The 55,680-nt window shown below is 65.0% G+C and carries 59 protein-coding genes (1 of these 59 cut by a window edge); 32 read left to right on the top strand and 27 right to left on the bottom strand.

The window, feature by feature from the left end:
- Together BV210_RS00545 and BV210_RS00540 are read right to left on the bottom strand one after the other, a co-directional pair.
- Window positions 1-412: the beginning of a 3-keto-5-aminohexanoate cleavage protein gene (locus tag BV210_RS00545; RefSeq protein WP_077204756.1), read on the bottom strand. The gene continues 473 nt to the left of window position 1, outside the view; only the first 412 of its 885 coding nucleotides appear in the window; its start codon is at window positions 410-412; the stop codon falls past the left edge of the window.
- Window positions 409-1,218, bottom strand: coding sequence for an enoyl-CoA hydratase/isomerase family protein (locus tag BV210_RS00540; protein WP_077204755.1), 810 nt, complete (start codon window positions 1,216-1,218; stop codon window positions 409-411). Before BV210_RS00540 ends, BV210_RS00545 begins: the two co-directional genes overlap by 4 nt.
- A gap of 160 nt (window positions 1,219-1,378) precedes the next feature.
- Between BV210_RS00540 and BV210_RS00535 the strand changes: the two genes are divergently transcribed.
- Window positions 1,379-3,205 (top strand): acyl-CoA dehydrogenase family protein, encoded by a 1,827-nt coding sequence (locus BV210_RS00535; RefSeq protein ID WP_077204754.1) that lies wholly within the window; start codon window positions 1,379-1,381, stop codon window positions 3,203-3,205.
- Between the two features lie 38 nt (window positions 3,206-3,243).
- Here the strand turns inward: BV210_RS00535 and gyrA are convergent, their stop codons facing one another.
- Together gyrA and gyrB are read right to left on the bottom strand one after the other, a co-directional pair.
- A complete protein-coding gene (gyrA, locus tag BV210_RS00530; RefSeq protein ID WP_077204753.1) occupies window positions 3,244-5,727 on the bottom strand; it encodes a DNA gyrase subunit A in 2,484 nt (827 codons plus the stop codon).
- A gap of 1 nt (window position 5,728) precedes the next feature.
- Window positions 5,729-7,654: a DNA topoisomerase (ATP-hydrolyzing) subunit B gene (gene gyrB / locus BV210_RS00525; RefSeq protein ID WP_077204752.1), complete on the bottom strand. Its 1,926-nt coding sequence runs from the start codon at window positions 7,652-7,654 to the stop codon at window positions 5,729-5,731.
- 243 nt (window positions 7,655-7,897) lie between these two features.
- Here gyrB and BV210_RS00520 point away from each other — a divergent pair, with 243 nt between their 5' ends.
- From BV210_RS00520 to BV210_RS00510, 3 genes are all read left to right on the top strand, one after another.
- The gene (locus BV210_RS00520) at window positions 7,898-10,285 is read left to right on the top strand and encodes a DNA topoisomerase VI subunit B (protein WP_077204751.1); all 2,388 of its coding nucleotides are present in this window, start codon (window positions 7,898-7,900) and stop codon (window positions 10,283-10,285) included.
- 2 nt (window positions 10,286-10,287) lie between these two features.
- Complete coding sequence (locus BV210_RS00515; protein ID WP_077204750.1) at window positions 10,288-11,397, top strand: DNA topoisomerase IV subunit A; 1,110 nt, start codon at window positions 10,288-10,290, stop codon at window positions 11,395-11,397.
- Window positions 11,398-11,480: 83 nt separating this feature from the next.
- Window positions 11,481-12,080 (top strand): hypothetical protein, encoded by a 600-nt coding sequence (locus tag BV210_RS00510; protein WP_077204749.1) that lies wholly within the window; start codon window positions 11,481-11,483, stop codon window positions 12,078-12,080.
- Between the two features lie 49 nt (window positions 12,081-12,129).
- On the opposite strand, the gene BV210_RS00505 is transcribed toward BV210_RS00510, so the two are convergent.
- The 4 genes from BV210_RS00505 to BV210_RS20130 form a co-directional block, all read right to left on the bottom strand.
- Entirely contained in the window at window positions 12,130-12,786 is a 657-nt protein-coding gene (locus BV210_RS00505) for a hypothetical protein (protein ID WP_077204748.1), read from the bottom strand.
- 29 nt (window positions 12,787-12,815) lie between these two features.
- On the bottom strand, window positions 12,816-13,529 hold the full coding sequence (locus BV210_RS00500; protein WP_077204747.1) for an MBL fold metallo-hydrolase: 714 nt from the start codon (window positions 13,527-13,529) through the stop codon (window positions 12,816-12,818).
- A gap of 38 nt (window positions 13,530-13,567) precedes the next feature.
- Window positions 13,568-15,223, bottom strand: coding sequence for an ATP-dependent DNA ligase LigA (ligA, locus tag BV210_RS00495; protein WP_077204746.1), 1,656 nt, complete (start codon window positions 15,221-15,223; stop codon window positions 13,568-13,570).
- Between the two features lie 108 nt (window positions 15,224-15,331).
- A complete protein-coding gene (locus BV210_RS20130; RefSeq protein ID WP_172824865.1) occupies window positions 15,332-15,508 on the bottom strand; it encodes a hypothetical protein in 177 nt (58 codons plus the stop codon).
- A gap of 284 nt (window positions 15,509-15,792) precedes the next feature.
- Between BV210_RS20130 and BV210_RS00490 the strand changes: the two genes are divergently transcribed.
- Together BV210_RS00490 and BV210_RS00485 are read left to right on the top strand one after the other, a co-directional pair.
- Window positions 15,793-16,167, top strand: a complete 375-nt coding sequence (locus tag BV210_RS00490) for a DUF555 domain-containing protein (protein WP_077204745.1) — start codon at window positions 15,793-15,795, stop codon at window positions 16,165-16,167.
- Between the two features lie 41 nt (window positions 16,168-16,208).
- A complete protein-coding gene (locus BV210_RS00485) occupies window positions 16,209-16,751 on the top strand; it encodes a CBS domain-containing protein (RefSeq protein WP_077204744.1) in 543 nt (180 codons plus the stop codon).
- Window positions 16,752-16,790: 39 nt separating this feature from the next.
- Here the strand turns inward: BV210_RS00485 and BV210_RS00480 are convergent, their stop codons facing one another.
- The 5 genes from BV210_RS00480 to BV210_RS00460 form a co-directional block, all read right to left on the bottom strand.
- Window positions 16,791-17,051 carry a hypothetical protein gene (locus BV210_RS00480; protein WP_077204743.1) on the bottom strand — a complete coding sequence of 87 codons (261 nt, stop codon included), beginning with the start codon at window positions 17,049-17,051 and terminating at the stop codon, window positions 16,791-16,793.
- 123 nt (window positions 17,052-17,174) lie between these two features.
- Window positions 17,175-18,152: a phosphoribosylformylglycinamidine cyclo-ligase gene (gene purM, locus BV210_RS00475; RefSeq protein ID WP_077204742.1), complete on the bottom strand. Its 978-nt coding sequence runs from the start codon at window positions 18,150-18,152 to the stop codon at window positions 17,175-17,177.
- A 49-nt stretch (window positions 18,153-18,201) separates the two neighbouring features.
- Window positions 18,202-19,065 carry a DUF3828 domain-containing protein gene (locus tag BV210_RS00470; protein ID WP_077204741.1) on the bottom strand — a complete coding sequence of 288 codons (864 nt, stop codon included), beginning with the start codon at window positions 19,063-19,065 and terminating at the stop codon, window positions 18,202-18,204.
- A 60-nt stretch (window positions 19,066-19,125) separates the two neighbouring features.
- Window positions 19,126-19,722 carry a metalloprotease gene (locus BV210_RS00465; RefSeq protein ID WP_172824919.1) on the bottom strand — a complete coding sequence of 199 codons (597 nt, stop codon included), beginning with the start codon at window positions 19,720-19,722 and terminating at the stop codon, window positions 19,126-19,128.
- Window positions 19,723-19,724: 2 nt separating this feature from the next.
- Complete coding sequence (locus tag BV210_RS00460; RefSeq protein ID WP_077204739.1) at window positions 19,725-21,257, bottom strand: TraB/GumN family protein; 1,533 nt, start codon at window positions 21,255-21,257, stop codon at window positions 19,725-19,727.
- 102 nt (window positions 21,258-21,359) lie between these two features.
- Between BV210_RS00460 and BV210_RS00455 the strand changes: the two genes are divergently transcribed.
- The 5 genes from BV210_RS00455 (at window position 21,360) to cutA (ending at window position 23,200) form a co-directional block, all read left to right on the top strand.
- Complete coding sequence (locus BV210_RS00455) at window positions 21,360-21,815, top strand: acyl-CoA thioesterase (protein WP_077204738.1); 456 nt, start codon at window positions 21,360-21,362, stop codon at window positions 21,813-21,815.
- A gap of 63 nt (window positions 21,816-21,878) precedes the next feature.
- The gene (locus tag BV210_RS00450) at window positions 21,879-22,334 is read left to right on the top strand and encodes a hypothetical protein (RefSeq protein ID WP_077204737.1); all 456 of its coding nucleotides are present in this window, start codon (window positions 21,879-21,881) and stop codon (window positions 22,332-22,334) included.
- Window positions 22,335-22,423: 89 nt separating this feature from the next.
- Window positions 22,424-22,603: an HEWD family protein gene (locus tag BV210_RS00445; RefSeq protein WP_077204736.1), complete on the top strand. Its 180-nt coding sequence runs from the start codon at window positions 22,424-22,426 to the stop codon at window positions 22,601-22,603.
- An 84-nt stretch (window positions 22,604-22,687) separates the two neighbouring features.
- A complete protein-coding gene (locus BV210_RS19615) occupies window positions 22,688-22,849 on the top strand; it encodes a hypothetical protein (protein ID WP_157525738.1) in 162 nt (53 codons plus the stop codon).
- Window positions 22,850-22,888: 39 nt separating this feature from the next.
- A complete protein-coding gene (gene cutA, locus BV210_RS00440; protein WP_077204735.1) occupies window positions 22,889-23,200 on the top strand; it encodes a divalent-cation tolerance protein CutA in 312 nt (103 codons plus the stop codon).
- Window positions 23,201-23,204: 4 nt separating this feature from the next.
- On the opposite strand, the gene BV210_RS00435 is transcribed toward cutA, so the two are convergent.
- On the bottom strand, window positions 23,205-23,735 hold the full coding sequence (locus BV210_RS00435) for a gamma carbonic anhydrase family protein (RefSeq protein ID WP_077204734.1): 531 nt from the start codon (window positions 23,733-23,735) through the stop codon (window positions 23,205-23,207).
- Between the two features lie 166 nt (window positions 23,736-23,901).
- Between BV210_RS00435 and BV210_RS00430 the strand changes: the two genes are divergently transcribed.
- A complete protein-coding gene (locus BV210_RS00430) occupies window positions 23,902-24,144 on the top strand; it encodes a hypothetical protein (RefSeq protein WP_077204733.1) in 243 nt (80 codons plus the stop codon).
- A 55-nt stretch (window positions 24,145-24,199) separates the two neighbouring features.
- Here the strand turns inward: BV210_RS00430 and BV210_RS00425 are convergent, their stop codons facing one another.
- A complete protein-coding gene (locus tag BV210_RS00425; RefSeq protein ID WP_077204732.1) occupies window positions 24,200-27,232 on the bottom strand; it encodes an oligosaccharyl transferase, archaeosortase A system-associated in 3,033 nt (1,010 codons plus the stop codon).
- A 223-nt stretch (window positions 27,233-27,455) separates the two neighbouring features.
- Here BV210_RS00425 and BV210_RS00420 point away from each other — a divergent pair, with 223 nt between their 5' ends.
- The 9 genes from BV210_RS00420 (at window position 27,456) to BV210_RS00380 (ending at window position 37,473) form a co-directional block, all read left to right on the top strand.
- The gene (locus tag BV210_RS00420) at window positions 27,456-27,923 is read left to right on the top strand and encodes a hypothetical protein (RefSeq protein ID WP_077204731.1); all 468 of its coding nucleotides are present in this window, start codon (window positions 27,456-27,458) and stop codon (window positions 27,921-27,923) included.
- Between the two features lie 35 nt (window positions 27,924-27,958).
- On the top strand, window positions 27,959-28,879 hold the full coding sequence (gene aglG / locus BV210_RS00415; protein ID WP_077204730.1) for a glucosyl-dolichyl phosphate glucuronosyltransferase: 921 nt from the start codon (window positions 27,959-27,961) through the stop codon (window positions 28,877-28,879).
- 75 nt (window positions 28,880-28,954) lie between these two features.
- On the top strand, window positions 28,955-30,142 hold the full coding sequence (locus BV210_RS00410) for a glycosyltransferase (RefSeq protein ID WP_084802529.1): 1,188 nt from the start codon (window positions 28,955-28,957) through the stop codon (window positions 30,140-30,142).
- 53 nt (window positions 30,143-30,195) lie between these two features.
- Window positions 30,196-30,726, top strand: a complete 531-nt coding sequence (locus BV210_RS00405) for a glycosyltransferase family 2 protein (protein WP_077204729.1) — start codon at window positions 30,196-30,198, stop codon at window positions 30,724-30,726.
- A gap of 10 nt (window positions 30,727-30,736) precedes the next feature.
- Window positions 30,737-32,173, top strand: a complete 1,437-nt coding sequence (locus BV210_RS00400; protein WP_077204728.1) for a sulfatase — start codon at window positions 30,737-30,739, stop codon at window positions 32,171-32,173.
- Between the two features lie 67 nt (window positions 32,174-32,240).
- Window positions 32,241-33,572, top strand: coding sequence for a sulfatase-like hydrolase/transferase (locus BV210_RS00395; RefSeq protein WP_077204727.1), 1,332 nt, complete (start codon window positions 32,241-32,243; stop codon window positions 33,570-33,572).
- 89 nt (window positions 33,573-33,661) lie between these two features.
- A complete protein-coding gene (locus BV210_RS00390) occupies window positions 33,662-34,561 on the top strand; it encodes an alkaline phosphatase family protein (RefSeq protein WP_077204726.1) in 900 nt (299 codons plus the stop codon).
- Window positions 34,562-34,586: 25 nt separating this feature from the next.
- Window positions 34,587-36,038 carry a lipopolysaccharide biosynthesis protein gene (locus BV210_RS00385; protein ID WP_077204725.1) on the top strand — a complete coding sequence of 484 codons (1,452 nt, stop codon included), beginning with the start codon at window positions 34,587-34,589 and terminating at the stop codon, window positions 36,036-36,038.
- A 67-nt stretch (window positions 36,039-36,105) separates the two neighbouring features.
- Window positions 36,106-37,473 (top strand): sulfatase, encoded by a 1,368-nt coding sequence (locus BV210_RS00380; protein ID WP_077204724.1) that lies wholly within the window; start codon window positions 36,106-36,108, stop codon window positions 37,471-37,473.
- Between the two features lie 10 nt (window positions 37,474-37,483).
- On the opposite strand, the gene BV210_RS00375 is transcribed toward BV210_RS00380, so the two are convergent.
- Window positions 37,484-38,338: a TrmB family transcriptional regulator gene (locus BV210_RS00375; RefSeq protein WP_077204723.1), complete on the bottom strand. Its 855-nt coding sequence runs from the start codon at window positions 38,336-38,338 to the stop codon at window positions 37,484-37,486.
- A 281-nt stretch (window positions 38,339-38,619) separates the two neighbouring features.
- Between BV210_RS00375 and aglJ the strand changes: the two genes are divergently transcribed.
- Window positions 38,620-39,663, top strand: coding sequence for an S-layer glycoprotein N-glycosyltransferase AglJ (gene aglJ / locus BV210_RS00370; RefSeq protein WP_077204722.1), 1,044 nt, complete (start codon window positions 38,620-38,622; stop codon window positions 39,661-39,663).
- Here aglJ and BV210_RS00365 read toward each other — a convergent pair.
- Window positions 39,660-39,986, bottom strand: coding sequence for a hypothetical protein (locus BV210_RS00365; protein WP_077204721.1), 327 nt, complete (start codon window positions 39,984-39,986; stop codon window positions 39,660-39,662). The genes aglJ and BV210_RS00365 overlap by 4 nt on opposite strands.
- 122 nt (window positions 39,987-40,108) lie before the next feature.
- Between BV210_RS00365 and BV210_RS00360 the strand changes: the two genes are divergently transcribed.
- Complete coding sequence (locus tag BV210_RS00360; protein WP_077204720.1) at window positions 40,109-40,318, top strand: ribbon-helix-helix domain-containing protein; 210 nt, start codon at window positions 40,109-40,111, stop codon at window positions 40,316-40,318.
- On the opposite strand, the gene BV210_RS00355 is transcribed toward BV210_RS00360, so the two are convergent.
- Window positions 40,315-40,725 (bottom strand): hypothetical protein, encoded by a 411-nt coding sequence (locus BV210_RS00355; protein ID WP_077204719.1) that lies wholly within the window; start codon window positions 40,723-40,725, stop codon window positions 40,315-40,317. The genes BV210_RS00360 and BV210_RS00355 overlap by 4 nt on opposite strands.
- A gap of 163 nt (window positions 40,726-40,888) precedes the next feature.
- On the opposite strand from BV210_RS00355, the gene BV210_RS00350 reads away from it, so the two are divergent.
- Window positions 40,889-41,182 (top strand): PadR family transcriptional regulator, encoded by a 294-nt coding sequence (locus BV210_RS00350; RefSeq protein ID WP_077207917.1) that lies wholly within the window; start codon window positions 40,889-40,891, stop codon window positions 41,180-41,182.
- Between the two features lies 1 nt (window position 41,183).
- Here the strand turns inward: BV210_RS00350 and BV210_RS00345 are convergent, their stop codons facing one another.
- A complete protein-coding gene (locus BV210_RS00345; protein WP_077204718.1) occupies window positions 41,184-41,864 on the bottom strand; it encodes a hypothetical protein in 681 nt (226 codons plus the stop codon).
- A 155-nt stretch (window positions 41,865-42,019) separates the two neighbouring features.
- On the opposite strand from BV210_RS00345, the gene BV210_RS00340 reads away from it, so the two are divergent.
- A complete protein-coding gene (locus tag BV210_RS00340) occupies window positions 42,020-42,748 on the top strand; it encodes a VOC family protein (protein WP_077204717.1) in 729 nt (242 codons plus the stop codon).
- Window positions 42,749-42,756: 8 nt separating this feature from the next.
- On the opposite strand, the gene BV210_RS00335 is transcribed toward BV210_RS00340, so the two are convergent.
- Genes BV210_RS00335 through BV210_RS00320 form a run of 4 tightly spaced genes read right to left on the bottom strand, consistent with a single transcriptional unit; the run spans window position 42,757 to window position 44,708 of the window.
- Window positions 42,757-43,383 (bottom strand): DedA family protein, encoded by a 627-nt coding sequence (locus BV210_RS00335; protein ID WP_077204716.1) that lies wholly within the window; start codon window positions 43,381-43,383, stop codon window positions 42,757-42,759.
- A 57-nt stretch (window positions 43,384-43,440) separates the two neighbouring features.
- Window positions 43,441-43,656, bottom strand: a complete 216-nt coding sequence (locus BV210_RS00330; RefSeq protein ID WP_077204715.1) for a hypothetical protein — start codon at window positions 43,654-43,656, stop codon at window positions 43,441-43,443.
- Between the two features lie 48 nt (window positions 43,657-43,704).
- A complete protein-coding gene (locus BV210_RS00325) occupies window positions 43,705-43,995 on the bottom strand; it encodes a DUF5779 family protein (protein WP_077204714.1) in 291 nt (96 codons plus the stop codon).
- A 50-nt stretch (window positions 43,996-44,045) separates the two neighbouring features.
- Window positions 44,046-44,708, bottom strand: coding sequence for a hypothetical protein (locus tag BV210_RS00320; protein ID WP_077204713.1), 663 nt, complete (start codon window positions 44,706-44,708; stop codon window positions 44,046-44,048).
- Window positions 44,709-44,849: 141 nt separating this feature from the next.
- Between BV210_RS00320 and BV210_RS00315 the strand changes: the two genes are divergently transcribed.
- The 6 genes from BV210_RS00315 (at window position 44,850) to leuD (ending at window position 51,935) form a co-directional block, all read left to right on the top strand.
- Entirely contained in the window at window positions 44,850-46,079 is a 1,230-nt protein-coding gene (locus tag BV210_RS00315; protein WP_077204712.1) for a LeuA family protein, read from the top strand.
- A gap of 282 nt (window positions 46,080-46,361) precedes the next feature.
- Window positions 46,362-48,155: a biosynthetic-type acetolactate synthase large subunit gene (ilvB, locus tag BV210_RS00310; protein ID WP_077204711.1), complete on the top strand. Its 1,794-nt coding sequence runs from the start codon at window positions 46,362-46,364 to the stop codon at window positions 48,153-48,155.
- Between the two features lie 2 nt (window positions 48,156-48,157).
- Window positions 48,158-48,805, top strand: a complete 648-nt coding sequence (gene ilvN, locus BV210_RS00305) for an acetolactate synthase small subunit (RefSeq protein ID WP_077204710.1) — start codon at window positions 48,158-48,160, stop codon at window positions 48,803-48,805.
- Entirely contained in the window at window positions 48,798-49,799 is a 1,002-nt protein-coding gene (gene ilvC, locus BV210_RS00300; protein WP_077204709.1) for a ketol-acid reductoisomerase, read from the top strand. Before ilvN ends, ilvC begins: the two co-directional genes overlap by 8 nt.
- Before the next feature lie 109 nt (window positions 49,800-49,908).
- A complete protein-coding gene (leuC, locus tag BV210_RS00295; RefSeq protein ID WP_077204708.1) occupies window positions 49,909-51,330 on the top strand; it encodes a 3-isopropylmalate dehydratase large subunit in 1,422 nt (473 codons plus the stop codon).
- Window positions 51,327-51,935 (top strand): 3-isopropylmalate dehydratase small subunit, encoded by a 609-nt coding sequence (leuD, locus tag BV210_RS00290; protein WP_077204707.1) that lies wholly within the window; start codon window positions 51,327-51,329, stop codon window positions 51,933-51,935. Before leuC ends, leuD begins: the two co-directional genes overlap by 4 nt.
- 135 nt (window positions 51,936-52,070) lie before the next feature.
- Here leuD and BV210_RS00285 read toward each other — a convergent pair whose 3' ends face one another.
- A complete protein-coding gene (locus BV210_RS00285; RefSeq protein ID WP_077204706.1) occupies window positions 52,071-52,820 on the bottom strand; it encodes an SDR family NAD(P)-dependent oxidoreductase in 750 nt (249 codons plus the stop codon).
- Window positions 52,821-53,020: 200 nt separating this feature from the next.
- The gene (locus tag BV210_RS00280; RefSeq protein WP_077204705.1) at window positions 53,021-53,623 is read right to left on the bottom strand and encodes a TetR/AcrR family transcriptional regulator; all 603 of its coding nucleotides are present in this window, start codon (window positions 53,621-53,623) and stop codon (window positions 53,021-53,023) included.
- Between the two features lie 487 nt (window positions 53,624-54,110).
- Between BV210_RS00280 and BV210_RS00270 the strand changes: the two genes are divergently transcribed.
- Entirely contained in the window at window positions 54,111-55,091 is a 981-nt protein-coding gene (locus BV210_RS00270; RefSeq protein ID WP_077204703.1) for an isocitrate/isopropylmalate dehydrogenase family protein, read from the top strand.
- 9 nt (window positions 55,092-55,100) lie between these two features.
- Here the strand turns inward: BV210_RS00270 and BV210_RS20125 are convergent, their stop codons facing one another.
- A complete protein-coding gene (locus BV210_RS20125; protein WP_172824864.1) occupies window positions 55,101-55,253 on the bottom strand; it encodes a hypothetical protein in 153 nt (50 codons plus the stop codon).
- A 36-nt stretch (window positions 55,254-55,289) separates the two neighbouring features.
- Window positions 55,290-55,610, bottom strand: coding sequence for a HalOD1 output domain-containing protein (locus tag BV210_RS00265; protein ID WP_077204702.1), 321 nt, complete (start codon window positions 55,608-55,610; stop codon window positions 55,290-55,292).
- Window positions 55,611-55,680 lie beyond the last annotated feature (70 nt).

Here is a 55,680-nt window from a genome sequence, read left to right as displayed (position 1 = left end):
ACACGTAGTCCTCACGGCTCTCCGAGTACTTCGCGTAGTTCATCGAGCCCATATTCAGCGCGGCCATCTCGGGCTCGGTCTCGCGGACGTACTCCGCGCGGCTCTCGACGGGTTCGTGGACCGCCCCCGTCGAGAAGTTGACGACGATGTCGGTGCGAGCCTGCACCTCGTCTTTGATCTCCTGGTAGCGTTCGGTGGAGTAGGTCGGCGAGCCGTTGTCCGTCCGGGCGTGGATGTGTGCGACGGCTGCGCCCGCCTCGCGTGCGGCAGCGGCCTCCTCGGCTATCTCCTCGGCGGTGTAGGGGATCGCCTCGCACTGGTCGCGCGTGGTCAGTGCACCCGTCAACGCGGCCGAGATGACGACTTTGTCGGGGTCGTTGCCCTTCACCGACTCGCGGTTCGCGTCGGTCATTCCCGCACCTCCCAGTCCGGGTCCTCGTCCATCAGGAAGGAGTTGATCCCCTCCTCGGTCGCGTCGCTCATCGCGACGATGGTGATGATCTCCCGCAGATAGGAGAGCGCTTCCTGGAAGCCCATGTCTCGCTGGGTGTAGTAGGCCTCCTTCCCCACGTCGATGAGGACCGGGCTGTTGTTGACCAGCTGGTCGACGAGACCGTCCAGTCGCTCATCGAACTCGCCGTCGGGGGCCAGTTCGGTCACCAGTCCCATGTCGTCGGCCTCCTCGGCGTCGACGTGCTCGCCGGTGAACAGCAGCTTCAGGCCGGCCTTCTGGTCGACCGAGCGCATGATCGGGGCCATCGCCTGGGCCGGGAACAGGCCCACGTCCACCTCGGGCGTACCGAACTCGGCCTCCTCGTGGGCGACGACGAACTCGCAGGCCGAGGCCAGTCCGAGCCCGCCGGCGAGACAGTAGCCCTCGACCGCCGCGACGGTGAGGACGCTCGCGTCGACCATCTCCTCCACGACGAGCGAGAGCGAGGAGAACTGCTCGCGGTAGGCCGTCGAGTCCTCGCCGATGACACCGGACATCTCCGAGAGGTCCCCGCCCGAGCAGAAGGTGCCGCCCGCGCCCCGCAGGACCAGCACTCGCGCGTCGCTCTCGTCGGCGTACTCGATGGCGTCCAGCAGTCCCCGGATCACCGGTTCGTTCAGCGAGTTTTGCGCCTCTGGCCGGTCGATGGTCGCCCGTACCGCCAGCCCGTCGTCGCTCTCCGCGACCCGCAAGGCGTCGTTCGAGAGTTCCGTCTTCTCTTCCATGTGGTCTCCTAACGTGGCGCACCCCTCCGGAATAGTATTTCGGACGGGAAGAAACCCACCGGGAGTTGTCGGTCCCCGATGGACTCGTCGCGCCGGGGTCGAAACAAACGAACAACGGGTGGGTCGTGGCTTTATGGGGGTCGTACACATACGTCGTGCCATGGAAGACACTCCCATCGACTACAGCCGATTCGAGGAGGGGAGCAACGTCAACTACTGGGACCTCGACCCCGCGTTGCGGGCCGAGATCGAGCGCGCCTATCCCGGCGCGGAGTTCGAGTGGGCCGAGTCCGAACTGTCCGACCTGGGCGAGGTGACGGGCCACGCCATCACCGAGAACGCCGAGATAATCGACCGCGAGGGCCACGAGTTGCGGACCTACGACAAGCACGGGGAGGTCCAGAATCACGTCCAGTACCACCCGCTGCAACACGAGAACGACGAACTCGTCTACGACCGCGGCGTGACTCACGACATCTTCCACGCGCCGCCGGGCCGGGACGACCCCCTCGGCTTCCAGCACGTCCTCGCCCAGCAAACCATCCTCTCGTTCGCCGACGGCGGCTTCGTCTGTCCCGTCTCGATGACGACCGGCGCAGCCATCGTCCTGGAGAAGTACGTCGACGACGACCACCCCAACGCCGATCTGCTGGAGGAGTACTTCGGGAAACTCACCAGCCGCGACTACGACGACCACATCGAGGGGGCGATGTTCCTCACCGAGAAGCAGGGCGGTTCGGACGTGGGGGCAAACGAGACCACCGCCGAACCCACCGACGAGGACGGCGTCTACGAACTGTACGGCGAGAAGTGGTTCTGCTCGAACATCGACGCCGAAGGGACGCTCGCGCTGGCCCGCCGCCCCGACGCCCCCGAAGGGACCGCCGGCCTGTCGCTGTTTCTGGTCCCGCACACGAAGCGGGATGGCAGTCTCAACGACCAGCTCTACCGACGGCTGAAAGACAAACTCGGGACCATCGCGGTCCCGACGGGGGAGGTCGAGTTCCGCGGTGCAGAGGCCTACCTCGTCGGCGAACCCGAGAACGGGTTCAAGCTGATGGCGGAGATGATGAACTTCGAGCGGCTGACCAACGCCACGGGCTCGGTCGGCGGGATGGGGCGCTCGCTGCTGGAATCGAAGGTGCAGGCCGCCAACCGCGAGGCCTTCGGCGAGACAATTCAGGAGTACCCGCTGATGCGCCGCGACCTCGTGAACATGCAGACCGACTACGAGGCTGCGCTTGCGTTCACCTTCGAGGCCACCCGTCACTACGCCGACTACATGGACAACGAGCAGCGCCTCGACGCCGACGCGCCCGACGAGCGCACCGACGCGGAGGCGCGAGCGTTCAAGCTGATGCGTCTGCTCGTCCCCGTCGCCAAGTACAAGACCGCGCGGATGGCCGTCGACACTGCCTCCTACGCCTGTGAGATTCTCGGCGGCAACGGCTACGTCAACGGCTTCACCACCGAGCGGATGCTCCGCGACTCGCAGGTCCTCCCCATCTGGGAGGGCACCTCGAACGTCCTCTCGCTGGACGTGTTGCGCGTGCTGAACCGCGAAGCCGCCCACGAGGAACTGTTCCCGCTGGTCTCGAACGCCCTCGACACTGCCGACCATCCCCACCTCGAGGACCTCGCGTCGACCGTGGAGTCGGAGTCTCAGGCCCTGCAGGAGGCGATGATCGCGCTGGCGACCGAGGACGAGGAGTACGCCCAGCACGAGGCCAAACAGCTCGCCGACTACGTCTTCGACGTGGTGACCGCCGCCCTGCTGATCGAGCGCGCACAGGACGCCATCGACGAGCGCGACGACGCCCGGAAGGCGCTGGTCGCCGAGTGGTTCGTCGAGACTCGCTTCCGCGAGGACGACGCCCGGGGTATCACGAACGGCGAGAAACTGCCAGACGAGCACTTCGAGGAAATAGTCCGGCACGGCTCGCTCTCGCCCGATAAGCTGGCCGAGGCCGCTCCTGCGGACGACTGACGGGGAAAGGGTACGATACGAAGGGGAGAATCCGGGACTTACTCGTCGTCGAGGTCGGGGACGACGGTCACGCTGGCGACGCGGTCGTTGCCGTCGAGTTCCATGATCGTGACGCCTTTCGTGTTGCGCCCGACCGTCGAGATGTCGGCCGCGCGGATGCGCATGATCTGCCCGCTCTCGCTCATGATGATGAGGTGATCGTCGTCCTCGACCGCTTTCACGCCCGTCACGGGGCCGTTGCGGCCCTCGGTCTTGATGTCGATGAGGCCCTTGCCGTAGCGTGACTGCTGGCGGTACTCCTCGAGGGGGGTCCGCTTCCCGTAGCCGTTCTCCGTGACGGTCAACAGCGCCCGCTGGTCGTCACCGCCGGTCGCGACCAGTCCGGCCACGCTGTCCCCGTCCTGCAATTTGATCGCGCCGACGCCGCGTGCGTTGCGGCCCATTTCACGGGCTTCCGTCTCGGCGAACCGGATCGTCATGCCCTGTTCGGTGGCGAGAACGATGTCCTGTTCGCCGTCGGTCACCGCCACGTCGACGAGTTCGTCGCCCTCCTCCAGCGAGGCGGCGATGATCCCCGTCGAACGGATGTTCTCGAAGTCCGTCGTACAGGTCCGCTTGACGTACCCGTTCCGGGTAACCATCGTGAGACACCTGTCGTCTGAGAACTCGTCCGTGTCGACGACCGCCGTGATCTTCTCGCCCTCGTCGATCCCCTGGATGACGTTCCGGATGTGGTTCCCGCGGGCCGTCCGGCTCATCTCCGGGACCTGGTAGGTCTTGAGGCGGTAGACCTTGCCCTGATTGGTGAAACAGAGCAGGTAGTCGTGGCTGTTGGCGCGGAACACCTCGTTGACGCGGTCGCCCTCCTTGGGGTCCGCGCCGATGATGCCCTTGCCGCCACGGCCCTGCGTCTCGAATTTCTCGACTGGCATCCGCTTGATGTAGTCGTCCTCGGTGATGACGACGACGCAGTCCTGCTCGGGGATGAGGTCCTCGTGGGTGACCTCGCCGTCGTCCTCGACGATCCGCGTTCGCCGCTCGTCACTGTACTCGTCGCGGATCTCCGCGAGTTCGTCCTTGATCACGTCCAGCAGTTCCTGCTGGTCGCCGAGGATCTCTTCGAGGCGCTCGATTCGATTCTGGACTTCCTCGTACTCCGTCTCGATCTCGCCGACCTCCTCGGATGTCAGGCTCCCGATCTGGATCCGAACGATGTGGTCGGCCTGCTCCTCGGAGAAGTCGTACTCCTCGCGAAGCGCCTCCTTGGCGTCGTCGCGGGTGTCGGCGTCCCGGACGAGGTCGATCACGTCGTCGGCGTTCTGGACCGCCGTGAGCCGCCCTTCGAGGATGTGTGCGCGGTCCTCGGCTTCGTCGAGTTCGAACTGGCTCCGGCGGCGGACGACCTCCTTCCGGTGGTCGACGTACTCCGCGAGCGTCTCCTTGAGCGTCAGCACGCGGGGCTGGCCGTCGACCAGTGCGAGGTTGATGACGCCGAAGGTGGATTCGAGGTGGTGTTCCAGCAACTGGTTTTCCACCACGTCGGCGTTGGCCCCGCGCTTGAGTTCGACCACGACCCGGACGCCGTCCCGGTCGGACTCGTCGCGCAGGTCGCTGATCCCCTCGATTTTCCCCTCGTTTACGTTCTCCGCGATCCGCTCGACGATGCGGGCCTTGTTCTCCTGGTAGGGGAGTTCGGTGATGACGATGCGACCCTCCTCGTGGTCGACCTCGTACTCGGCGCGGACGGTGAGTCGGCCCCGACCGGTCTTGTACGCCTTGTGGATGTCGTTGCGGCCGACGATGTTCGCGCCGGTCGGGAAGTCCGGCCCCTTGATCGGCCCCGGACTCTCTTCGAGGTGGATCAGGTCCTCCACGTCGCAGTCGGGGTTGTCGATCAGGTGGATCGTCGCGTCGATCACCTCTTCGAGGTTGTGCGGCGGGATCTTCGTGCTCATCCCGACCGCGATGCCGGTCGAGCCGTTGACCAGCAGGTTCGGGAACGCCGACGGGAGGACCTCCGGCTCTTCGAGGCGGTCGTCGTAGTTGGACTGGAAGTCGACGGTGTCCTTCTCGATGTCTTCCAGCAACTCCTCGGAGATGGGGCTCATCCGCGCCTCGGTGTACCGCATGGCCGCGGCGGGGTCGCCGTCCATCGAGCCGAAGTTCCCCTGCCCGTCGATCAGGGGTTCCCGCATCGTGAACGTCTGGGCCATGTTGACGAGTGTATCGTAGATGGCCTGGTCGCCATGTGGGTGGTAGTCACCCATCGTCTCCCCGACCACCGACGAGGACTTGCGGTGACTGGAGCCGCTGGTGACACCCATGGAGTGCATCGCGTAGAGGATGCGCCGGTGAACGGGCTTGAGCCCGTCGCGGACGTCCGGCAGGGCGCGCCCGGCGATGACGCTCATCGCGTAGTCGATGTAGCTTTGCTCCATCTCGTCTTCGACCCGGACGCGCTCGACGTTGGCCGCGGGGGCCGCCGTCGCGTCGTCGGGACCGTCTGGCAGTTCCGAACTCATGTCAGATGTCGACCCATTCCGCTTCCGGTGCGTGTTCCTTGATGAACTGTTTGCGCGGCTCGACGGCGTCCCCCATCAGCACGTTGAACATCTTGTCGGCTTTCGCGGCGTCCTCGATGGTGATCTGCTTGAGATGCCGATTTTCGGGATCCATCGTCGTGTCCCACAGCTGTTCGGGGTTCATCTCCCCGAGGCCCTTGAACCGCTGGACCTGCGTCGGGTTGCCGTCACACTTCTCCTGGACGATCCGGTCGCGCTCCTGCTCGGTCATCGCGTCGTAGGTCTCCCCGCGGTACCGGATCCGGTAGAGCGGGGGCTGAGCGGCGTAGATGTAGCCCGCTTCGACCAGGGGTCGCATGTGCCGATAGAACAGCGTCAGGAGAAGTGTCCGGATGTGTGCGCCGTCGACGTCCGCGTCACACATGAAGATGATCCGCTGGTAGCGGGCCTCGTCAATGTCGAACTCGTCGCCGATGCCCGTCCCGATGGCCGTGATCATGCTCCGGATCTCGTCGTTCTCGAGGATCCGGTCGAGCCGGTGTTTCTCGACGTTCAGAATTTTGCCACCCAGCGGGAGGATCGCCTGGAACTCGGGGTTGCGCCCCTGTTTGGCCGATCCGCCCGCGGAGTCGCCCTCCACGACGAACAGCTCCGATTCGGTCGGATCTTTGGTCTGACAGTCGGCGAGTTTGCCGGGCAGGGCCGTCGAATCCAGCGCGTTCTTCCGGCGCGTGAGTTCCTCGGCCTTCTTTGCCGCTTTGCGTGCCTTCGCGGCCTCGACGGCTTTCCGAATGATCGACTGTGCGGTGTCGGGATGTTCCTCGAAGTACGTCGTGAGCCGTTCGTGGATGGCGCTCTCGACGATGCCCCGCACCTCTGAGTTGCCGAGTTTGGTCTTGGTCTGGCCCTCGAACTGGGGATCGGGGTGTTTGACCGAGATGACCGCGGTCAGTCCCTCGCGGATGTCCTCGCCTTTGAGGTTCTCGTCGAGGTCCCCGATCAGTCCGTGGTCGTCGGCGTAGTCGTTGACGACCCTGGTGAGCGAGGTCTTGAAGCCGGTTAGGTGTGTGCCGCCCTCCCGGGTGTTGATGTTGTTCGCGAAGGCGTGGATCGATCCCTGCAACTCGTCGGTGGCCTGGATCGCCACCTCCAGCTGGACCGCCCCGTCGTCGATCGTCTCCTCGTCCTCGAAGTAGATGACCTCCTCGTGGAGGGGCTCTTTGGTCTCGTTGAGGTACTCGACGAACTCCTTGATACCGCCCTCGTAACAGAAGGTAGATTCGCTGCCGTCGCGCTCGTCGCGGAGCGTGATCTCGACGCCTGAGTTGAGGAAGGCGAGTTCCCGAAGTCGGGCCTCCAGCGTGGAGAACTCGAACTCGGTGGTCTCGAAGATCTCGTCGTCGGGCCAGAAGCGGATCGAGGTACCGTTGTCCTCGTCGTCCTCGAGGTCCCGCTCTTTTTTCAGTTCGTACTCGGGTTCGCCGTGGTCGAAGCGCTGTTTCCAGACCGCGCCGTCACGCTTGACCTCGGCTTCGAGCCACTTCGAGAGCCCGTTGACCACGGAGACCCCCACGCCGTGGAGTCCACCGGAGACCTGGTAGGACTTGTTGTCGAACTTCCCGCCCGCGTGGAGGACCGTCATGATGACCTCCAGTGCGGGGCGGTCGTGTTCGTCGTGCGTGTCGACCGGAATCCCCCGCCCGTCGTCGCTGACGCTGACGGAGTCGTCTTCGTGAATCGTGACCTCGATCGAGTCACAGTACCCCGCGAGAGCCTCGTCGATAGAGTTGTCGACCACCTCGTAGACGAGGTGGTGCAGTCCACGGGAGTCCGTCGACCCGATGTACATCGCCGGCCGCTTTCGCACGGCCTCCAACCCTTCCAGGACCTGAATCTGCCTGGCTCCGTACTCAGACTCGTTAGACATGAAATCTACTACGGCGTAGGATATGGGCACTGATAAAACCCCCGCACGCGCACGCGAGCGTGCGTTGTCACCCTGTAGCGGCACGTTCTACCGTCACTCGGCGTTTGCTATCCGCGACGCTTGCCCGACCCGCCACTCGGGAACCGCTGAATCGTATAGTGTGAGGGAGTCACAGGCACACCTCCACTTTCACCGAGCTGCCGTGCAACATTTAACCCCTCCGGGGGTAGAAGGTGCCAGAGAATGACCTCGTACCAGTCGACACTCGCCGAGGGGGAGGGGATCGCAGAGGAACTGGCGGAGGCCCAGCGATCCATCTCCATCGCCGAGTTCTTCGAGAAGAACCGCCAGATGCTCGGGTTCGACTCGGGTGCCCGGGCGCTGGTGACAGCCGTCAAGGAGGCAGTGGACAACGCCCTCGACGCCACCGAGGAATCGGGTATCCTCCCGGACATCTACGTCGAGATTCAGGAAAACGACGACTACTACCGGCTCATCGTCGAGGACAACGGCCCCGGGATCACCAAAGAGCAGATCCCCAAGATCTTCGGGAAGCTGCTCTATGGCTCCCGGTTTCACGCCCGCGAGCAGTCCCGCGGGCAGCAGGGGATCGGGATCTCCGCAGCCGTCCTCTACTCACAGCTCACGAGCGGCAAACCGGCCAAGATCACCAGCCGGGCGAAAGGCAGCGCCGACGCCAAGTACTTCGAGCTGACCATCGACACCGACACCAACGAGCCCGAAATCGAGGCCGAGGACACGACCTCGTGGGACCGCCCGCACGGCACCCGGATCGAACTGGAGATGGAGGCGAACATGCGCGCCCGAAACCAGCTCCACGACTACATCAAACACACCGCGGTCGTCAACCCCCACGCCCGACTGGAACTCCGGGAGCCACAGGAACACTTCAAGTTCGAACGCGCGACCGACCAGCTCCCCGACGAGACCGAGGAGATCCGTCCACACCCACACGGCGTCGAACTCGGGACCCTGCAGAAGATGCTCGACGCCACCGATTCGTACTCCGTGTCGGGCTTCCTGCAGGAGGAGTTCACCCGCGTCGGCGGGAAGACCGCCGACAAGGTGATCGACAACTTCCGGGACCGGCACTTCGGCCGCGAGATGACCTGGAGTCCACCGAGGGATCACGAAGACGCGGACGTGGCCGCGGCGGTGACCGAGGCCGTCGCGAACAAGGGCAAGGAGGCGACCGCGGAGTTCGCCGAATCGGTCGCAGACGCGCTCGAAGAGCGCGAGCGCGTGGCACATCACCGGCTGATCGAGGTCGTCGACAGCTTCGCCGACAACGCCGAAGACGAGTACGGCGTCACCTTCGGCGACACGGTCCGGGAAAAGGCCGTCGCGGCCGCCTGGGACGCCGTCACCGACGAGCGCACGCCGGACATCTACGCGCTGGTGAACCGGGCGACGACGGACCGGAAGGACGACGCGCACGTCCAGGGTCTCGCGGAACGGATCGCAGCGAAGTTCGACGACGAGGAGAACCCCCGCGACAGGCTGACGCGCGAGCAGGTCGCTGACTACGTGGATCGGTCGGCAGACGCCACCGAGGAGTACGACGAGGCCACCTTCGGTGAGACCGCCCGCGAGAAGATCGTCGACGCGATCTGGAACCGCATGCTGACCGTCCCGGACGAACCGCCGAAGGTCGCGGCAATCGACGACGACCGGGACATCGCGAGCGAACTCCACGAGGCGATGCGCGAGACGGACATCATCGCGCCGCCGACGGACTGTCTCGCGCCGATCACGGACGAACTCGTGCTGGAGGGGCTCAAAAAGGAGTTCGACGCGGACTTCTTCGCGGCGTCGACGCGTGACGCCTCCGTTCACGGGGGCGACCCGTTCATCGTCGAGGCGGGCATCGCCTACGGGGGCGAACTCGACGAAGGGTCCAGCGCACAGGTGATGCGCTTCGCCAACCGCGTGCCGCTGGTCTACCAGCGCGGTGCCTGTTCGATCACGGACGTGGTCAAGAAGATCAACTGGCGCAACTACAAACTCGACCAGCCCGGCGGGAGCGGCATCCCGAACGGTCCGGCGGTGATCATGGTCCACGTCGCCTCGACGAACGTGCCCTTCACCAGCGAGTCCAAGGACGCGGTGGCGAACGTCCCGGAGATGGAAGACGAGGTCGAGCGAGCGATCCGCGAGGCGGCCCGCGACCTGAAGTCCTACCTCAAGAAGCGCCGGTCCATGGAGAAGCGTCGGCGCAAGCAGGACAAACTGGCGACGATCCTCCCCGAGATGGCCGAGAAACTGGCCGAGGTCACCGGCGAGGGCGAGCTGAACATCGACGACTCGCTGGCCCGGATCATGAACAACGTCCTCGTCGACCGCGAGCACGAGGACGGGACCGTTCGACTGATCGTCGAGAACAACGACGATACCAACGCCAGCCTGGAGATAACCGACATCGTGAGCGAGGACCCCGGCGAGGTCGAGGACGCCGACGTCGTCGAGATGGACGGCGAGTACTTCGTCAAGTGGGCCCCCGAGGTCACGGCCGGGACGAAAGCGAGCATCGAGTACAGCGTCGACGGCGACGCGACCTTCGACGTGCAGGTCGAGGGCATCGAAGACGAGAAACTGACGATCAACGCCTGACAATGAGTACCGACACAGACACCGACGGCCCGAACGAGGCCGACGCACGCGAGCGCCTGATCGATCTGGCAGCGGAGTTCTACGACCAGTTCGCCGAGGGCGAGGTCCCGACCATGGCGATTCCCACCCGGACGAAGTCCAACATCGAGTACGACGAGGACAAGGACGTCTGGGTGTACGGCGACCGACAGAGCACCCGCAGCGCGAAGACCGTAAGCGGCGCACAGAAGCTGCTGAAGGCCACCTACGTCATCGACTTCCTGGCCCAGCAACTCGAACAGGACCGTTCGTCCACCCTGCGTGAACTCTACTACCTCAGCGAGTCCTTCGACCACGAGGAGGCCCAGTTCAACAGTCAGGACGAATCGAACCAGCTGATCGAAGATCTGGAGATCGTCTCGGACGTGCGCCGCGAGGAGTTCCACATGCGCCCCGAGGAGTCCGGCGCGACCGTGATGGGCCCGCTCCTGATCCGCGAGCAGACCCGCCGCGGCGAGCGCGAGATCCACTGCCAGGAGGACGTGGGCGAAGGGGGGTACCAGATTCCGAACAACCCCGACACGATCGAATTCCTGGAGAACGACGCGGACTTCGTCCTCTGTGTGGAGACCGGTGGTATGCGTGACCGACTCGTCGAGAACGGGTTCGACGAGGAGTACAACTGCATCGTCGTCCACCTGAAGGGCCAGCCGGCGCGGGCGACCCGGCGGCTGACCAAGCGCCTCCGCGACGAACTCGGTCTCCCGGTGACGGTCTTCACTGACGGTGACCCCTGGTCGTACCGCATCTACGGCTCGGTCGCGTACGGGTCGATCAAGTCCGCGCACCTCTCGGAGTACCTGGCGACCCCAGACGCGCAGTTCATCGGCATCCAGCCCGCGGACATCGTCGAGTACGACCTCCCGACCGACCCCCTCTCGGACTCGGACGTGAACGCCCTCGAATCGGAACTGGAGGACCCGCGTTTCCAGACCGACTACTGGCGCGAACAGATCGAACTGCAACTGGACATCGACAAGAAGGCAGAACAGCAGAGTCTGGCCTCGCGTGGTCTGGACTTCGTGACGGAGACGTACCTGCCCGAGCGACTCGACGAGATGACCGTCATCTGACGGATTCTTCTGATTTCCCGTTTCGTTCCGGGTCCTTGCCCGCCCACCACAACGTTAACCGCGCCGACGGCGTACGTTCGTGGATGGCAGACGACAAAACTGGCCGGGAAGACCAGGCCCAGAACGCCGACCGACGGCAGCGCGTCCGCGCGATAAAGGAGGAACTGGAGCGACGGGACGAACCGGAACCACCCGTCGATCCGTCGGAGCTCGCGTACTTCGAGACGGAACTCGACCGCGTCGAGTTCCCGGCGACGGCCGACGATGTGGTGGCGACGGTTGGCGACAGCGAGATCGAGGCCAGCGACGGGACTTACGCGGTCGAGGAACTGCTTCCAGCGACCGACGTGGAGACGTTCGAATCCTCGGCGGAAGTTCGTGAACGGGTCGAGCGGCCGAACGTGGCCGCGACGATGAAACGGATCGTCGAGGCGAGCGAGTCGCTGCCACGGGAAGAACTGAGCGGCTCCCAGTGGGACGCCTACCAGAAGACGCTGCGGGAACTCGCCGCAATCGACGCCGACGATGACGACGAGGGCGTCCGCGTCATCGAGGAGTGGATCCTCGACCGGATCGACGAGAAGGAGAAACTCCCCGGCTCCCGGGCCGTCCGGCGCGAAGCAGCGAAGTTCTGCCGGGCCGAGGGGTACGAGATCCGGAACGACGAGTGGCTCGGGGTGTAACACCGGCCGTCCGGCGAGACTGGCCGAACCAGCGGGGCCGAGGGGTGCCTCAGGGCAGGTCCCAGCCGAGCACGGTAAGCCCGACACCACTGGTACGGACCTCGTAGCCCTGAGTTCGGAGGACGGCCTCGCGGTAGCGTCGCGCCACCAGCAGCTGTGGGAGTCGCCGGAGTCCGAACCGTCGTTCGGACCCGTAGTCGACATCGACAACCGTCTCACCCCGGTTGTCCCGGATCCTTACGAGGTAGCGACCCCACGGTCGCTCGTTTTCCAGGATGGTCAGTTCGAGCGTGCCATCCGACCGGCGCTGGGATTCGAGCGACATCGTGACCGATCTGCGGCCGGCGAGATACGAGAACTCCAAGGCCGTACCGTCGTCGGTTTCTCGAACGCGGTCGGCGCGGCCCCACTGGAAGGCGAGGACGGGCGGTCGAGGGCCCTCGAAGTCGGCCAGGACCGCGTCGGGGGCGTGGTCGGTCGACAGTTCGAGGCGGCCGTCGGTCCCGAACGCGGGGACCCGAACGGCGGTGACGACGAGAAACGCCGCAGCCAGTCCCGGGAGGAGCGGGAGTGATAGGATCGCGGCGGCGACCAATACGCCTGTGAGTACCGCGACCAGACCCGAAACCATCCGCTCGATGCGACCGTACCGTTCGACGATCCGCCGTGTCGCTGGTGGGACTCCACCGGTATCGCTGGAGGGCATCGACGATGGGGGTTCAAGTGCCGGTGACCTTACCGTTTCCCCACATCTGCGTCCAGCGAAACCGGCACGCCACGAGTGTCCAGGTCGTCCGCGAACGCCTCGGCGTCGGCCTCGATTTCGGGGAAGGTGTCGTAGTGGATGGGGACGACTAGTCCGGGGTCCATCGCCTCGGCGAGGTCGGCGGCCGCCTCCCGGTCCATCGTGAAGGTACCGCCGATGGGCGCGAGCAAGAGGTCCACGTCGAGTTCGGCGTGGCCCTCCAGTACGTCGGTGTCGCCGGTCCAGAAGACGGTGGTGCCGTCGAAATCTAGCAGGAAGCCACAACCGGTCCCCTCGGGGTGGATCGGCGTGCCGTCCGGTCGAGTGTGGGGGCCGTCGGGGTGGTTGTACGCCGCGGTCGTCCGGACGATCACGTCGTCGATCAGGTCGTCGAGTTCGTCGTCGACCCGGCGGGTGTCGTAGGGCAGGTCCCGGACCGGCGTCACGTCGCGGTCGGTCTCGCTGTGGTGGACCGCCTCGTGGACGAGGACGGTCGCGTCATCGCGGGCCACGCGCCCGATTCCGTCGGTGTCGTAGTGGTGGATGTGACTGACGCAGACGAGGTCCCCGTCGGTCTCTGCGTAGTCGTCCAGCACGCCGTACCGGCCGGGGTCGAGGTAGACGACGGTTCCGTGGGGGCCTTCGATCCGGACGGTCGCGTAGCCCAGCCAGTCGAGGCGACAGTCTTCGAAGTGGACGGTCATGGATGCCCGTTGCGCGCGACACCGAAAACCCGTGTCGGTTACTCGCCGTCGGCCAGCCGTTCGACCCGCTTCAGTGTGTCCGCGTTCTCCGGGTTCTTGTCTTCGCGGACGCCGAGATAGCGGGGGAACCGGAGCGCATATCCCGACGAATAGGTCGGCGAGGTCTGGATCTCCTCGTAGCCCACCTCGAAGACCACCGAGGGATCGATCTCGACGGTCTTGCCGTCCTCGGCGCGAACCTTCGGTTCCAGCAGGTCGGTCAACTCGGCCAGTTCCTCGTCGGTGATGCCCGTCGCCACCTTGCCGATGGTCTCGAACTCGTCGGGGCCGGCCCGAACGGAGAGTTCGAAGGTCCCCAGAAATTCCGCCCGGCGGCCCTCGCCCCACTCGGCTCCGGTCACCACGAGGTCGAGGGTCTCCACGTCGGGTTTGCGCTTGAGCCACTCCTTTCCTCGCCGGCCCGGCGAGTACGGCGAGTCGGGATCTTTCAGCATGATCCCCTCGTGGCCCGCGTCGAGGGCATCGGCCTCGATGTCGGCGATCTCGTCGGGATCGTCGGTAACGGCGAGCGTCGAGACGCGCGAATCGAGGAGGGTATCGAGGCGGGCGTGTCGGTCGGCGAGTGGGGCGTCCAGCAGGTCCTCGCCGTCGGCGTGGAGGCAGTCGAACGCCCACAGTTCGACCTCTACCTCCTCCTGGGCCTTCGCCACGTCGTGTTTCCGGCGGAACCGTCGCAGGATCTCCTGAAACGGGAGCGGGTCGCCGTCGTCGTCCACGGCGACGACCTCGCCGTCCAGAATCGCCGGGGCGGTGAGCGAGTCCTCGACGAAATCGACGACCTCCGGCAGCGGGTCGGTCACGTCCTCCATGTTCCGGGAGAAAAGCGACACCGAGTCCCCGTCGTAGTGGACCTGAACGCGCGCCCCGTCGTACTTGGTCTCGACGGCGACGGACCCCCAGGACTCGACGGCGTCGGTGACGGTACCGGCCTGCGCGAGCATGGCCTGTACCGGCCGACCGATTTCCAGATGCAGATCGTCGAGGCCCGATGGCCCGTCCTCGCGTGCGACAGTGGCGACCAGTCCGTAATCGTTGGTCACCTGCAGCGCGCGCTCGACCGCCTCGACGGGGACGTCGAAGGCCTCCGTGGTAGCATCCCTGACCGTCCCCTCGCCGACGCCGATACGCATCTCCGAGAGGACGATTCGAGCGAGATAGCGCGCCTCGTCGGGATCACAGCGGTTGAACAGTCCGAACAGACGGTCGAGCTTGCGGTCCTGGCTGCCCGACCCGGTCGCCGCCGCGAGGTCCTGCAACTCCGATTCGACCTCGCCGACGGTCAGACCGGCCGAGTCGTCGGTGCCGCCGAACGCACTCAGTCCCTGCTGGCCGCCGAAGTCGTACTCCGCTGCCACGTCGCCCACGTCGCCGACGGCCGCGACCCGGGACTCCACGTCGTCCGCGGAGACGTTGTGGCCCGCCGCGCGGGCGATGGCCTCGTAGCAGAGGTTCGGACCGATGTCGAGCGTCGTCGACTCGTGGGCCGGGAACACCCGGCCCTGAACGAACCGGGCGACGGTGTCGAGGTCGTCGTCGGCGACGGAAAAGAGGTCTCGGACGAGCGAGACGATTTCCAGATCGGCCGAGGTCGCCTCGATCTCGTCGGCGCGCTCGGCGAAGGCGGCGAACTCCATCGACACTGAGTACCCGCGAATCGGTGTTAAAACGTGTGGAGTCGGTCGCCCTCCGGACAGCAGAATCGAATACCGACCGTGGGCGAGCGGAACGGTGGGAAACGCGATCTACTCTTCGGAGCTGGTCCGTTCGTAAGCCGCACCGAGGCGGTCGACCATCCGGTGGATGGGCAGTGTGAAGCCGAACCGACTGGTGACGAACGCCACGGGCATGAGTGCGATACCGAGTGCCAGGCTCATCTGGTACAGCGCGAACAGCAGACCACTGTGCAAGCGGGTTTCCATTATCCTCGACTGTGCCTGGGCCGATCGGAGTATATAAAATTTCCTGAAATATATGTTTCATAATGGTCTTTATCGAGGGTTGATCGGGCTGCAGTCGTGCGGTTCGAGTTCGGTTGGGGAAACGACAACCGGGAGTGGGTTGGAATCGCCGTTGTCGGTAACGGGGAGATAATCGACGCGAGTCGGAGCCATAAGTTATGACCATTATCGGGGTGACGTGCGCGACTGGCGTGTCACGCGAGCGAATCATAAGACACGTGGGGGTGGGGACCTGACGGGTGGGTATGAACTACCTCGTAGTGATGGAAGCCGCCTGGTTGGTCCGGGACGTAGAGGACATCGACGACGCCATCGGTGTCGCAGTCAGCGAAGCAGGCAAACGCCTCAACGATCAGGACATGGACTACGTCGAGGTCGACGTGGGAGCGACGGGCTGTCCTGCCTGTGGCGAACCGTTCGACTCCGCCTTCATCGCGGCTGACACCGCCCTCGTCGGCCTGGTGCTGGAGATGAAGGTGTTCAACGCCGAGAACACCGAACACGCCCAGCGCATCGGGAAGAGCGAAGTCGGCGGTGCCCTGCGCGACGTGCCGCTCTCGGTCGTCGAGACCATCGAGTTCGAGGAAGACGAGGAAGCCGACGCCTCCGCCGGCGCCTGACGACGGGAACTTTTTTGTATTACCTCTGGTAATCGGCCAGTATGGAGCTACCGACCCCCGAGGATCTCCGGGAGCGCCGGAACGATCTGGGGCTGACACAGAGCGAACTGGCCGAGCGTGCGGACGTGTCCCAGCCGCTGATCGCCCGGATCGAGGGTGGGGACGTGGACCCGCGGCTCTCGACGCTGCGCCGGATCGTCAATGCACTGGAGGAGGCCGAGGGCGGCATCCTCCGTGCGGGTGACCTGATGCACAGCCCGGTCTACGGCGTCGAACCCGACGACAGCGTCATGACCGCCATCGAAGTGATGAACCAGGAAGGGTACTCCCAGCTTCCGGTCGTCCGGGACGACTACCCAGTCGGCATCGTCGCTCACAGCGACATCCGCAACTCCGACGAGGACGACCCCGGTGAACTCCCCGTGGCCGACGTGATGCGGGAGTCGATCACCACCGTGACCAGAGATGCCACGGTCGACGAGGTCGAGACCCACCTCGACCACCACGAGGCCGTCATCGTGATCGAAAACGCCGAGATGGTCGGCATCATCACCGACGCCGACGTGGCCGCCCACATCAGCTGAGGCAGCTCTACAATCGGACTGCTGCCCGCCGCTAACCGGTCAATCGTCCCAGGAGAGCGAGTCGGTCACCGCCTGCCGCCTGTACATCGCCACGTGATACCGGGTCAGAATCACCGACAGCGCCACGGCGAGCACGGCCAGGAGGGCGACGTACGGGACCATCCCGTCGTTGAACAGGCCGTTGATAATCTGCAACAGTGCGAACGCCGGTAAGCCGACCGTAAAGAGGCAGGTTCGGATCGGAAACTCGCGTGCCATCGAGAGGAACGCGGCCGTGTCGTCGGAGAAGTCGTCAGTCATAGTCGATCGGTCTCTGTCGAGCAAGGGGGGAGGGTTCTCATAGGCCCTTCGGATCCACCTACGCCGAACTTACTTTCCGTTCACCTCTGCTTTCTCACGAAACTTCCGTCAATTTAGATACCGTTAGAGCTCCAGCCCGCGAATCGCGACCGCTTCCTCACCGTCCTGCACTTCCCCGATAATGCGGCCGTCCGTCTCCGCTGTCACCGCTTCGGCGTCCGCAGGATCCAGCGCCGCCACGAACCCGGTACCCATGTTGAATGTCCGGTGCATCTCCTCGTCGGTGACGTTCCCTTCCTGCTGGACGAACTCGAAGACCGGCTGGGCCTCGAACGGGTCCGTAATCTCGTAGCGGAACTCGCCCATCCGGGTGAGGTTCCCCCATCCACCGCCGGTGACGTGTGCCGCGGCGTGGGTATCGTGCTCCCGGAGCGGATCGAGCAGGTCGGTGTAGAGCCGGGTCGGTTCCAGCAGTTCCTCGGCGATGGAGCGATCCGGATTCGGCGGGAACGGATCGGTGTACTCGTGATTTTTCGTGACTGCCTTGCGAGCGAGGGTCAGGCCGTTCGAGTGGATGCCGCTGGAGGGAAAGCCCACGAGGGCGTCGCCGGCCTCGGCCTCGCCCGGGAACAGCGCACCCTTCTCGGCCAGTCCGGCGCAGGTCCCGGCGATGTCCAGCCCCTTCACGACTTCGGGCATCACCGCCGTCTCTCCGCCGACGAGTTCGACGCTCGCGCGGTCGGCACCCTCCGCCAGTCCCTCGCCGATCTGTTCGCTGGTCTCGTCGTCGGGTTCGGCGACGGCGAGGTAGTCGACGAAGGCGACGGGGCGCACCCCCGCCGCCACGAGATCGTTGACGTTCATCGCGATGCAGTCGATGCCGATGGTCGAGTAGTCGTCGATGGCCTCGGCCACGAGGAGTTTCGTCCCGACGCCGTCGGCGGCCAGCGCCAGGTAGCGGTCGCCGATGTCGAGCAGGCCGGCGAAGTCACCCTCGAACCCCTCGGTCGCGCCGATCAGGGCAGCCGTCGCTGCCTCGCTCTGATCGATGTCCACCCCGGCCTCGGCGTAGGTCATCCCGTCGTCAGCGTCCTCGGTCATACTCGTGAGGGCGCGCGGCGTTCGCAAAAGCCCGTCGGTCCCGCGCCCCTCAGCTCGCCCGCCCCGACGCGTAGATCTTCCAGCGCCCGTCTTCCGCCCGGAGTTCGATCCGGACCCGGTTCGACTGTTCCTCCTCGGTGCCTGCCTGCGAGAAGATCACCGTGGCTTCGACCGTCGCGGAGTCGGCTCCCGCCTCGACCACGCTCACGTTCTCGGCGGCCAGTGACGCGTCGACCATCGCCTCGGCCGTCTCCCGGGTCACCTCGATGTTCCGTGCCTCGCTGTGGATCAGATCGTTCGCAGCGGTCCGGTTCCCGTCGTCGAGCGCGGCGTAGAACTCCCGGACCACGAGCGCCGGGTCGCCCGTCGGTGCGGGGCCGGAGTCGGGCGTCGGCTCCTGGTCCGGCGTCGGTTCCACCACTTCCTCTTCCCCGGTAACCGGCGTCTCGGTCGAGGTGTCGGCCGGTCGCACCGAGTAGAGCTTCCACTCGCCGTTTTCGATCCGGAGTTCGATGTCGACCGTGGTGTCGACTTCGCGGTTCGGATCCGTCGCCGACGCGCGGACGTTCGTCCGCACCACGGCACTGTCCTCGTTCTCGTCGATCAGTTCCGTCGACGCGGTCGAGACGGACCCCGCGTCGAGATGCCCGTACTGCTCTTCCGTCACCCGTGGTTGCGTGCTCTCGTTGTGTAACAGTCTGTTAGCCACGTCGAAACGGCCCGCGTCGAGTGCGGCGTAGAACGTCTCGACTGCGTGCACTTGCTCCGGTTCCTCCGCTATCTCGTCGTCGTCATCGTCCGTCTGGTCGGACCCGCCACTGGTTTCGGTTCGGTCGAGAACGTCCTGACACCCGCTCAGTGCCGCGACACCGACGAGACCGGCGAGGTAGCCACGCCGTGATGCCCTGTCCATACTGGCGGTTCAGATACCGGTCGTATAAATCCCGGATCAGTTCCGTACGCCGAGTCGCGATCAGAACAGCCCGAGTCCGAACAGCGCCCAGAGCGCGAGCGCGGCCGAGGGGACGAAGACGGCCACGAACACCGGCAGGCTCCAGTCCTTCACGGTGTTCCCGTCCAGCGGGCCGAACGGCACCATGTTGAACGCGGCGAGAAAGAGGTTGATCGTCAGCCCGAGGTTCCCGATGGAAGCGGCGAATCCCGACGCGAAGAAGGCGAGGGGTGCGAAGAGTGCCGCCAGAACGAGATTCGTTATCGGGCCGGCGAGCGCTATCAGGCCGTTCTCGCGGAGCGTCGACCGCCCCTGGTGGTAGACCGCGCCGGGTGCGGCGAAGAGGAAGCCGATCAGCGCGCCCATGATCGCGACGAACAGCATGCCGTAGTCCGCCCGGAACTCCGCGATCTGTCCGAACCGGATCGCGACGACCTTGTGCGCCAGTTCGTGCAGGAGGAAGGCCACGCCCACCGTGACGAAACTCAGCGCGAGCTGTTCGACGATGACGGGGATGGGGAACGCGTAGAACGGGCGCAGGAGGATGATCATGAACGCGACGCTCAGCGCGATCCACGCGACCCCGAGATCCAGCAGCTCGCGGGTGGAAAACCGGATGTTCACGCGACCAGCCCCCACAGCAGGCGAGCGCTGTTCTCGGCACCCTGGGCCATCAGCCGGACGACCTCGCCGGTCGATCCGATCTCGGCGAAGAAGTACGGCAGCAAGACCACGCCGAACAGCGCGCTGGCGATCATGCTCCCGACGTTGGTCATCGCGACGATCAGGATCAGTCTGAAGAGGGGGACCCCGTGCATCCGGGCGAACAGGTCCCTGACCGGTGCCTGCTCGTCGTCAAGGATCTGGTTGAGCGTGTTGATGTCGCCGACGTTGACCGAGGTGTACCGGAGTTCGACGTAGCCGGCGAACCAGCCCGGGGCAAGCAGCGGGTTGAGGCTTGTCAGCCAGGCGACCGCCCCGCCGACCGTGGCGCTCTGCCAGTGTGCGCCGGCGAGTTTCGCCAGCAGGAACGCGATGATCCCGTTGACGAGGAACCACGAGCCGAAGATCTGGATCAACAGGCCGGTCGAGATGCCCTCGACGCCGGTCGCGACCGCCAGCACCAGCAGGGCGAAGATGGCCAGAAAGCCGAGCGTGAACAGGTAGCCAAAGAGCTTGAACAGCGAGAACCGACCGCCCGACTCGGTACCGACCAGCGATTCCATCGGCGGGAGGGTCTCGGGATGATCGAGGTACTCCTCGATCCCCGCGCGGTGACCCGCGCCGACGACAGCGACCACCGAGTAGCCGGCCTCCCGCAACTGGACGAGATTGTGGGCGATGTAGGCGTCCCGTTCGTCGATCAGTGCCTCGGCTCCGCCGGGCGAGAAGCGGCGGAACTCCTCCATCATCGCCGACACCACGTCCGTGTCCGTCATCTCGGACATGTCGAGTTCCTCGATGTCTTCTTCCTCGCCCGACCCTGTGAGCAAGAGTGCCAGCGGCATCCCGACGGCGAGGCCGATGGTCACTGCGAGCGCCAGTCCGTCGAGAATACCGACGAGTAGGATCGGGACGAACCCGACGCCACCCAGTAGTAATGGCCCGACGAGCAACTCTAGCGGGATCGCGAGGAAGACGCCCAGCGTGAACCCGACGGTCATGCCGGCGACGATCGGATCGGCGACGCCAGCCAGCAATCCGCCCAGTAACTTGAGTTTCTCCAGTCCGGTGAGGCGGGCCCAGAATCGCTGGATGGTCATCTGGATGTCGCGGTCGACCAGCGCGATCCCAAGCCCGTGGTCCTCCGCGGTCTCCACCGCTGCCATCATGTCCGCGCCGGGATCCACGTCGAACTGGTCGCCCAGTCGGGCCTGCACGTAGGAGAGCATCCAGTAGGCCAGAAACTGGAAGACCGTGTTCCCCCCGAGCAGGTCGCTCGGATCCAGATCGTCGGGCGTCTCGCCTTTGAGCTGGCGATATCGTCCATCGTCGAGTTCGACGGCGACCACGTCCGGCTGTCGCTCGGCGATGGTCTCTTCGACCTCGCGGACGCTGTCCTCGGAGACGTGGGCGGTCCCAACCACCGTCACGTTCCCCTCCCCTGACGGGGCCGACGGATCCGACGGCGTCGGTGCCGACCGTTCGCTCATTGGCCCGTGATAGAGGACCCCCCGTCTTACGATTGTCGGGACGACACCGCCACGGGCGACGGCTCGGAAGACTCTTTTCCCGCCGACGGAAACCCCCGGCGAATGCCGGATCTGATGGACACCTACATCGAGAACCGCAAGATGATCCAGCCCAACCACGCCAACAACCTCGACACCACTCACGGCGGGAACGTCCTGAAGTGGATGGACGAGGTGGGGGCGATGTCCGCGATCCGGTTCGCCGGTAGCGACGTGCTCACCGCCCGCATGGAACAGACCAACTTCCGCGGCCCCATCCCAGTCGGCGAGAACGCCCTCATCGAGAGCTACGTCTACGAGACCGGGGACACGAGCATGCGCGTCCGGGTCCGGACCTTCCGCGAGGACCTCCGGACCGCCGAGACGGAACTGACCACCGAGTCCCACCTCGTCTACGTCGCCATCGACGAGGAGTTCGAGCCCCGAAGCGTCCCGGAACTCACCGTGTCGAGCGAGCGCGGCGAGGAACTGCGACGGGTCGCGCTGGAGAACGACGAGAACAACGACCACGGCGAGTGACCTCGCACCGGTCCCCGTCGGTCGAAGGCCGTCCTTTTGACCACCGGCGTCCTACACCGATCCATGGGACTGGACGTGGACATCCCCGACCCGCCGGAACTGGAGGAGTTCGACCCCAACGAGTACGAGGACGCCGAAGTCGTCGGCGACACGGACTTCCGTCGCGACGAGATCGAGGGGTTCCTCCGGGACGGCGCGTGGGACCGGGCCTTCGAGGAGTGGCGTGCCAACACCGACCTCGACCCCGAGGAGTACGACATCGTGACCGATCTCGGACTGATCGAGCGATTCGACTTCTTCTGGGACTCACACGCCGACCGCGTCGGGTATCACGCGCCGGGTCTCCCCGAGGACTGGAAGGAGCGCGACGTCCACCCGGACCTGGCCTCGTGGGGAACGGTCTCCTCTATCAACGCCGAACTCACCGAACTCGGCCAGATCGTCTGTGACGTGCTGAAAGACGACTACATCGACTGGGAGACCGACTACGAACCCCCGGAGGATCTCCCCGATTTCTAGGATCCCACTGGGGTCGACCTCAAACTCCGATCCGGCGATATCGGTGGCAGTCGGGACCTTCTTAACGGGTGACCCCCCTCCTGTTAGACATGGCAGAGGTCATCCCACCGACGGAACGGATCTGCGAGCGCTGTGGCCGTCACGACCGCTGGGACGAGGACAGCGATACGTGGGCCATCGCGACCGAGGACGACGGGAAGGCGGTCGGCAACCCCCACTGCCTCCACGAGTGGGACATCAACGGCGATTACAACCCCTTCGAGGAGTGACTGCTACCCGAGAGCGGATCACTTTCTCACCAGCTACACACGCCGACCGGCAGGTTTTCACACTCGTGTGCGGTACTGATTAACATGGCCATCGGTTGCAAACTCTGCCGGCGACAGCTTCCCGACACCGGACACGACGCCAACTGTGGCTGTGGGTGGTGGCTCGACCACAACTGCTGTGAGAACCACCGGGAGTGGTGTCCCGATGGCGGCGAGGACGGCTGGATCGGCGCCGTCGAGCTCTGACGGCCAACCGTTTTCCGCATGCCGCTCGTTCGCCGAGCTATGCCGACAGTGTACGTGACGGCCCCGCCGGACTCGGCGGCCGATATCGCCGAGCGACTCGTCGAGGAACGGCTCGCGGCCTGCGTGAACCGCTTTCCCTGCCGGTCGACCTACCGCTGGGAGGGCGAGGTTCACGACGAGGACGAGGAGATCCTGCTGGTGAAGACGACCGAGGGCGGCTGCGAGGCCGCGAAAGAACGGATCGAAGAGTTACACCCATACGACGTACCCGCGATCGAGCGGTTCGACAGCTCCGCCGTCTCCGCCGAATTCGCCGACTGGCTCGGCGAGTCCGTCGGCCCGACGGAGTGATCGATCAGTTCGAGTCATCGTCGGGGACGTGCGCTTCGGCGATTGGTTCGTCGGTTTCGGCGTGTTCCCTGGCGATCTCGACGTACTGATCGCCCGCGTACTGCCAGATCGAGTCCTCGACCTCCTTGATCACTTCCGCCGGCTGGCCCGCGACCAGCACCGATTCGGGTACCTCGGTGTCCTCGGTGACGACGCTGTTCGCACCGACCAGACTCTCCGTACCGATGGTCGACCGGTCGAGCACGATCGCACCCATGCCGACCATCGCGCGCTCCTCGACGGTCGCGGCGTGGACGATGGCGTTGTGTCCGACCGTCGCGTACGGTCCGATCTCGACGCCCTCGTGTAGCGTCGCGTTGTCCTGGACGTTCGCACCCTCCCGGAGGACGATCTCGCCGTGATCGCCACGCAGGACCGTCCCCGGCCAGACGCTCGCCTCCGCTTCCAGCGTCACGTCACCGATCACCGTCGCAGCCGGATCCACGTACGCCGAGTCGGCGATCGTCGGTTCGATCCCGTCGAAAGCTCTGATCATCGTGCGTGCCGTCCGGCCCCAGTGACAAAAACGACCCGGCTTGGGCCCCCTCCCAGAGCCTCCCCGGCCGTTCCCGCGTCGCCGGATTTCGCCGCTGGCCTACCTGGTTTTCAAATTTCGTAACTGGTGGCGTGGATTTATTCGTGAGTATCGGAGAGTAGATGGTATGCCAGCGAACGGACGCGACATCGCGGTCTTCGTCGTCGGACTCGCAGTGGCCGGTATGATGCCGATCATGGCCTTTCCGACGCTCGAGTTCGGCCCAATGGTCGCGCAGGTCTCGGCGCTCACTGGCGGCGTCCCGATTCACCACGTCGGCGTCGTCGTCCTCGTGGCGCTCGTGGCGGCCGCCTGGGTCGACACGGGACTCGGGAGCGATGAGCCTACCGATCGCGAACACTGGGAGTAAGGGACGAGAAGTCGACGGTCGGACACTGCCGAACCGAAAAGGAAACCCGTAGTTCTCAGGGCGCGACGACGCCAGCGCCGCCTGCGGGTTCGGCGAGGAACGGCTGGTCGCTCGTTCCGTCGGCCGACGTGTTCGAGTCGGTGCTGTTCGTGCTGTCGTCGGTCGACCCGTCACTCGACCCGTCGTCTGTCGTCTCGTTCCCAGTCGATTCGTTGCCCTCGGGTTGCTGGGGTGGTGCGATCTCGGTTCGGGTCAGTTCGACCTGCACGGGCGAGTCGTCCTCACCGATGACCTTCCCCTCGCTCACGTGTGCCGTGGTGTTGTACAGATAGCCTTCGCCGCTACTCAGGTTCTGGTAGATGTTCGTGCTGATCTCGTAGGGGCCGGCGGCCTCGACGGCCACGTCGGTGTAGCCCTCCTCGGTCCCCCAGTTGTCGTAGCCGGTGGTCGAGTACGGCACGGTCATCTCGAACTCACCGTCCGGTCCGGTCTCGACGCGCTGGGTGTACCGGAACGTCGTGTTCGTGGCTTCCTGACGCATCGGCACCGACGCCATCACCGTCCGGTTCTCCGGGCCGGTCCCTTCGATGGTCGCACCCTCGACCCGCTCGAACACCTTCGTCCACGGCGGGATCGACGGACTCGACCCGAACAGGACACGCTGTAGCTGCCCGAGGGATGCCGTCGAGTTCTGTCCGCCGCGCAGGACCTGACTCTGGCGCTGGAACCCACGGACGTACGGACTACCGCGCTGGAGCGCCGACGTGTTCGAGGAGTGAACCAGCCGGTAGTGGCTCAGCGCCTCGACGGCTTCCGGCGGGTTCGGGCCGACGCCTCCGACCTGGGCGGTGCCGTCCTCCTCGGCGAAGTCACGTGCCTCCTGCATCGATCTGAACATCCGGTAGACCCGCTGATCGCCGCCCGGCAGGACCTTCACCTCTCCACCCTGTGCCTGTCTCGTGTCGTAGTTCATGACGACCGGCTGGGGCTGCTGGCCGCTGCCGTGGAAGTGCCACAGGCGGTTGACCATGCTCTCGTAGTAGCGCTGGCTCTTGAGGTTGTACCCCATCCGGGCCTGCCCGCCGCTGAGATCGTACACTGGGCTGTAGTAATCGCTGGTCGACGTACTCTCGTTGAAGATGGTCGGCGCGAAGAACTTCCCGCGCGAGAGCCGCGAGTACGTGTTGACCATCTTCCAGTCGACCATGACGTACCGCGTTTCGGCGTCGTCCTCGCTGACGTTCGCCAGCACGTCACCGGCCTGCTCCTCGTTGGGTGCGAGCAGGAAGTCCGCCGCTTCCGTCGCGCCCTGCTGGAACGGGTTGGCGGTCGGGATGCGCTCGCCACGCTGTGTGATCCAGTGCCCGTAGTCCCACCAGGACAGCACACCGTACGCCCCGTCGGGATAGTCGTAGTCGTCCTGTCTGGGTGTGGTCTCCGTGAACTCCATCGAGTTGTTCGCGCCACCGTAGGTCCCCGGGACAGGCGTGTTGTTCTCCATCCAGTCGAGACTGTCCGTCCAGCCGACCACACCGGGACTCGGGGCGGCCCGACTTCCGGCCTCGACGGCAGTGCTCGACCCGCTGGACAGCGGGACGGCCATCGGTGCGACCACGAGGATCAGCACAGCCAGAATCGTCAGCACCTGGAACGTCTCGATCTCCTCCAGGGACTCACTCGGTGAGACGTACTTGGCGATCAACGCGATGATGTAGGCGTTCAGCACCGCGATGGGCAGCGTGAGGTAGTAGCCAAAGCGGACCTGGGTCAACGTCGCCAGCAACATCATCACCGTCCAGATGGTCACGAAGACCGTCTCGGCTCTCCGCTCCGTGCCGCGAACCTGGCCGACCAGAATTGCGACCAGGCCTGCGAAGGCGCCGAACCAGGCGAGACCGTAGCTCCCGAACAGCCGCGGGAGCAGGTCCCCGAGCGGAAGTTGCTGTGCCTCGCCGATGGTCCCCGCCTGGGCTCCACCGCCCAGCCCGATGAACCGGTCGGTGTTCTTGACGACGTAGCCGAACACGTCGGGCACGACCACAGCCGCCAGCACTGTCACTGCCGCGATGGTACCGAACACGGTCGCCGGGTAGGCCCACTTGGTGACGTCGGCGTCGTCGATCTTCCGTGCCAGCCAGGCCATGAACACGGCCCCGGCGGCCACGGCGAAGGCGAGCAACGGCTGGATGAACGAGAAGTCGACGGCCGTCACTTCGAGCGTACTCAGCGGGACGAACGAGAGCACTCCCGTGACGACGAGCGCGATTGCACCGACGAACGCGACGTGTTCCGGACTGCGGCCGCGGAGATAGTCGACGTTCAGCTGGACGACGAGGAAGATACCGAAGATGCCGACCAGCAGGACTGCGGGCGGCCACACCCAGATATAGAGCGCGGTGGCGACGCCGGCCAGCGTCGCCCAGCCAGCGGGCCGTCGAAGCGCGTCCCACTCGCGGTTGACCACGAGTTCCCAGACGGGCATCTCCTCCTCGGCGACCGAGACCGCGACCATGATCGCCAGCACGGCAGTCATCTGGAGCAGGACCTCGGCCACGTGGTGGTCCGAAAAGCCGACGAGACTGCGGCTGAGGAAACTCCCGGAGGAGAGCGCCAGCACCAACACGCCGACGATACCGCCGAAGCGGCCGCCGAGTCGCTTGCCGGCGAAGTAGACCGGAATGGCCACGAGCATCCCGAACACGGCTGGCGCGACCAGCAGTGTCATCGCGACCGTCTGATCGCTCGGGTTCCCGAGGCCGACGATCAGTGCTATCGTCGCGACCACCTGGTCGAACAGCGTCCCGAACTGTCCCGAGGCGGTCCCGTACGGGAAGTAGGTCCACGGGTCGAACGGCATGGTCTGTGGCCACTGGTCGACGACGTACTGGGTCTGTCGGTAGTGATACCACGCGTCGTTCCCGGAGAAGAACACGTCTCCGTCCCTGACGAAGTTGCTCCAGTTTTGCACCCGGGTCCACAGCATGAACCCGAGCAACGCGACCAGAGTCGGGATGTGATACCACTCCTGGATGTCTCCGAGGACGTTGCCGAACTCGTAGTCCTCGAAATACCCCCGGCGTTGACTCATTGCCCGGGGTAAAAACGAACGCGGGGATAAGCTTTGTCAAATCGTCTTCTTCTCGCCCGCTGTCCCTCGGTTCGGATACCGCGCCCAGGGACCTGCTGTAGCCGTCTTACCGGACTTACGGTGTTCGTATCGAACGCCGACACCGACACAACACTCAGGTGTGGCCACGCCGAAGCATCCGGAACTCCTGGCGTGTCACGCCCGGCGCGCCTGACTGACGACGATGCCCCGCGAGAACTCACGCCGGACGGTCCGGGACGACGAACGCGCCATCACGGTGACGGACAGCGTCGCCGCCGGATCGCTGATCGCCATGGCCGTGGTGCTCGCGGCCGGACTCGGACTGGGTGTCCTCTATGCCCCCGCGGACGACGCGGCCAACGGCACGCGTGCGAACTTCACGTTCCAGCACTTCTCCGACGACTCGGTACTGATCGTGACGTTCTCGAAGGGCAGTTCGATCCCGGCCGGAGAACTGGCGGTCGTCAGCGGGGAGACCAACCGCACCTGGGCGATGCTGGCAAACGTTAGTGAGTCGGAGGGAGTCTCGGAGGGGTCGACGGTCCAGTTGACGGGGAGCGGACGGTTCGGCAAGCCGATCACGACCGGGACACAGGTCCAGATCGTCTACACCGGCGGGAACGGGACCAAGGTGCTGGATCGCTGGCCGGCCGAATCCGGATCCGGATAGAAACCCCTTTGCCGAACGGGTGAGGAGCCGTCGGTATGCGGGTCTCGGTCGTCCTCTGCACCCACACGCTCGATCGGTACGATGCCTTCACCGAGGCCGCCCACAGCGTCCTCGACCAGACACACGACGACACGGAACTGGTACTGGTCAGCGACGGCTCCGAGACCGTCTACGAACAGTTCCAGGCCGACTTCGGCGACCGCGAGGACGTGCGAACCCACTGCAACGACGAGAACGTCGGTCTGCTGGAGAGCCGAAACAACGGAGCCGAGGTCGCCACCGGCGACGTGGTCGCGTTCATCGACGACGACGCCGTCGCCGACGAGGACTGGGTTTCACAGCTCGTCGAGGCCTACGAGTACAGAGATGCCCTCGCGGCCGGCGGCAAGATGACCCCAGAGTGGGTCGCCGGTCGCCCCGCCTTCCTCCCCGCGGAGTTCTACTTCCTCGTCGGCGTCACCCAGCGCGGGTTCGCCGACGGCCCCGGCGAGGTCCGCAACACCTTCGGCTCGAACATCTCCTTTCGCCGCGACGTGTTCCTCGACCTCGACGGGTTCGACACCGACATCGGCGGCCGAAAGGGCGACGAGAACCTCCAGGGCGGGGAGACCGAACTCTGTGCCCGCCTCCGTGAGACTCACGATGCCGGCGTCTACTACAATCCTGACGCACGCGTCGCGCACAAAGTATTCGAGTACCGGACCGATCCGAAATGGTTGCTCGATCGCGCGTTCTGGCAGGGCTACTCCAAACGCGGGATGGAAGTGCTGGTTCCCGAATCCACGGGCGAGGAGTACGACTTCCTCGGGCAACTGCTCGGCGAGTTCGTCCCCGACCGGGCGAAGGGGCTCCTCACCGATCCCTCCCGCGAGAGGGCCCTGCAGTTCGTGATGCTGTTCGTGTTCACCGCAGCGGTCGGACTGGGCTACCTCTACGGCGCGACGAAGTGGCGGTGAGTCTTCGGTCAGCCCCCGATACGAACTCGAACCGCCGTCGGTACGCTTAAGCGCGCGCCGTCGCTCGGTCCGACAATGACCGACGGGGCGACGGACGGTGACACCGGGGCGAGTGAGGGAGCGGCCACGAGCCTCGCGGACCTCGACGTGGCGGTCGCACACTGGGGGATCAACGCCTGGGGCGGTGCCGAGTATCTCGTCACTCACCTCGCTCAGGCGCTCGACTGTGATCGGGTCTACACGCTCGGCGAGCCCGACCCCGACGACCCGAACCCCTACGGCGACGTGCAGTTCGTGGACGTGACGCGGGACCTCTCGCCGGCCCCGCTCCGCCGCCTCCAGTCGCAGGCCGGCCGCGTCTTCGAGTACGCTCTCTGGGAGGACGTGGACTGGCGGGAGTACGGCGACCCGGACGTCCTCGTGACTTCCGGCGCGACGACGCGGGCAGTCATCACGCCCGACGATACCCTCCACCTGAACTACTGTCACTCGCCGCCGCGGTGGTTCTACGACCTCTATCACGACCGAAAGGACTCACTCGTCGGGCAACTCGCCCGCCCGCTGGTGCGATACCTGCGGATGCGCGACGCCACCGTCGACCTCCGCGTCGACGGCTACTTCGCCAACAGTCCGATCGTCGCCCGCCGCATCCGGAAGTTCTACGACCGGGACGCCGAGGTGCTGTATCCGCCGGTCGACCTCTCGGCGTACGAAAATCACGGCGACGAAGGCTTTTATTTGCATCTCGGCCGCCTCGACGAGGAGAAAGGGGTCCCCGCGGTCGTCGAGGCCTTCGCGGGGAGCGACCATCGACTCGTGCTGGCCGGCGGCCGCGGCGACGTGAGCGAGGACGTGATGGACCGGATTCGCCGCGCCGATACCATCGATTATCGCGGGTTCGTCGACGAGGACGAGAAGTACGATCTGCTCGCGACCTGTCGCGCGCTGGTGTTCAACGGCCGTGACGAGGACTTCGGGATCGTTCCCATCGAGGCCAACGCCAGCGGGAAGGCGGTGCTGACCCGGGACGAGGGGTTCCCCGCCCTGTTCGTGGATGAGGGGGAGAACGGCTACAGGCACGATGGGTCGGCCGAGGGGATCGAAGAGGCGATAGGACTATTCGAACGCGACGGAATCACCGCGGATCCACGGGAGCGTGCCGCCCAGTTCGACGTGTCAGCCTTCCGAACGCGATTACGGGAGGGGATCGAACGGTACTACGACGAGTTCAGCCACACCGGCGCGTTCGTCGGTCGGGACTGAGACGGGTGTGGTACAGTCACATTTATAACCCGTCCCGGACGAACCTCGGGTGAATGACCGACGTCTCGGTAGTCATCCCGAGCATCAAGGAGGACGTTCTCACGCTGGAGAGCGTGCCGGAGGGGGTGGACACGCAGGTCGTTCGGGAGGGGACGCTCAACGAGGCGCGTAACCTCGGCGTCGGGCGTGCCGAACACGATCGGATCCTCATACTGGACGACGACATCTCGTTCACCGAGTCGTTCTTCTGGGATTTAGCCGACCGGATCGAGCGCGGCACGCTGGTCGGCCATCCAGACTGGGACTACGGGCTCGTGGCCGGGCGGGTGATGGCGTTTCACCGGGCGGACTGGGAGCGGTTCGGTGGGTTCGACGAGTTTCTGAAATCCCACATGGGGGACACGGAGTTCGCCCTGAAGTTCGTCCACCGGGGAGACGGCGTCGACCATATCGACCCGGACGAGGTCGAACACGCCCCACACGAGCGGTCGGTCACCACCTGGGATCGCATCTGGCGGACCGCCTACATCGCCGCGAAGTACCCACGGTCGGCCCCGAAGATCCTGACACGAACGGTTACCTGAGTTGGTGAGTATGACTGATACGAACGTACTTCTGGTAGTGATGGACAGTGTCCGTGCGCGCAATTGTAGCCTGCTGGGCCACCACAACGAGACGACCCCGAACATGGACGCCCTCGCCGACGAGGCGACGGTCTACACGCAGGCCCGGTCGCCGGGGACCTGGAGCTTACCCAGCCACACCTCGATCTTCACCGGCCTCCACGTCGAGGAACACGGCATCCGCAGGGCCCACCACCGGTTCACGGGGCAGACGTTCTGGGACGAGATTCCCCATCGTACCGGCGTGTTCTCGGAGAACATGTGGATTACGGACATGGGTGTCGGGCTGGAGGACCCGTTCGACGACATCCACGGCCAGCAGAACGTCCTCTTTCAGGAGGGACTCGACCCAGGTAACTTCGCACTCTCGGAGGGGCAGGGTGAGTACGTAAAGTATCTCAAGCGGTGTCTCTCTCACGACTACCCGATCAAGTCCGCCATGAACGGACTGTACATCAAAGCGGCGTGGGACTTCCCACAGCTGTTGCCAGATGGTCACACCACGGGAACGCCAGCGGAGGTCTACACCGACCTGTTCACCGACTGGGTCGACGACCGAACCGACGGGTGGGCCGCCTGTATCAACTACATGGACGCCCACCTGCCGTACGAACCCGAGGCCCAGTTCGACGAATGGGACGACGGGACCGCCCGGAAACTGCAAGACGACTGTGGCGACCAGGTCTGGTCGTTCAACGCCGGCGAGAAGCCAGTCTGGCAGATGCGTGGCTTCGAGGCCCTGTACGACGGCGCCATCGCGCAGATCGACCACGAGATCGGTCGCCTCGTCGACGCGCTCAAGTCCCGCGGCGAGTGGGACGACACGCTGTTGATCGTGACCGCCGACCACGGCGAAGGATTCGGTGAACACTCGGAAATCCGCCCAGACGCGATCATTACGGGCCACGGGGCTGGCATCCACGAACTCCAGTTGCACGTTCCGTTGCTCGTGAAGTTCCCCGGACAGGAGTCGGGAGCGACCCACGACGAACCGGTGTCGCTGACGGACACGCCACACGTCGTGCGCGCCGCCCTCGACGGCGACTGGGAGACCGACGAGTACGTCACCGAGGGCCCCGTATTGGCCTCCTCCCACGGCCTCGAAGAACCCATGGAGGAACGCGCCAGCAAGTTCGTCGACGACCTCTGGCTCTACAACGGCGACTATCGGGCGCTGTACGCCGACCGTGGCGACCGCGTCGAGAAGCAGATTACCTGGCGCGACGACTACGAATCCGTCGTCGACGTGTACGACGCACAGGTGAGTCGCGTCATGCGCGGCGAATCTGCCCCGAAGGTACGCGAAGCCTTCGCCGAACTAACCGACGCCAGTGTCAGGGAGTCCGCGGGCGAAGTGGACGTGTCGGGCGCGACCGAACAGCGCCTCGAAGACCTCGGCTACATGTAGCGGTCGATAGTCGGGTCAGTCGCAGTACCGGAACATACTTTGGCCGGCCCGTTCCTCCACTCCTCCAATGACAAGCATCGCTCTGGTGGTGCTCGATACCCTCCGGAAGGACTCCTTCGACGACTTTTTCGACTGGGTTCCCGGCCGGCGGTTCGAGCGAGCCTACTCCACGAGCCACCGGACGGTCCCCGCTCACGCCTCGCTGTTCACCGGCAAGTACGCCGGGGAGATGGGGATCGGGAGCGAGAACGAGCGGCTCACCTACGACGGGGCGGTGCTGGCCGAGCAGTTACGCGACGCCGGCTACACGACGCGGGCGTTCAGCGCCAATCCCTACGTCTCCAGCGAGTTCCAGTACGACCGGGGGTTCGAGCACTTCGAGCGCGGCTGGCGGCTGGACGCCGGCGACCCCGACGTGTTCGACTGGGGCGTGTTCATCTCCAACTCCCACGGCGAGGGGCTCAGTCGGTATCTCCGGGCTGGCTGGAACTGCGTCACCGGCGACTGCGATACGGTCCGGTCGCTCCGCCACGGCGCGAGACTGAAGTTCTACGACAGCGGGTTCGGTCCCTTCGAGATGGACGACGGCGCGAAGACTGCGCTGAAGACGGTCCGTAACACGTCGTTCGGCGACGACGAGTTCTTCTTCGCGAACCTGATGGAGGCCCACGCGCCGTACAACCCGCCCTCGGAGTACCACACGACCGACGATCCGGAGTTCGACGGAGTGCGAGCGACCGTCTCCGGGAAGTCCAACGTGGACTCCTCGCGACTGCGCCGGAGCTACGAGGACAGCGTCCGGTACCTCTCCGATGTCTATCAGGACATCTTCGAGGAGTTGCGCGAGAACTTCGACTACGTGATCACGATCTCCGACCACGGGGAACTGTTCGGCGAACACGGCGCGTGGAACCACTGCTACGGCGTCTTCCCGGAGTTGACCCACGTCCCGGTGGTCGTGACGAGCGACGAGGACGAGGTGGTCCGCGACGAGACGGTCGTGAGCCTGCTCGATGTCCACCGGACGGTGCTGGACCTGGCAGGCGTCGACGGCGAGTCCCGCGGCCGCAGTCTCGTGAAAGAACCCGCCGGCGGCGTGTATCTCACGGAGTGTCAGGGGCTGACGCCGCGTCAGTACGAGCGGCTCGCCTCGGAGGACGTGGACCAGCGGACGCTGGACAGTTTCGAGGCCCCGGTGTACGGCCTCGCCGCCCCGGAGACCTACTACGGCTACGAGACTCGCGACGGGTTCGTCGAGACGGGCACCGCGACCGTCGACGAACCACGGGAACGACTCGACGAACTGAAAGACGAACTCGCCGGTGCGCCCGCCCAGACCAGCGACGACGACCTCTCCGAGGCGGTACTGGACCAACTCGACGACCTCGGGTACACGTAGACGGGTCTACGCCGCGGTATCGGTCTGTCGGCGAGGTCGTCGCGGCCGACGGAAGCGACTTTATACGGTCGACAGTGTACTGGTCAAATATGGTACTCGTCGTGTTGGCGTTGGACGCCGTCGACGTCCGTCACGCGGAGGATTTCGGCTGTGAGAACTTACTGCTGGACGAACACACGAAGATGCAGTCGGTCGCTCACAGGCTCGAACATCCCCACACGGGCGAGGCCTGGCCCTCCATCGCCACCGGACTCCACCCGACCGAACACGGCATGACGGGCCACGGGGAGTGGGACAGTCAGGTGTTGACCATGCTCTCTCGGATCGCACACACGCTGAACGTCAGCGGGAACATCCGAGGGAAGATCGGGGACGCGATCAAGCAGAACACGGGTCAGGACTGGAGTTTGCAGATCGTCGAGGAACCGACTTTCCTCGACGGAGAGTACCGCGCCGTCCACAACTGGCCCGGTGTCTACCGCAACGAGGCGCTCCACTACCTCTGGGGGCTGTTCGAGGAGGTCAAGGAAGACCGGATGTCCGAGGAGACGCTGATCAGGGAAACGTACACCGAGGCCGCCAGCAAGTTCGGCTGGGTCCACGAGGCGATCACTCACGACATCGAGATCGCCGCGACCCACATCCACGTGATCGACGTGCTGGGCCACATCTACTCCGACGACGAGGAGGCCTACCGGCAGGTGTACGAGGACGTGAACGAGCAGGTCGGCGAGGTCCGGGCGGCGTTGGGAGAGGACGACGAACTCCTGATCCTGAGCGACCACGGGATGGAGGCGACGTGGCTCGACGACGACGACCCCGGCACCCACTCCTGGCGAGCCATCGCCGCGTCGACCGTCGGGTCACCGCCCGAACACGCCCTCGACGTCAAGGAGTGGGTCGAGGACCACGTTCAGGAGATCGACCCCGAACGCACCCGAGCGGATATCCCCGAGGACCAGCTCCGCGAACTCGGCTACATCGACTAACCGTGTTGAGTGTGTCCATAGTACGATGAGTGATCGCACGGACTTCGGCGAGCAGGTCGGGTTCGGGTTCGTCGGTCGGCTCCTGACCGCTGTTCTGGGACTGGTCGGGACCGTCGTGGTCGCGCGAATGACGACTCCGGACGTCTACGGGCTGTATTTCTTCATCTACGGCGTGGCCGACACGCTCAACAACCCCTTCGGTGGCTGGGTCGAGGGCTGTCGCAAGCGGATCACGGAGTCGGACGCCCGGGAAGGGGAGATTATGGGCGCATACGCCCTCGGGCTCGGGCTGTTCACCGTCGTCGGCGTCGCGGTAATCGCCATCGCCGGTGAGTTCGCGGCGGGGTACATCCCCGTCGACGGCCTCGGCCGGCACTGGCCGGTGCTCGCCTTGCTGTTCGTCGGCCTGAACCTCACTCAGCAGACGGGGATGATCCTCAGCGTCCGACCGAATTTCGGTTATCACAGCTGGATCGACCTCCTGAAGACCGTCTTGAAGTACATTGGACAGATCGGGCTGGTCGTTCTCGGCTATCAGGCCGGTGGCCTCGTTGCCGGGACGGCGCTGGGACTCATCGTGGTTGCGCCCCTTCCGTTCCGTCTCATCGGCGTCCGCCCGCGACTGCCGACGCGGGCGACCGTCCGGCGGATCTGGACGTTCGCGAAGCCGAAGTTCCCCCAGAGCATGCTCAATACGATGATGGGGCGGATCGACACCATCTTGATCGGCGTCCTCGCCACGAGCGTGTTCGTCGGCTACTACAACGTCGCGTTGCGAATCTCCGCGCCGGCCATCTTCGTCACACAGTTGATCTCGAACGGCACCTACGGCGACATCAGCGATCTGCACAGCCGAGGTGAAGCGGTCGCCGAACGACTGCGCCATTCTGCTTCCTACAGCAGCGTCCTCGCAATTCCGCTGTTTTTCGGCGCGCTCATCCTCGGACAGGAGATCCTCGTCACCGCTTACGAACCGAAATACGCCGGCGCAGGCGTGTTCCTCGTGTTGATCGCACTCTACCGCATGCTCATCACACAGGAACAGGTGTTCGCCTCCGCGATCAACGGGCTCGACATGCCCTACACCAGCTTCCGCATCTCGCTGGTGAAGTTCGTCACGAACGTCGTGGGTAGCGTCGGCCTGTTCTTCGTGATGGGGCCGATCGGCGTCGTCGTAGGCTCGACCATCGCACAATCCGTCACGTACGCGCTGTCGGTGTACGCCGTCAGGGTCGAAGTCCCATCGGTAACGATCGTTCCGAGTCCGCTCGTCCACCAGTTCGTGAGCGGCGGCGTCATGGCCGCCGTGGTCTGGGCGCTGCGGCGGGTGGTCCCGGTTCGGTCGTGGGTGTACGTGTTCGCCCTGGTCGCCGTCGGCGCGGCGGTGTATGGAGCCGTGCTGCTAGCGATCAGCGAACACCACCGTGCGACGCTCCGGAACGTCTCGAATGGGATGCTCGGGAAGGTCGTTCCCTGAACTGGGCCGTCGTGGGTCTCCACGCCGAACAGAAGGTTCTAAATCGGGACGTTAGCAACACTGCCTCATGGCTCAGAACGTCGTCCTGGTGACGGTCGACTCGCTCCGGGCGGATCACGTGGGGTGTTACGGGTACGACCGCGACACGACGCCGGAACTGGACGCGATCGCCGAGGACGGGCATCGGTTCAGCGCCGCGTTCACCCACGCCTGTGCCACCCGGCCGTCCTTCCCCGCGATCATGACCTCCTCGCACCCACTCATGTACGGGGGTTTCGAGCGGCTCTCCGAGGAGCGGACGCTCGTTTCGGAAGTCCTCTCTCGACAGGGGTACGCGACCGGTGGATTCCACTCCAATCTCTACCTGAGCGCCGAATTCGGCTACGATCGCGGCTTCGACACGCTGTACGACTCCCGGGCCGACCCCTCGCCGATGACACGACTTCGACAGGCCGTCAAGGACAACCTCGACTCGGACGGTCTGGTTTACCGCATCCTCGAAAAACTCTATCAGGGAACCGAGCGTGCCGCGGGTGTCGACGTGGGATCGTACTACGTCTCAGCCGAGGACATCACCGACCGCGCGCTGGAGTGGGTCGACGCACAGGGCGACCGGCCGACCTTCCTGTGGGTCCACTACATGGATCCCCACCACCCCTACTCGCCGCCCGAGGAACACCAGATGTTCTCCGATATCAGCCGGCGGGAAGGTGTCCGCCTCCGGCCGAAGATGATGGAGAACGACGAGGACATCACCGAAGAGGAACTCCAGACGCTGATCGACCTGTACGACGGCGAGATCCGCTACACGGACGCACAGATCGGCCGCCTCCTCTCGACCCTGGAGGACGAGTGGGACGACTGGACGGCAATCGTCACCGCCGACCACGGCGAGGAGTTCCGCGATCACGGCGAGTTCTTTCACCAGAACCGCTTCTACGACGAGGTGATGCACGTCCCGCTGATCGTCTACGACGGGGACTCGTCGGGCACCCACGACGAGATGGTCGGCCTCATGGACGTCGCGCCGACGGCGGCGACGCTGGCCGGCGTCGAGACGCTCCCGGAGAACTTCTACGGCTATCCGCTGGACCCCCTCCTCGACGGGCGATCGGAAGACTGGGAGCGGGAGGGCGTCCTCGGGAGCTGGTACGATGTACCGACGGGGACCGAACGGTTCGCCTACCGCACGACCGACTGGAAGTACATTCGCGACTACGTCCACGACAATGAGGAACTGTACGATCTGCAGGCCGATCCGGACGAGCAGTCGAACCTGCTCGACGACGACCCCGAACCCGACGTTCTCGACGAGATGCGCAGGGTCGTCGACGACCTCGAGGAGGATATCGAAGCGACCGACACGGAAGTCGAGTCGGTCGAGATGGACGACGAAATCAAAGAGCGACTCCGGAACCTCGGCTACCAGGAGTAGTCGCCTGGGATCACTCGTCCAGCGCCGACGGCGGCTGGCTCTCGTGTTCCCAGACGAGATCGAAGTACCGCTGGAGGCCGGCGACGAACGAGCCGTTGTCGGTCAGGGCGGCCTGCCGCATGTGGAGGGGCACGTCTTTCTCCTCGACGAGGATGATCGCGCGCCCGGTCTCGTAGTCCATGCTCGGGTCGGCGACGGTGCCGCGCCAGGGGAGCGGTTCCTCGCTGAAGCGGAGGTCCACGGCGGGATACTCCGTCCGAATTCGCTCGACGATGTCGGCCTGGATCGGGCGGTTCTCAGCTTCCAGTAAATCGGGGTGAAGAAAGATGGCGTCCACGTCGATGCCGCGGTCGATGGCCTCCTCGAAGGCCGGCCGGACCGAATCGAAGTACTCGAAACTCTTGGTGATGATCCGGACCTGCTCGTCGGCCTGGTGGTAGAGCTGGCGCGTCTCGCGCTCACTCGGTTCGCCCACGTCGACGACGTGGAACAGTTCCTCGGTGGGCGTGATGTCCTCGCTGGCGCGCTCGAAGCGGGGCCGGAACTCCGCGAGGAACTCCTCGCGCACGTCGTCGAGTTCCTGCACGAAGCCCTCGAACTCCTGGCGGCGGTTCTCCTCCGCCCGGTCCAGAATCTCCGCGGGCGATTTGGGCTGGTACTCCTTGGGTCGGCCGGGGATGATCTTGATGAAGCCCCGGTCGGATAGCGAGTCCAGCACGCCGTAGATGCGAGCCTTGGGGATGCCCGTCGCCTGCGCCAGATTCGGAGCAGTCGTCCGTCCCAGTGTCAGCAACTCCCGCAACGCCGTCGACTCGTACTCGGTCAGTCCGAGCCGATCCAGCAGACTCGCCGCGTCGTCGGTCATATCACGGCCAGTCACCGGCCGGCCTTGTAAATTCGCCGAAAGGTATTTATCGTTGGTCGACAAACCAGTTACTCACAGACTGAGTAACTATGCCAGACGATACGGGACAACGGGAGGCGGACGAGCATCTGGAGGACGTGGCCGACGGGTGTGGGTGTACCGAGATGTGGGAACACATGAGCGAGCACCGGGACGAGGAGTGACGGCGGGCCGCCGTTCTGGGTCGGTTGCACGGGTCGGGAACCGTACCTTTTTGCGCTCCCCGTGACGATAGGGCGACGATGCCCGACCGCTCGGAGGTCTGTGTGCTGGTGCCGACGCTCAACGAGGCCGCGACCATCGGCACCGTCATCGAATCGTTCTCCGAGCACGGCTTCGAGAACGTCCTCGTGGTCGACGGCGACTCGACCGACGGCACGAAGCAGATCGCCCGGGACCACGGTGCCCGGGTGATGGTCCAGTCGGGGAGCGGAAAGGGACAGGCGGTCCGCGAGGCGCTGCGGCACATCGAGGCCCCCTACATCCTGATGCTCGACGGTGACGCCACGTACCGCGTCGAGGACGCCGACGCGATGCTCGAACCGCTGTTTTCGGGACAGGCCGAACACGTCATCGGCGATCGGTTCGCCGACATGGAGTCGGGCGCGATGTCACGGCTCAACAGGACGGGAAACCGCATCATCAACCGGGCGTTCAGCTGGATCCACGGCCGAGACCTGCAAGACATCCTGAGCGGTTACCGCGCGTTCACCCGTGAATCAGCCGAGCGACTCACGCTCACGGAAGCCGGCTTCGGGATCGAGACCGAGATGGCCGTCGAGTGCGTCAAACACGGTGTCCGGACGGAGGTCGTCCCGATTCGGTACGAGGCCCGCCCGGACGAGTCGGAGACGAACCTCCACCCCTTCCGGGACGGCGCGACGATCATCCTGACGCTCTATCAGATGGCCAAGACGAACAACCCGCTCTTTTACTTCGGGAGCGTCGGCGCGCTCAGTTCGCTCGTCGGGTTCGCTCTGGGCGGCTACGTGGCCTACGACTGGTTCGTCCCGCCCCGCACGTCACACGAGGTCATCGCCATCGTCAGTGTCTTCTCGATTCTGGTGGGAGTTCAGCTGTTGATCTTCGGCGTCCTCTCGGACATGATCGTCGCGCTGAACCGCGAGCAGACCCGCCGGCTCGAAGAACTGACCGAGCAACTGGGTCGCGAGCGATCCGACGCGGTGTCCGAGGACCCTGCCGGTCGGACGCCGGAAAACGGTTCGACGAGCGCGGACGGTGACTCGGAGGCCGACGAACTCGCGTCCGCCGGCGACCGCGACTAGAAGGGGACGAGCGCTTTCAACTGCATCAGGACGCTCGAAGACGCCGATTCGCGCAGTTCCTCGAAGACCGGATGGAGCGCGTTCAGGAGTTCCTGTTCGGACTCGAAGTACTCCTTGCCCGACCGGTCGATGGCCTCTGCGATGGCGATCTCGTTGCCGGTCGCGTTGTAGGGGATCTTGCGGTTGCCGAGCGCCTCGACCAGGGTGTCCCTGTCCGCCGGGAACGCCACCGCTGCCTCCGAGAGCCGGGCGTCCAGCGCCGCGATGCCGAACTCGATGGCATCCGGTTCGTCGCCGTCCTGTTGTGGTGGCCGAACTCCCATTGCTACCTCCTTTCGATTCCAGCCCCGAAAACCCTATCCCTCCGGGACGGACCGCCACGACGCCTGACAGGTCGGCAGGGGACAACACAACCCATATCCGGCCGGTGGACCTGGACGCTCACATGACTGACTACACCACTGTCTCCATTCCGCAAGACCTGGCCGACAGCGTCGAAGAGACCATCGAGGGGACCAGTTTTTCGAGTACGAGCGACCTGGTGCGGTTCCTGCTGCGCAGTATCGTCATCCAGCACGAGAAACGCGGTGAACTCACCGAATCCGAATTTCAGGAGATCACCGAACAGCTGCAGGATCTGGGCTATCTCGACTAGGTGACCGTCTCCTCCGGCGGTTCGGCGTCGACGACTTCCAGATCTTTCCGGCGACCGCTCCGGTCGAACGCCGCCAGCGACGCCTCGTCCCACGGCGGCACCCCGACGAAGACGACTTCCGCGAGGTCGTCCCGCTCGGAAATCGACAGTTCACCCGCGGGGTGTGAGACGAACAGCCCCTGTGTCTGTCCCGCGGGCGTCCCGAGGTCGATGCCGAACACCGCGCCGACGGACCCGCCGGCTTCGGGCATGTAGAAGTGTGTGAACACCGGCGCCTCCGGCGACAGATCGGCGTCGTCGAGTTCACTCGCGGGCATCACCGAGAGCCGGATCGTGACCGGGTCCGGGTCGCGTTCTTCACCCAGTCTGAGCAACGTCTCGGCCAGCCCCTGCGTGATGTAGACCACAGTGACCGTTCGTGACACGACCGCTTAATTGCATCGCCGATCCGTGTCGACGAATCGGGCGAGGGCGACGCGTCGGCGACACGGAACACGCTACCAATCGACTGGAAGGTGGTGTCTCCCTGCCAACACGTTTTTCCCTGTCAAAGCGTAACAAATTACAATGATGCACGACCTGACCGCGTTCCAGCGTGACGTGTTGTACGTCCTGGCAGGGCTCGACGAGGCGTACGGGCTGGCCATCAAGGCGGAACTGGAGGACTACTACGAGGGTGAGGTCAACCACGGACGGCTGTATCCGAACCTCGACGACCTCGTCGAGCGTGGCTTCGTCGAGAAGGGGCAGATCGACCGCCGGACGAACTCCTACGAACTGACAGAGGCCGGGACGGACGCGCTCTCGGCCCGCCGGCAGTGGGAGGACTCCTACCTCGACGACGTGGAAGTCGCGACGGCGTAGCTCAGCCGAAGACGAACTCCTTGCCGATCTTCGCGTAGAGTGCCGGCGTGCGGGACCGCGACCGCGACAGAGCGTCGTGGAGCGCCTCGGCCGCGTCCTCGTGGACACCCGTACCGTGCCCGACCAGCACGCTATCGGGTGAGAACCGCCCCAGTTTGGTCGGGGGCTTGAGCCGGAGGGCCGGGTGGACCCCCAGCCGTTCCGACGCCGACAGGAAGTAACTCGCAGTCCCGACGGACTCGGGGACGATCAACTCGCCGTGATCCTCGATGGAGACGGCCGCCTCCTGCCAGAATCGGTTGTCGATAAGCTGGTGGACGCCGACGCCGGTGTCTTCGAGTTCGACGCGGACGCGCTCGACTGGCGCGTCGAGTTCCTCGGCGACCCCGTCCATCCACTCGGGCAGATAGACGGGCACGTCGTGGCGGTTGGCGACCGCTGCCGAGTCACGCTTGTGCCGGTCCAGCAGGATCAGGACGCCGGCGACCTCCCCGAACTCCGCGAGCAGGTCGTCGAGCCCCTCCACGTCGACCGGGTCTGTCACGTACACGTCCCCGTCGACCTCGAAGGCGTGGCTGGCCCGCTGCATCCGCTCGTCGGGGTAGGCCATCCAGCCGACCCCGTGTTCGCGACGGTCGATCTCGCGGTACTCCGTCGCCGTCCCCGAACCTTTCATCGGCATATGCCACGTTCTAGGGGTTCCAAATGGAAAAAGAACCGTAAACTGGCAACGAAACCCACACCGTTGGCTACCAGTGGTACCCTCACTGGTAATTCGAGTCTCAGAGATCCGGGGCCGTCGCCCATCGTTAAGACCGGACGGGACCAAGGTGGCGTATGCTCACGGACCTGCGCTGGCTCGCGCTGGAAGCCAAATACCTCGACCGCGCGCAGTCGTTCTACGAGTCGTTTCTCGATCTGGACGTGCGCCGGGAGCGCGAGGGGGAAATCGCGCTGGCGGCCGGCGACACCGACCTGATCCTGCGCCGTCCGACCGCCGTCCCGCGTGGTGGTGTCCACACCCACTACGCGTTCTCGACGCCGCCCGACGCGTACGAGGGCTGGTGGGACCGCCTCTCGGAGTCCTTCGACCTCGTCGAACACCAGTTCGGCGACGCCAGATCGCTGTACTTCTACGACGTGGAGGGCAACTGTGTGGAGATCGGGCAGCGCACGACCGCGAAAGAGTCGCAAGACGGCGGCGGTGCAACCGCCGACGAGTGCGACCCAGGCGACGGCATCACGGGCGTCTTCGAGGTCGTCTTCGAGGTGGCCGACCTGGAGCGGGCCGAGTCGTTCTACCGCGATCTCGGGATGGAGCTGATGGGTCGGGGCGACGACCGCAAGCGGGTTCGCCTGACCGCGGGGCCGTTCGACTTCGAACTCTGGGAACCCCAGCTGGGCCTCGCGGACGGACGCGGCGGGGTCCACGTGGACGTGGGCCTGGGCATCGAGGACCCGGCAGCGGTCGTCGGGGCCGTCGAAGACCGAGCCCGTTCGGTGACCGAACTGGACGAGGGTGTTCGGATCGAGGATCCCGACGGCCACCAGTTGACGTTGCTGTGACGGCGCGGTTATCCTGACAGGGCTCGCCGGGGTGACCAGCGCCAGAGCAGGACGGTCACGCCGACGACTGCGACCGCCACGACGGCGGCGGCGAGCGGTCTCTCGGTGGCGACCGCTATCGCCGTGGCGAACAGCGACCGTTCGCGAGCGTAGTAGACCACACCGGCGGTGGCCGCGTAGAACAGCACGGTCCCGACCGCCGTGTATGCGCCGAATCGCAGGGGTCGCATGTCGACGAATCCGGCCGGGATCGAGACTACGGACCGGAGGACCGGAAGCAATCGGCCCCAGAGCACCGACGATCTGCCCCACCGTCGGAACCATACCTCACCGCGTTCGATGCGCTCGTCCGAGACGTGGATGTGTCGCTGGAGCCAGCCGTTGTCTCCGACCCGCGTGTCGTGGAACACGTAGAACGGGACGAACGCGCCGACGGTGCCGCCGACGGTGGCAGCCCCGACGAACACCAGAAACGACGGGAGGTCCGTGACGAGCAAGGCGGCGGCCGCCGGCACGACTGCCTCGCTCGGGAGGAACGGGAAGAGCATCGACGTTTCCAGAAAGGTAAACAGCAACAGGGCGAGCGGACCGTACAGGCCCAGCAATCGCATGGCGGTGGTGGTCAGGTCCACCATGGGCGGGCTAGACCGCCCCGACGTAATACACCTCGGCCGGTGGGGTCGAAAACCGTGTCACTCCCGTCCGTCCCGACCGCCGAAAATCTCGGCCACTGCGCGGTAGCCGACCGCGCCGAACGAGATTACTACGCTTCCGATCACCGCGTACAACAGCAACATTCCGAGGAGCGTGTCCAACCGGACCGGCGGCTGGACGAGTTCACCGAGTGCGATCAGACACAGAACTGCGGCGAGGAGGAGTCCCGATCGCCGTACGAATTCGTTGGCCATACTTCGCGTGTTTCACCTGCACCCGAGTTGAGACCGTGGGCAGGGTCGCTACAGCCGTTCGGTGTCGATGACCACGCCCGGCGGCGTCACGAGCAGGAAGTCCCGGAATCGCATCAACTCGCCGCCCATCTCCGTCACGTCGCGTGCGAATCCGGCGGCGAGTTCGTTCACGTCGCCTTCAACGTCTAGCACGAGCACGGCACCGCCGTCGACCTCCGCTATCCACTCCCCGTCGGGCGTCGAGCCGTCGAGGACACCGAGCACGATCCGGCTCCCCTCGCGCTCGTCGTCGTCCATCTGGTCCTCGACCGCCTGCAGGTCGAGGTCGAAATCGCTCATATCGGCTCCCTCGCACCCGGCCGGCAAAAACCCCTCGCAACGTCAGACGATCACGTGAACAGGCGGAACGGCCGCGCGACGCGTTCGGGGAGGCCACCGAGCCGCTCGCGCGCCCGCCCCGACTCGTTTCGGAGTGCGTCGGTGAGGCTCCGGTCGTCGAGTCGCGCCACGTAGCGCTCGCCCTGCCGCTCGATCACGTCGAGGGTCCGGAGGGTCTCGATCCCGTCCTCGATCCGCTCGCGGGGGAGATCGAGCGCGTCGTCCAGTTCCGCGACGGACCGGGGACTCCCTTCGAGCGCCTGCCCCACGATGGCGGCGTCGCCGAACCGGTCCATCTGGTCGGGCGCGCCGGGTTCGGTCCGACCAGCGCCCGACTGCAGGTCGTAGACGGCGTCCAGCGTCAGCCACGCGCCGACAATCAGGAACGCCGCTTTGACGAGGTCGTTCCCGCCGGTGCCCGCGAACGCGTACGCGCCGAGTGCGACCAGTCCGACGCCGGGGAAGAGCTTCCCCCACCCGCGGTTGAATCCGTAGCGCCGCCGGACGTGGGGCCAGATCGTCGCCGCCGTGATCCCGACCGCCGCGCCGCCGAGCGGTGCCGGCGCGAGATCGAGGAAGTACCAGACGGCGAGTATTCCGGTCGCCGTCCCGACCAGTTCGATCACGAGCGAGTACCGCCGGAGGAGGGCGATGGGTCGCGATTGCAGGGACATATTCGGGAATCCGACCGGCGAAACAAAAATCTTGACGCAGGTACGGTAGCCGCCTGCTGACGCAAGCCCTTGGGCATGTCAACCAAACTCATGCACGCGGTGCACGGACAGCTTTATATACGATAGGTGGCTTTGCAACAAGTGCTACAATGTCCAACGATACAGAGGGCACGTCGGGATCCCCGGCGGATCGAGTTCTTCCAGGGCACACTGGATTCCACTTCTGAGATAACAGAAGCACGCATTTTCGACACCACGCTGCGCGACGGTGAGCAGTCGCCACGCACGTCGTTCTCGTACGACGACAAACGCGAGATAGCGGCCGTGCTGGACGACATGGGCACCCACGTCATCGAGGCGGGGTTCCCGGTCAACTCGGACGCGGAGTTCGAGGCCGTTCGCGACATCGCCGAGTCCGCACAGAACAGCGAGGTCTGTGGACTGGCGCGCGTGGTCGAAGAGGACGTCGAGGCTGCACTCGACAGCGGCGTCGACCTGGTACACGTGTTCGTGTCCACCAGCGACGTCCAGTTGCAGGACTCTATGCACGCCACTCGACAGGAGGCCAAGGAGGCCGCCGTCGAGTCCGTCGAGCGTGTCACGGAGGCCGGCGTCGAGTGCATGTTCTCGCCGATGGACGCCACGCGGACGGACGAGGACTTCCTGATCGAGGTCGTACAGGCCGCCGACGAGGCCGGCGCCGACTGGGTGAACATTCCGGACACCTGCGGCGTCGCCACCCCGCGGCGGTTCTACGACATGGTCGGGAACGTCGTCGACGCGATCGACGCGCGCGTGGACGTTCACACACACGACGACTTCGGGCTGGCAGCGGCGAACGCCCTGTCCGGCTTCGAAGCTGGCGCGAGCCAGTCGCAGGTGTCGGTCAACGGCATCGGTGAGCGGGCGGGCAACGCGGCCTACGAGGAGGTCGTGATGGCCTTAGAGAGTCTGTACGACGTGGACTCTCGGATCGACACGACCCGAATCACCGAGCTGTCGCGACTCGTGGAGGACCGCTCGTCGATTCCGACTCCGGCAAACAAACCGGTGGTCGGCGAGAACGCCTTCTCACACGAGAGCGGTATCCACGCCGCGGGCGTCATCGAGAACTCGGACACGTTCGAGCCGGGCGTGATGACGCCGGAGATGGTCGGGGCCGAGCGCGAGCTCGTCCTCGGGAAACACACCGGCCAGCACTCCGTCAGGGAGCGACTGGTCGACGCCGGGTTCGACCCCACCGAGGAAGAGGTCCGGGAGGTCACCCGTCGCGTCAAGGACTACGGGGCCGAGAAAAAGCGGGTTACGATGGACGTGCTGGAGAAATTCGCCCGCGAAGTCGGCGTCACCGAGGAGGAGGTCCGGGTCTGAGATGGCCTCCCCTCGCGGTGTTCGCGCTCGCCAGCGGCTGGTGAAGGGCGGCTCGACTCGGAAGAATTATGTCACTGGCCGGGCCTACTCGGCACACGATGACTGCGCGTGCTGGACGCGGGAGTGGCCCGGCGAACAGCCGCGCACTCGTACTTCTCGCGGGTATCGTAGGGGCGCTATAGCCCCGCCACACGTCTTCACCCCGAATTCTGCAGCACAGTCGGTAGAAACCGGACCAATGCACATGTACACGACAGATCGACACACGACGGAGGAATCGACATGAGCGATAGCGCACAGACACCACACGCGGACGAAGTCGAGCGGGAAGCGGCCGACGAACGACCGGACGAACCCGACGACGAGAGCCACGTCGAACCCATCGAGACCGGCGCTGATGCGGTCGTCTCGGCGCTGAAAAACGCCGGCGTCGACCACCTGTTCGGCGTGCAGGGCGGGGCGATCATGCCCGTCTACGACGCGCTGTACAGCGAGTCGGACATGACCCACGTTACGATGGCCCACGAGCAGGGCGCGGTTCACGCCGCCGACGCCTACGGGATCGTCACGGGCGACCCCGGCGTCTGTATGGCCACGTCGGGCCCGGGCGCGACGAACCTCGTCACGGGCATCGCCGACGCCAGCATGGACTCGGACCCGCTGATCGCGCTCACGGGCCAGGTCCCGACGGATCTGGTGGGCAACGACGCCTTCCAGGAGACCGACACCATCGGCGTCACCCAGCCGATCACGAAGTACAACCGCTTCGCCACCTCCCCGGACGAGGTCGGCGACGACGTGAGCACGGCCTTCGCGCTGGCCGACGAGGGCCGGCAGGGGCCGACGCTGGTCGACCTGCCCAAGGACGTGACCCAGCCCGAGACCGACGTGGAACCGGGCAAACCGGAGACGCCGGACACGTACAACCCACCGGAGAAGGCCGACGCCGAAGCCGTCAGCGAGGCGGCCGACGTGATCTCCGACGCCGAGAAACCGATCATCCTCGCGGGCGGCGGCGTCATCAAGGCCAACGCCAGCGACGAACTGCGCGCGTTCGCCACGGAGTACGACATTCCGGTCATGACGACGATGCCCGGGACTGGTGCGTTCGACCAGACGCACGAACTCTCGATGGGCATCGCCGGCATGCACGGCACCGGCTACGCCAACATGGCGATCACGCTGACCGACTGCATGCTCGCCATCGGGACGCGCTTCGACGACCGACTGACCGGCGACGTGAAGACGTTCGCGCCGGACGCCGACATCGTCCACGTGGACATCGACCCGGCCGAGATCAGCAAGAACATCGAGGCCGACTATCCGCTGCTGGGCGACGCCAAAGCGGTGCTCGATCAGTTGAGTGATGCGATGACTGACGCGCCCGACGCCGACGCCTGGCGCGAGCAGTGCCAGACGTGGAAAGACGAGTACCCGCTGGACTACGAGATGCCGGAGGACCGGCCGCTCAAGCCCCAGTACATCGTCGAGCAGTTCGACGAGGCGATGCCCGACGACACCATCGTCACGGCCGGTGTCGGGCAACACCAGATGTGGGCCTGGCAGTACTGGACCTGGACCGAACCCCGGACGTGGGTCACCTCCCACGGCCTCGGGACGATGGGATACGGCTTCCCCGCGGCCATCGGCGCGAAACTGGCCAAGCCGGACAAGGAGGTCATCGCCTTCGAGGGCGACGGCTCGTTCCTGATGACGAGTCAGGAGCTCTCAGTTGCGGTGCGGGAGAACCTCGACATCACCATCGTCGTCCTGAACAACGAGGCGGTCGGGATGGTCCGCCAGTGGCAGGACGGTTTCTACGAGGGTCGCCGGATGGCCTCGGAGTACCCGTGGGTCCCCGAGTTCGACAAGCTCGCGGAGGCCTACGGTGCTCGCGGCTTCCGGCTGGAGGACTACGACGAGGTCGAGGAGACCATCGAGGCCGCACTGGAGTACGACGGGCCGGCGGTCGTCGACGCGATCATCGACCCCGAGGAGAACGTCTACCCGATGGTGCCGAGCGGCGGTGACAACAGCCTGTTCGCGCTGTCGGAAGACCATCTGGACGAGATCTGACGATGACAGGGAAACTTCCAGGGCCGGGCCCGGGCGAGCGGATGCGTCCCGAGGGCCGGCGCAACGAGGACGGTATTCGCATCGACCCCGAAGCGGAGGCGAAACACGAACCGCGTCGCGCGGTGCTGTCGGCGCTGGTCGAACACGAGCCCGGCGTGCTGGCGGAGGTCTCCGGCCTGTTCAGCCGCCGGCAGTTCAACATCGAGAGTCTCACGGTCGGAACGACCGTCGACGAGAGCCGGGCGCGGATGACTATCGTCATCGAGGAGACCCGGCCGGGGATCCAGCAGGCCAAAAAGCAGCTGCGGAAGCTGATCCCCGTGGTCTCGGTGCGGGAGCTGGACCACGATTCGATCCAGCGGGAACTGGTGATCGTGAAGGTAAACGGCGAGGAACCGGACAAGGTCCACGCCATCACGGAGATGTACGGCGGTGAAACCCTCGACGCCGGGCCGCGGACGATCACCGTCGAGATCACCGGGAACGAGCAGAAGATCGACGACGCCATCGACGCGTACAAGCAGTTCGGCATCCGCGAGATCGTCCGGACCGGCTACGCGGCGCTGGCCAGAGGCGAACAGCAGACTGCGGAAGTCGAACCCGAAGTGAAACTGACTGCGGACTCACAAACACCAGCAGACGATGACTGACGAATTTACCAACGAGATCTACTACGACGAGGACGCGGACGTATCGCACATCGAAGACAAGACCGTCGCCGTGCTGGGCTACGGCAGCCAGGGCCACGCCCACGCGCTGAACCTTCAGGACAGCGGCGTCGACGTGGTCGTCGGCCTCCGGAAGGGCTCGTCCTCCCGCGACGCCGCCGAAGACGAGGGGCTGGAAGTCACGACACCGGTCGAGGCCGCCGCCCGGGGCGACATCGTGAAGATGCTCGTTCCTGATACTGTGCAGCCCGCGGTCTACGAGCAGATTCGTGACGAACTGGAGGCCGGCGACACGCTCCAGTTCGCCCACGGGTTCAACATCCACTACGGCCAGATCGAGCCCCCGGAAGACGTGGACGTGACGATGGTCGCGCCCAAGTCGCCGGGCCACCTCGTCCGCCGCAACTACGAGAAAGGCGAGGGGACCCCCGGCCTGCTGGCCATCTATCAGGACGCGACGGGCGAGGCCAAAGAGGAAGGACTCGCGTACGCGAAGGCCATCGGCTGTACGCGTGCCGGCACGATCCAGACGACCTTCCGCGAGGAGACCGAGACCGACCTGTTCGGCGAGCAAGCTGTACTGTGTGGCGGCGTGACCGACCTCGTGAAGGCCGGTTTCGAGACGCTCGTCGACGCGGGCTACTCCCCGGAGATGGCCTACTTCGAGTGTCTGAACGAACTCAAGCTGATCGTCGATCTGATGTACGAGGGCGGCCACATGGAGATGTGGAACTCCGTCTCCGACACCGCCGAATACGGCGGCCTCACCCGCGGTGAGGACGTCATCGACCGCGAGGGGATGGAGGAGATCCTCGAGGGCGTCCAGAACGGCGAGTTCGCCCGCGAGTGGATCAACGAAAATCAGGCCAACCGGCCGGCCTACAAGCAGTACCGCAGTGCCGAACAGAACCACCAGATCGAGGAGGTCGGCGAGCGCCTGCGCGACCTCTTCGCCTGGGACGAGGACGAACAATGACCGAGGACAGCGACCGACAGCGGATGTGCGACGTGGACCACACACCGCCTCACGGCGAAGGCGTCGAGCGCGCCTTCGAGCGTGGCACAGAGGGACGATCTGAGACAGTATGAGCGAAAATACGCTGTACGACAAAGTCTGGGAGAACCACAAGGTGACGACGCTGCCCAACGGGCAGGATCAGCTGTTCGTGGGCCTGCACCTCATCCACGAGGTCACGAGCCCGCAGGCGTTCGGGATGCTCCAGGAACGCGACCTGGAGGTCGCCCGACCCGACCTGACGCTGGCGACGGTCGACCACATCGTCCCCACCGCGGACCAGTCCCGGCCCTACAGCGACGACGCGGCCGAAGAGATGATGTCGGAACTGGAGGAGAACGTCCGGGACGCGGGCATCGAGTTCCTCTCGCCCGAGACCGGCGAGCAGGGCATCGTCCACGTCGTCGGTCCGGAGCAGGGGCTGACCCAGCCCGGAAAGACCATCGTCTGCGGCGACAGCCACACCTCCACCCACGGCGCGTTCGGCGCGCTCGCGTTCGGGATCGGGACCAGCCAGATTCGGGACGTGCTGGCGACCCAGACCATCGCGATGGAGAAGCAAAAGGTGCGGAAGATTCAGGTCGACGGCGAACTCGGCGAGGGCGTCGAGGCCAAGGACATCATCCTGGAGATCATCCGCCGACTGGGTACCGAGGGCGGCGTCGGCTACGTCTACGAGTACGCCGGCGAGGCCATCGAGGACCTCGGGATGGAAGGCCGGATGTCCATCTGTAACATGTCCATCGAGGGCGGCGCTCGTGCGGGCTACGTCAACCCCGACGAGACCACCTACGAGTGGCTGGAAGAGACCGATTACTTCCAGGAGAACCCCGAGAAGTTCGAGGAACTCAAGCCGTACTGGGAGTCCATCCGCAGCGACGAGGACGCGGAGTACGACGACGTGGTCCACATCGACGCGAGCGAACTGGAGCCCGTCGTCACCTGGGGCACCACGCCCGGCCAGGGCGTCGGCGTCACCCAGCCCATCCCGGCCCCCGAGGACCTGCCGGAAGAGAAGCAGGACACGGCCCGGCGCGCGCAGGAGCACATGCGCGTCGAGCCCGGCGACACGATGGAAGGCTACGACATCGACGTTGCCTTCCTCGGATCCTGTACGAACGCTCGGCTGCCGGACCTGCGCCGCGCGGCGAAGATCGTCGAGGGCCGGCAGGTCCCCGACGACGTGCGCGCGTTCGTCGTCCCCGGCAGCCAGCGCGTCCAGAAGGCCGCCGAGGAAGAAGGTCTGAAAGACGTCTTCGAGGCGGCCGGCTTCGACTGGCGTAACGCCGGCTGTTCGATGTGTCTGGGCATGAACGACGACCAGCTGGAGGGCGACGAGGCCTCCGCGTCGTCGTCGAACCGGAACTTCGTCGGTCGCCAGGGGAGCAAGGACGGCCGGACGGTGCTGATGAACCCCCAGATGGTCGCGGCGGCCGCCGTGACCGGTGAGGTTACAGACGTACGCGATCTGGAGGAGGTGGTCAGCGTATGACAGACGAAGTGGAGATTCCCGAAGTAAAGGAAGTCACCGGGACCGGGATTCCAGTCCGCGGGAACGACATCGACACCGACCAGATCATCCCGGCGCGGTTCATGAAGGTCGTCACCTTCGACGGGCTCGGGCAGTTCTCCTTCTTCGATCAGCGGTTCGACGAGGACGACAACGAGAAGGACCACCCGATGAACGAGGACCGGTTCACGGACGCCAACGTGATGGTCGTCAACGCGAACTTCGGCTGTGGGTCCTCCCGTGAGCACGCCCCGCAGGCGCTGATGCGGTGGGGGATCGACGCGTTCATCGGCGAGTCCTTCGCCGAGATTTTCGCCGGCAACTGTCTGGCGCTCGGAATGCCGACGGTCACCGCCGATCAGGAGACCATCGAGGACCTGCAGGACTTCGTGGACGAGAACCCTGACGCCGAAATCGACATCGACGTGGCCGAGGAGACCGTTACCTACGACGGGAAGACCGTCGACGTGACCGTCGACGAGGGCCAGCGGAAGGCGCTCGTGGACGGCATCTGGGACACGACGGCCCTGATGAAGGCCAATCAGGAGGCTATCTCGGAGACGGCCGAGGGTCTGCCGTACGTCTGAGAATTCCGAGTCGGTCGTTCGGTCGTCGATTCACTTTTCCCGTTTCTCGCTGTCCCCGTTCGTCTATCGAACGTAACCTGCGAGGTGTGGGTCGCTCTGAACCACGACCCTCGAACTGGCGGGGGCGGCGTTGCCCTACTGCTGAGATTCGCCGCCGTCGATCGGGATCGTCTGGCCAGTGATGAACGACGCCTCGTCCGAGCAGAGCCACAGGATCGCACTGGCAACTTCTTCTGGCTGTGCCGGACGGCCCATCGGGACGTTCGAGATCACCTGTTGCTGTTCTGCCTCGGACATCGCACGCAACGCAGGTGTATCGACGATCGTCGGACATACTGCATTCACTCGCACCCCAGCGTCGGCAAATTCGAGGGCACCCGTCTTCGTCAACCCGACGACGCCGTGCTTGCTCGCGCTGTACGGACTGCGCCCCGGACTGCCCCGGATACCCGCCATGGAGGCAACGTTGACGATCGCACCGCCGCCAGATGCCTCCATGGCCGGGATCTGCTCCCTCATTCCTGCCCAGACGCCCTTCTGGTTGATGTCGTTGATGCGATCCCACTCGGTTTCCTCGATCTCGGTGATCGGTGCGGGTTCGTTGCCCGTCGCCGCGTTGTTGATTGCGTAATCGAGGCGTTCATACTGTTCGATGACGGTCTCGACGCTGGATTCGATCGAATCCGGACGTCCGACATCGGTTTTCACGAAGGTCGCGGTCCCGCCAGCGTCCTCGATTCGGCTGACAGTCTCCTCGCCACCGTCGACATCGATATCCGCGACGACGACCGTCGCACCCTCTCGGGCGAACCGTCTTGCTGTTGCCCGACCAATTCCAGAGCCAGCACCGGTGACGAGCGCCACGTTCTCGGCCAGTTCGTACATCGTATATTTATATATTGAATATATTGTAAAGTGCCTTTTGATCCAGTCGACTATATCGAGACACCGCGATCTGACCTCTAAACGGCCGGTATGCGGGCGGTCCGGTAGTCCACGGTCGACGTGGCTCGGTTTCCGACGGAGGGACTGGTCGGGTGAGAAAGTGAGGTGAGGAAACAGTTGCGGACAGAAGCGGCGGGTCGTTAACTGGACGAAATACGCTCGATCTGGGTATTGATTGCGTTTCGCAGTTCGTGAATCGACTCCTCCGGATCGTAGACCGTGAGCCGTCGAGTTCGTGTCCCGGTAAGCAAGGAGAGAAAGAGTTCGGCCTCGACCGCCGGTTCAATGTCGGCAAATTCACCGGCTTCGAGACCGCGGGTGAAGATATCCTCGAGTAGGTCTTTGAGTTCGCTATCGACGCGCAGGTACTGTTCGCGGGCGTCCCGATCGTGCGGGCCATTTACTCGCAGTTCGAACATGGCGAGCTGGACCCGATAGACTTCTTCGTCGAGAGTAGCCGGGAGGAGGACCTCGACCAGCGTTTCGAGTTCGGCCCGAGCCGATTGCTTCTCGTCAGGGAGGCTCCCGAGAAACTCGTACAGCACGTACTCGAGAAAGTCGACTAACAGTTCGTCTCGCCCATCGTAGTGATAATAGAGGAGCGTGCGGCTGTTCTCGAACTCGTCAGCAATATCCTGAATCGTGAGGTTGTCGTACCCGTGTTTCTGCAACGCCTGGTACGTCGCCTCCATGATCTCCGTTTTTGCCGGCCCGAGTTCTCCCGGATCGCCGTTCTGCGTCATTGAATGATAGGTGGTGTGGCAGACAGTGTTCTTTTTGGATCTGCGATACTGCGTTTTCCGCTACGGCTCTTCTCCGATCCGACTGACGACCGATTCGAGTGGCTCTCAGAGGCTTACGAGATACGTGAGCCACAGGACGACAGAGAACCCGCCGATCCCGGCCAAGAGTGTACTGTAGATCGCTGGAGCGTGATCTTTGATCCTGTACCCGCTGTATATCGATACGAGCCCTGCGATAGGAAGGACAACCAACGATAGCAGGGCGCTAACGGTACCGATAACCAGGTATCGGCGGGTGATTCTTCGGTTCATAGCGTATCCTCTGGATCGGGTTTACATATCTGTTAATATTAAAACCGCTGGTTATCTGGGTGGTCCCAGAGCATCGCAGTTTCGGCGACCGTCTTATCGCGGGCCGCGGCCGGCCCACTCCAGCGGGCTGGCGAAACCGCAAACCTATTCGCCCGGGCACTCGCCTGAGGAGGTAATGACACACCGGATCGCGGTCATCCCCGGCGACGGTATCGGCGGCGAAGTCGTCCCTGCGGCCATCGATGTGCTCGAGGCGCTGGAACTGGATCTGGAGTTCGTCGACGGCGAAGCCGGCGATTACGTGAAAGAAGAGCGCGGCGAGGCACTCCCCGACGAGACCTACGATCTGGCCGCGGAGTCCGACGCGACGCTGTTCGGCGCGGCCGGCGAGACGGCCGCCGACGTAATCCTCCCGCTCCGGGAGGCCGTCGACTCCTTCGCCAACGTCCGCCCGGCCCGTGCGTACCCGGGCGTGGACGCGGTCAAGCCCGAGACCGACCTCGTGTTCGTCCGGGAGAACACCGAAGGAGTCTACGCCGGCATCGAGGACGACCTGACCGAAGACGTGACCACACTCACCCGACTCGTCACCGAGGACGCGTCCCGACGGATCGCCGAGTTCGGCTTCGAGTACGCCGAGGAGAACGGCTACTCGGACGTGACGGTCGCTCACAAGGCAAACGTCATGCGAAAGACCGACGGGCGGTTCCTGGCGGCGTGTGAGGATGTTGCCGAGGAAGGCAATTTCGAGTTCGACGACGCGCTGATGGACGCGCTGGCGATGCACCTCATCATGCACCCCGAGGACTACGGTGTGGTCATCTGTCCGAACCTCGCGGGGGACATGCTCTCGGATCTGGCGGCCGGGCTCGTCGGCGGACTGGGTCTGCTACCGAGTGCGAACATCGGGCCGGACAACGCACTCTTCGAGCCGGTCCACGGTTCCGCGCCGGACATCGCGGGGGAGGGCGTCGCGAACCCGGCGGCGATGATCCTGAGCGCAGCGATGATGCTCGACCATCTCGGGTACGGCGACGAGGCGACCCGCGTCCGGAACGCGGTCACGGCTGTTCTGGAGGGCGGGCCGCGGACGCCGGATCTGGGCGGCGACGCCACGACCGACGACGTGACCGACGCAGTGGTGGACGCGCTGTAGCCGGGCCAGTCAGGCTTTCCAGGCCGCTCGACAGCGGTCGGAGCAAAACGGGTGAAAGACGAGGGTCCCGTCGGTCGCCAGTTCCGTTTCGATAGGATACCACTCGTCAGTGTCGATATCGTTCCCACAGTGCTCACAGACCGCCATCGTTGCTGTGTTCATGCTCTATTGGTCCTGTCTCGAAAATGTCGTCCTGACTTACCTGTGTGTCCCTTGCCTGATCCCCGTCACACCCTCGGGTGCAGACTGACTCTGAATTTCGCCGTCTACCCGGATCGTTCCATCCCCCTCGATACCGATCTCGTGGCCCCAGGCCTCGAACGTGACGGAGAGGTCGGTATCGGGCCGCGCCGAGGCGACGAGGGCGTCCAGCGCGTCGGGATCGACGAACGCGAAGACCGGCTCCGACAGGTCGACGGGATCGACGCCCTCTACCCGCGCAACTGCGGAGACGATCGTCTCGACGACTGGTTTGCTAGCTGATGGTACGCCACTGGTGTCGCTTATACTCGCACGCATGATTCCACATAGGGACAAACACAGTGTTACCGAAGGCTCTGGTCACGATATAGATAACCGTCGCCGTGAC

The sequence above is a fragment of the Halorientalis sp. IM1011 genome, assembly GCF_001989615.1.
Lineage (GTDB): Archaea > Halobacteriota > Halobacteria > Halobacteriales > Haloarculaceae > Halorientalis.
Note: the sequence above shows the minus strand (reverse complement) of the source record. Positions and strands in the feature narration are given on the sequence as shown.

Bases quoted from the DNA above. Each gene is read 5' to 3' on its own strand.
- BV210_RS00540 (WP_077204755.1), bottom strand. From the start codon at position 1,218: ATGGAAGAGAAGACGGAACTCTCGAACGACGCCTTGCGGGTCGCGGAG.
- BV210_RS00535 (WP_077204754.1), top strand. From the start codon at position 1,379: ATGGAAGACACTCCCATCGACTACAGCCGATTCGAGGAGGGGAGCAAC.
- gyrA (WP_077204753.1), bottom strand. From the start codon at position 5,727: ATGAGTTCGGAACTGCCAGACGGTCCCGACGACGCGACGGCGGCCCCC.
- gyrB (WP_077204752.1), bottom strand. From the start codon at position 7,654: ATGTCTAACGAGTCTGAGTACGGAGCCAGGCAGATTCAGGTCCTGGAA.
- BV210_RS00520 (WP_077204751.1), top strand. From the start codon at position 7,898: ATGACCTCGTACCAGTCGACACTCGCCGAGGGGGAGGGGATCGCAGAG.
- BV210_RS00515 (WP_077204750.1), top strand. From the start codon at position 10,288: ATGAGTACCGACACAGACACCGACGGCCCGAACGAGGCCGACGCACGC.
- BV210_RS00510 (WP_077204749.1), top strand. From the start codon at position 11,481: ATGGCAGACGACAAAACTGGCCGGGAAGACCAGGCCCAGAACGCCGAC.
- BV210_RS00505 (WP_077204748.1), bottom strand. From the start codon at position 12,786: ATGCCCTCCAGCGATACCGGTGGAGTCCCACCAGCGACACGGCGGATC.
- BV210_RS00500 (WP_077204747.1), bottom strand. From the start codon at position 13,529: ATGACCGTCCACTTCGAAGACTGTCGCCTCGACTGGCTGGGCTACGCG.
- ligA (WP_077204746.1), bottom strand. From the start codon at position 15,223: ATGGAGTTCGCCGCCTTCGCCGAGCGCGCCGACGAGATCGAGGCGACC.
- BV210_RS20130 (WP_172824865.1), bottom strand. From the start codon at position 15,508: ATGGAAACCCGCTTGCACAGTGGTCTGCTGTTCGCGCTGTACCAGATG.
- BV210_RS00490 (WP_077204745.1), top strand. From the start codon at position 15,793: ATGAACTACCTCGTAGTGATGGAAGCCGCCTGGTTGGTCCGGGACGTA.
- BV210_RS00485 (WP_077204744.1), top strand. From the start codon at position 16,209: ATGGAGCTACCGACCCCCGAGGATCTCCGGGAGCGCCGGAACGATCTG.
- BV210_RS00480 (WP_077204743.1), bottom strand. From the start codon at position 17,051: ATGACTGACGACTTCTCCGACGACACGGCCGCGTTCCTCTCGATGGCA.
- purM (WP_077204742.1), bottom strand. From the start codon at position 18,152: ATGACCGAGGACGCTGACGACGGGATGACCTACGCCGAGGCCGGGGTG.
- BV210_RS00470 (WP_077204741.1), bottom strand. From the start codon at position 19,065: ATGGACAGGGCATCACGGCGTGGCTACCTCGCCGGTCTCGTCGGTGTC.
- BV210_RS00460 (WP_077204739.1), bottom strand. From the start codon at position 21,257: ATGAGCGAACGGTCGGCACCGACGCCGTCGGATCCGTCGGCCCCGTCA.
- BV210_RS00455 (WP_077204738.1), top strand. From the start codon at position 21,360: ATGCCGGATCTGATGGACACCTACATCGAGAACCGCAAGATGATCCAG.
- BV210_RS00450 (WP_077204737.1), top strand. From the start codon at position 21,879: ATGGGACTGGACGTGGACATCCCCGACCCGCCGGAACTGGAGGAGTTC.
- BV210_RS00445 (WP_077204736.1), top strand. From the start codon at position 22,424: ATGGCAGAGGTCATCCCACCGACGGAACGGATCTGCGAGCGCTGTGGC.
- BV210_RS19615 (WP_157525738.1), top strand. From the start codon at position 22,688: ATGGCCATCGGTTGCAAACTCTGCCGGCGACAGCTTCCCGACACCGGA.
- cutA (WP_077204735.1), top strand. From the start codon at position 22,889: ATGCCGACAGTGTACGTGACGGCCCCGCCGGACTCGGCGGCCGATATC.
- BV210_RS00435 (WP_077204734.1), bottom strand. From the start codon at position 23,735: ATGATCAGAGCTTTCGACGGGATCGAACCGACGATCGCCGACTCGGCG.
- BV210_RS00430 (WP_077204733.1), top strand. From the start codon at position 23,902: ATGCCAGCGAACGGACGCGACATCGCGGTCTTCGTCGTCGGACTCGCA.
- BV210_RS00425 (WP_077204732.1), bottom strand. From the start codon at position 27,232: ATGAGTCAACGCCGGGGGTATTTCGAGGACTACGAGTTCGGCAACGTC.
- BV210_RS00420 (WP_077204731.1), top strand. From the start codon at position 27,456: ATGCCCCGCGAGAACTCACGCCGGACGGTCCGGGACGACGAACGCGCC.
- aglG (WP_077204730.1), top strand. From the start codon at position 27,959: ATGCGGGTCTCGGTCGTCCTCTGCACCCACACGCTCGATCGGTACGAT.
- BV210_RS00410 (WP_084802529.1), top strand. From the start codon at position 28,955: ATGACCGACGGGGCGACGGACGGTGACACCGGGGCGAGTGAGGGAGCG.
- BV210_RS00405 (WP_077204729.1), top strand. From the start codon at position 30,196: ATGACCGACGTCTCGGTAGTCATCCCGAGCATCAAGGAGGACGTTCTC.
- BV210_RS00400 (WP_077204728.1), top strand. From the start codon at position 30,737: ATGACTGATACGAACGTACTTCTGGTAGTGATGGACAGTGTCCGTGCG.
- BV210_RS00395 (WP_077204727.1), top strand. From the start codon at position 32,241: ATGACAAGCATCGCTCTGGTGGTGCTCGATACCCTCCGGAAGGACTCC.
- BV210_RS00390 (WP_077204726.1), top strand. From the start codon at position 33,662: ATGGTACTCGTCGTGTTGGCGTTGGACGCCGTCGACGTCCGTCACGCG.
- BV210_RS00385 (WP_077204725.1), top strand. From the start codon at position 34,587: ATGAGTGATCGCACGGACTTCGGCGAGCAGGTCGGGTTCGGGTTCGTC.
- BV210_RS00380 (WP_077204724.1), top strand. From the start codon at position 36,106: ATGGCTCAGAACGTCGTCCTGGTGACGGTCGACTCGCTCCGGGCGGAT.
- BV210_RS00375 (WP_077204723.1), bottom strand. From the start codon at position 38,338: ATGACCGACGACGCGGCGAGTCTGCTGGATCGGCTCGGACTGACCGAG.
- aglJ (WP_077204722.1), top strand. From the start codon at position 38,620: ATGCCCGACCGCTCGGAGGTCTGTGTGCTGGTGCCGACGCTCAACGAG.
- BV210_RS00365 (WP_077204721.1), bottom strand. From the start codon at position 39,986: ATGGGAGTTCGGCCACCACAACAGGACGGCGACGAACCGGATGCCATC.
- BV210_RS00360 (WP_077204720.1), top strand. From the start codon at position 40,109: ATGACTGACTACACCACTGTCTCCATTCCGCAAGACCTGGCCGACAGC.
- BV210_RS00350 (WP_077207917.1), top strand. From the start codon at position 40,889: ATGCACGACCTGACCGCGTTCCAGCGTGACGTGTTGTACGTCCTGGCA.
- BV210_RS00345 (WP_077204718.1), bottom strand. From the start codon at position 41,864: ATGCCGATGAAAGGTTCGGGGACGGCGACGGAGTACCGCGAGATCGAC.
- BV210_RS00340 (WP_077204717.1), top strand. From the start codon at position 42,020: ATGCTCACGGACCTGCGCTGGCTCGCGCTGGAAGCCAAATACCTCGAC.
- BV210_RS00335 (WP_077204716.1), bottom strand. From the start codon at position 43,383: ATGGTGGACCTGACCACCACCGCCATGCGATTGCTGGGCCTGTACGGT.
- BV210_RS00330 (WP_077204715.1), bottom strand. From the start codon at position 43,656: ATGGCCAACGAATTCGTACGGCGATCGGGACTCCTCCTCGCCGCAGTT.
- BV210_RS00325 (WP_077204714.1), bottom strand. From the start codon at position 43,995: ATGAGCGATTTCGACCTCGACCTGCAGGCGGTCGAGGACCAGATGGAC.
- BV210_RS00320 (WP_077204713.1), bottom strand. From the start codon at position 44,708: ATGTCCCTGCAATCGCGACCCATCGCCCTCCTCCGGCGGTACTCGCTC.
- ilvB (WP_077204711.1), top strand. From the start codon at position 46,362: ATGAGCGATAGCGCACAGACACCACACGCGGACGAAGTCGAGCGGGAA.
- ilvN (WP_077204710.1), top strand. From the start codon at position 48,158: ATGACAGGGAAACTTCCAGGGCCGGGCCCGGGCGAGCGGATGCGTCCC.
- ilvC (WP_077204709.1), top strand. From the start codon at position 48,798: ATGACTGACGAATTTACCAACGAGATCTACTACGACGAGGACGCGGAC.
- leuC (WP_077204708.1), top strand. From the start codon at position 49,909: ATGAGCGAAAATACGCTGTACGACAAAGTCTGGGAGAACCACAAGGTG.
- leuD (WP_077204707.1), top strand. From the start codon at position 51,327: ATGACAGACGAAGTGGAGATTCCCGAAGTAAAGGAAGTCACCGGGACC.
- BV210_RS00285 (WP_077204706.1), bottom strand. From the start codon at position 52,820: ATGTACGAACTGGCCGAGAACGTGGCGCTCGTCACCGGTGCTGGCTCT.
- BV210_RS00280 (WP_077204705.1), bottom strand. From the start codon at position 53,623: ATGACGCAGAACGGCGATCCGGGAGAACTCGGGCCGGCAAAAACGGAG.
- BV210_RS00270 (WP_077204703.1), top strand. From the start codon at position 54,111: ATGACACACCGGATCGCGGTCATCCCCGGCGACGGTATCGGCGGCGAA.
- BV210_RS20125 (WP_172824864.1), bottom strand. From the start codon at position 55,253: ATGAACACAGCAACGATGGCGGTCTGTGAGCACTGTGGGAACGATATC.
- BV210_RS00265 (WP_077204702.1), bottom strand. From the start codon at position 55,610: ATGCGTGCGAGTATAAGCGACACCAGTGGCGTACCATCAGCTAGCAAA.